Annotated in this window: 56 protein-coding genes (2 of these 56 only partly in view); 25 read left to right on the top strand and 31 right to left on the bottom strand. The window is 65.0% G+C overall.

Translation table 11 applies throughout. From position 1 onward, the window contains the following. Positions 1-2001 carry the 5' portion of a heavy metal translocating P-type ATPase gene (locus tag FNL14_RS01635; protein ID WP_142057090.1) on the bottom strand. The gene continues 174 nt to the left of window position 1, outside the view, so only the first 2001 of its 2175 coding nucleotides appear in the window; it begins with the start codon at positions 1999-2001; its stop codon lies beyond the left edge, outside the window. Between the two features lie 373 nt (positions 2002-2374). Here FNL14_RS01635 and FNL14_RS01630 point away from each other — a divergent pair, with 373 nt between their 5' ends. Then, a complete protein-coding gene (locus FNL14_RS01630; protein WP_142057088.1) occupies positions 2375-3043 on the top strand; it encodes a PAS and ANTAR domain-containing protein in 669 nt (222 codons plus the stop codon). Positions 3044-3053: 10 nt separating this feature from the next. Here the strand turns inward: FNL14_RS01630 and FNL14_RS01625 are convergent, their stop codons facing one another. From FNL14_RS01625 to FNL14_RS01615, 3 genes are all read right to left on the bottom strand, one after another. Next, the gene (locus FNL14_RS01625) at positions 3054-3665 is read right to left on the bottom strand and encodes a hypothetical protein (RefSeq protein ID WP_142057086.1); all 612 of its coding nucleotides are present in this window, start codon (positions 3663-3665) and stop codon (positions 3054-3056) included. Positions 3666-3744: 79 nt separating this feature from the next. Then, positions 3745-4461 carry a sortase domain-bontaining protein gene (locus FNL14_RS01620; protein ID WP_255470666.1) on the bottom strand — a complete coding sequence of 239 codons (717 nt, stop codon included), beginning with the start codon at positions 4459-4461 and terminating at the stop codon, positions 3745-3747. A 33-nt stretch (positions 4462-4494) separates the two neighbouring features. Then, positions 4495-5268, bottom strand: a complete 774-nt coding sequence (locus tag FNL14_RS01615; protein ID WP_142057082.1) for a CHRD domain-containing protein — start codon at positions 5266-5268, stop codon at positions 4495-4497. 229 nt (positions 5269-5497) lie between these two features. On the opposite strand from FNL14_RS01615, the gene nhaA reads away from it, so the two are divergent. Further along, positions 5498-6838, top strand: a complete 1341-nt coding sequence (nhaA, locus tag FNL14_RS01610) for a Na+/H+ antiporter NhaA (RefSeq protein WP_142057080.1) — start codon at positions 5498-5500, stop codon at positions 6836-6838. 82 nt (positions 6839-6920) lie between these two features. Here the strand turns inward: nhaA and FNL14_RS01605 are convergent, their stop codons facing one another. The 4 genes from FNL14_RS01605 to FNL14_RS01590 form a co-directional block, all read right to left on the bottom strand. Beyond that, entirely contained in the window at positions 6921-7181 is a 261-nt protein-coding gene (locus FNL14_RS01605) for a GlsB/YeaQ/YmgE family stress response membrane protein (RefSeq protein WP_142057078.1), read from the bottom strand. A gap of 94 nt (positions 7182-7275) precedes the next feature. Continuing rightward, on the bottom strand, positions 7276-8064 hold the full coding sequence (locus tag FNL14_RS01600; protein WP_142057075.1) for a GAF and ANTAR domain-containing protein: 789 nt from the start codon (positions 8062-8064) through the stop codon (positions 7276-7278). 72 nt (positions 8065-8136) lie between these two features. Further along, a complete protein-coding gene (locus tag FNL14_RS01595) occupies positions 8137-8361 on the bottom strand; it encodes a hypothetical protein (protein ID WP_091416804.1) in 225 nt (74 codons plus the stop codon). Positions 8362-8490: 129 nt separating this feature from the next. Next, positions 8491-9261, bottom strand: a complete 771-nt coding sequence (locus FNL14_RS01590; RefSeq protein ID WP_142057073.1) for an MBL fold metallo-hydrolase — start codon at positions 9259-9261, stop codon at positions 8491-8493. Positions 9262-9583: 322 nt separating this feature from the next. Between FNL14_RS01590 and FNL14_RS23465 the strand changes: the two genes are divergently transcribed. Next, the gene (locus FNL14_RS23465) at positions 9584-9937 is read left to right on the top strand and encodes a hypothetical protein (protein WP_220126144.1); all 354 of its coding nucleotides are present in this window, start codon (positions 9584-9586) and stop codon (positions 9935-9937) included. On the opposite strand, the gene FNL14_RS01580 is transcribed toward FNL14_RS23465, so the two are convergent. The 5 genes from FNL14_RS01580 to FNL14_RS01560 form a co-directional block, all read right to left on the bottom strand. Beyond that, complete coding sequence (locus FNL14_RS01580) at positions 9922-10671, bottom strand: SDR family NAD(P)-dependent oxidoreductase (protein WP_142057071.1); 750 nt, start codon at positions 10669-10671, stop codon at positions 9922-9924. The genes FNL14_RS23465 and FNL14_RS01580 overlap by 16 nt on opposite strands. Positions 10672-10815: 144 nt before the next feature. Continuing rightward, positions 10816-12570: a cytochrome c oxidase subunit I gene (gene ctaD, locus FNL14_RS01575; protein WP_370455787.1), complete on the bottom strand. Its 1755-nt coding sequence runs from the start codon at positions 12568-12570 to the stop codon at positions 10816-10818. After that, positions 12570-13457 carry a cytochrome c oxidase subunit II gene (locus FNL14_RS01570; protein WP_142057069.1) on the bottom strand — a complete coding sequence of 296 codons (888 nt, stop codon included), beginning with the start codon at positions 13455-13457 and terminating at the stop codon, positions 12570-12572. Before FNL14_RS01570 ends, ctaD begins: the two co-directional genes overlap by 1 nt. Before the next feature lie 156 nt (positions 13458-13613). Further along, a complete protein-coding gene (locus FNL14_RS01565; RefSeq protein WP_139204881.1) occupies positions 13614-13838 on the bottom strand; it encodes a hypothetical protein in 225 nt (74 codons plus the stop codon). Positions 13839-13867: 29 nt separating this feature from the next. Next, entirely contained in the window at positions 13868-14125 is a 258-nt protein-coding gene (locus FNL14_RS01560; RefSeq protein WP_142057067.1) for a hypothetical protein, read from the bottom strand. A gap of 527 nt (positions 14126-14652) precedes the next feature. On the opposite strand from FNL14_RS01560, the gene FNL14_RS01555 reads away from it, so the two are divergent. The 5 genes from FNL14_RS01555 to FNL14_RS01535 all read left to right on the top strand — a co-directional run bounded on the left by FNL14_RS01555 (position 14653) and on the right by FNL14_RS01535 (position 18730). Next, a complete protein-coding gene (locus FNL14_RS01555; protein WP_142057065.1) occupies positions 14653-14931 on the top strand; it encodes a hypothetical protein in 279 nt (92 codons plus the stop codon). Positions 14932-15164: 233 nt separating this feature from the next. Next, a complete protein-coding gene (locus FNL14_RS01550) occupies positions 15165-15572 on the top strand; it encodes a four-helix bundle copper-binding protein (RefSeq protein WP_142057063.1) in 408 nt (135 codons plus the stop codon). 34 nt (positions 15573-15606) lie between these two features. Then, positions 15607-15960: a hypothetical protein gene (locus tag FNL14_RS01545; protein WP_142057061.1), complete on the top strand. Its 354-nt coding sequence runs from the start codon at positions 15607-15609 to the stop codon at positions 15958-15960. 3 nt (positions 15961-15963) lie between these two features. After that, a complete protein-coding gene (locus FNL14_RS01540) occupies positions 15964-17541 on the top strand; it encodes a M20/M25/M40 family metallo-hydrolase (protein ID WP_220126143.1) in 1578 nt (525 codons plus the stop codon). Positions 17542-17557: 16 nt separating this feature from the next. Next, positions 17558-18730 (top strand): glutamate--cysteine ligase, encoded by a 1173-nt coding sequence (locus tag FNL14_RS01535; protein WP_142057059.1) that lies wholly within the window; start codon positions 17558-17560, stop codon positions 18728-18730. A 113-nt stretch (positions 18731-18843) separates the two neighbouring features. On the opposite strand, the gene FNL14_RS01530 is transcribed toward FNL14_RS01535, so the two are convergent. The 6 genes from FNL14_RS01530 to FNL14_RS01505 all read right to left on the bottom strand — a co-directional run bounded on the left by FNL14_RS01530 (position 18844) and on the right by FNL14_RS01505 (position 27243). Next, complete coding sequence (locus FNL14_RS01530; protein WP_091416783.1) at positions 18844-19128, bottom strand: DUF1540 domain-containing protein; 285 nt, start codon at positions 19126-19128, stop codon at positions 18844-18846. A 165-nt stretch (positions 19129-19293) separates the two neighbouring features. Then, on the bottom strand, positions 19294-19482 hold the full coding sequence (locus FNL14_RS01525; RefSeq protein ID WP_091416780.1) for a three-helix bundle dimerization domain-containing protein: 189 nt from the start codon (positions 19480-19482) through the stop codon (positions 19294-19296). Between the two features lie 121 nt (positions 19483-19603). Then, positions 19604-20326, bottom strand: a complete 723-nt coding sequence (locus FNL14_RS01520; RefSeq protein ID WP_142057057.1) for a 4'-phosphopantetheinyl transferase superfamily protein — start codon at positions 20324-20326, stop codon at positions 19604-19606. Next, positions 20323-21729, bottom strand: a complete 1407-nt coding sequence (locus FNL14_RS01515; RefSeq protein ID WP_181762511.1) for a M1 family metallopeptidase — start codon at positions 21727-21729, stop codon at positions 20323-20325. Before FNL14_RS01515 ends, FNL14_RS01520 begins: the two co-directional genes overlap by 4 nt. After that, complete coding sequence (locus FNL14_RS01510) at positions 21726-25622, bottom strand: Pls/PosA family non-ribosomal peptide synthetase (protein ID WP_142057118.1); 3897 nt, start codon at positions 25620-25622, stop codon at positions 21726-21728. Before FNL14_RS01510 ends, FNL14_RS01515 begins: the two co-directional genes overlap by 4 nt. A gap of 190 nt (positions 25623-25812) precedes the next feature. Next, on the bottom strand, positions 25813-27243 hold the full coding sequence (locus tag FNL14_RS01505) for an alkaline phosphatase PhoX (RefSeq protein WP_091416773.1): 1431 nt from the start codon (positions 27241-27243) through the stop codon (positions 25813-25815). Between the two features lie 265 nt (positions 27244-27508). Here FNL14_RS01505 and FNL14_RS01500 point away from each other — a divergent pair, with 265 nt between their 5' ends. From FNL14_RS01500 to FNL14_RS01485, 4 genes are all read left to right on the top strand, one after another. After that, positions 27509-27883, top strand: a complete 375-nt coding sequence (locus tag FNL14_RS01500; protein ID WP_142057055.1) for a cupin domain-containing protein — start codon at positions 27509-27511, stop codon at positions 27881-27883. An 89-nt stretch (positions 27884-27972) separates the two neighbouring features. Further along, positions 27973-28932, top strand: a complete 960-nt coding sequence (locus FNL14_RS01495; RefSeq protein WP_255470662.1) for an alpha/beta fold hydrolase — start codon at positions 27973-27975, stop codon at positions 28930-28932. After that, positions 28925-29386, top strand: coding sequence for an SgcJ/EcaC family oxidoreductase (locus FNL14_RS01490; protein ID WP_142057051.1), 462 nt, complete (start codon positions 28925-28927; stop codon positions 29384-29386). The genes FNL14_RS01495 and FNL14_RS01490 overlap by 8 nt, the downstream gene beginning before the upstream one ends. A gap of 132 nt (positions 29387-29518) precedes the next feature. Continuing rightward, positions 29519-29818, top strand: a complete 300-nt coding sequence (locus FNL14_RS01485; protein WP_142057049.1) for a DUF4193 domain-containing protein — start codon at positions 29519-29521, stop codon at positions 29816-29818. A 12-nt stretch (positions 29819-29830) separates the two neighbouring features. Here FNL14_RS01485 and FNL14_RS01480 read toward each other — a convergent pair whose 3' ends face one another. Then, on the bottom strand, positions 29831-30571 hold the full coding sequence (locus FNL14_RS01480) for an ABC transporter permease (protein ID WP_142057047.1): 741 nt from the start codon (positions 30569-30571) through the stop codon (positions 29831-29833). A 516-nt stretch (positions 30572-31087) separates the two neighbouring features. On the opposite strand from FNL14_RS01480, the gene FNL14_RS01475 reads away from it, so the two are divergent. From FNL14_RS01475 to FNL14_RS01460, 4 genes are read left to right on the top strand one after another with little or no spacing between them, the layout of a single operon-like run. Continuing rightward, positions 31088-32215 (top strand): DUF1611 domain-containing protein, encoded by a 1128-nt coding sequence (locus FNL14_RS01475; RefSeq protein WP_142057045.1) that lies wholly within the window; start codon positions 31088-31090, stop codon positions 32213-32215. 47 nt (positions 32216-32262) lie between these two features. Next, positions 32263-34008 carry an ABC transporter ATP-binding protein gene (locus tag FNL14_RS01470; RefSeq protein WP_181762510.1) on the top strand — a complete coding sequence of 582 codons (1746 nt, stop codon included), beginning with the start codon at positions 32263-32265 and terminating at the stop codon, positions 34006-34008. 2 nt (positions 34009-34010) lie between these two features. Continuing rightward, positions 34011-35129 (top strand): CapA family protein, encoded by a 1119-nt coding sequence (locus FNL14_RS01465; RefSeq protein WP_142057041.1) that lies wholly within the window; start codon positions 34011-34013, stop codon positions 35127-35129. A 44-nt stretch (positions 35130-35173) separates the two neighbouring features. Next, the gene (locus FNL14_RS01460; RefSeq protein ID WP_142057039.1) at positions 35174-36127 is read left to right on the top strand and encodes a hypothetical protein; all 954 of its coding nucleotides are present in this window, start codon (positions 35174-35176) and stop codon (positions 36125-36127) included. A gap of 20 nt (positions 36128-36147) precedes the next feature. Here the strand turns inward: FNL14_RS01460 and FNL14_RS01455 are convergent, their stop codons facing one another. After that, positions 36148-37197: a cation diffusion facilitator family transporter gene (locus FNL14_RS01455; RefSeq protein WP_142057037.1), complete on the bottom strand. Its 1050-nt coding sequence runs from the start codon at positions 37195-37197 to the stop codon at positions 36148-36150. Continuing rightward, a complete protein-coding gene (locus tag FNL14_RS01450; RefSeq protein ID WP_142057035.1) occupies positions 37194-37559 on the bottom strand; it encodes a metalloregulator ArsR/SmtB family transcription factor in 366 nt (121 codons plus the stop codon). The genes FNL14_RS01455 and FNL14_RS01450 overlap by 4 nt, the downstream gene beginning before the upstream one ends. A gap of 438 nt (positions 37560-37997) precedes the next feature. On the opposite strand from FNL14_RS01450, the gene FNL14_RS23190 reads away from it, so the two are divergent. Next, positions 37998-38789, top strand: a complete 792-nt coding sequence (locus FNL14_RS23190) for a hypothetical protein (RefSeq protein ID WP_181762509.1) — start codon at positions 37998-38000, stop codon at positions 38787-38789. Positions 38790-39046: 257 nt separating this feature from the next. On the opposite strand, the gene FNL14_RS01440 is transcribed toward FNL14_RS23190, so the two are convergent. The 6 genes from FNL14_RS01440 to FNL14_RS01415 all read right to left on the bottom strand — a co-directional run bounded on the left by FNL14_RS01440 (position 39047) and on the right by FNL14_RS01415 (position 48110). Further along, positions 39047-41656, bottom strand: a complete 2610-nt coding sequence (locus tag FNL14_RS01440; RefSeq protein ID WP_142057033.1) for an AMP-binding protein — start codon at positions 41654-41656, stop codon at positions 39047-39049. Positions 41657-41715: 59 nt separating this feature from the next. Then, entirely contained in the window at positions 41716-43575 is a 1860-nt protein-coding gene (locus tag FNL14_RS01435; protein ID WP_142057031.1) for a hypothetical protein, read from the bottom strand. Beyond that, positions 43572-44711 carry a hypothetical protein gene (locus FNL14_RS01430; RefSeq protein WP_142057029.1) on the bottom strand — a complete coding sequence of 380 codons (1140 nt, stop codon included), beginning with the start codon at positions 44709-44711 and terminating at the stop codon, positions 43572-43574. Before FNL14_RS01430 ends, FNL14_RS01435 begins: the two co-directional genes overlap by 4 nt. A 225-nt stretch (positions 44712-44936) precedes the next feature. Beyond that, on the bottom strand, positions 44937-45956 hold the full coding sequence (locus FNL14_RS01425; RefSeq protein ID WP_142057027.1) for a hypothetical protein: 1020 nt from the start codon (positions 45954-45956) through the stop codon (positions 44937-44939). A 325-nt stretch (positions 45957-46281) separates the two neighbouring features. After that, on the bottom strand, positions 46282-46974 hold the full coding sequence (locus tag FNL14_RS01420; protein WP_181762508.1) for an SGNH/GDSL hydrolase family protein: 693 nt from the start codon (positions 46972-46974) through the stop codon (positions 46282-46284). A 158-nt stretch (positions 46975-47132) separates the two neighbouring features. After that, complete coding sequence (locus FNL14_RS01415; RefSeq protein ID WP_142057023.1) at positions 47133-48110, bottom strand: hypothetical protein; 978 nt, start codon at positions 48108-48110, stop codon at positions 47133-47135. Positions 48111-48465: 355 nt separating this feature from the next. Between FNL14_RS01415 and FNL14_RS01410 the strand changes: the two genes are divergently transcribed. The 3 genes from FNL14_RS01410 (at position 48466) to FNL14_RS01400 (ending at position 50353) form a co-directional block, all read left to right on the top strand. After that, the gene (locus FNL14_RS01410) at positions 48466-49032 is read left to right on the top strand and encodes an iron transporter (RefSeq protein WP_142057021.1); all 567 of its coding nucleotides are present in this window, start codon (positions 48466-48468) and stop codon (positions 49030-49032) included. Between the two features lie 190 nt (positions 49033-49222). Then, complete coding sequence (locus tag FNL14_RS01405) at positions 49223-49855, top strand: hypothetical protein (protein ID WP_255470661.1); 633 nt, start codon at positions 49223-49225, stop codon at positions 49853-49855. Between the two features lie 117 nt (positions 49856-49972). Further along, positions 49973-50353 carry an STAS/SEC14 domain-containing protein gene (locus tag FNL14_RS01400; protein WP_142057019.1) on the top strand — a complete coding sequence of 127 codons (381 nt, stop codon included), beginning with the start codon at positions 49973-49975 and terminating at the stop codon, positions 50351-50353. Here the strand turns inward: FNL14_RS01400 and FNL14_RS01395 are convergent. Next, positions 50350-50850 carry a MarR family winged helix-turn-helix transcriptional regulator gene (locus FNL14_RS01395; protein WP_142057017.1) on the bottom strand — a complete coding sequence of 167 codons (501 nt, stop codon included), beginning with the start codon at positions 50848-50850 and terminating at the stop codon, positions 50350-50352. The genes FNL14_RS01400 and FNL14_RS01395 overlap by 4 nt on opposite strands. A gap of 96 nt (positions 50851-50946) precedes the next feature. Here FNL14_RS01395 and FNL14_RS01390 point away from each other — a divergent pair, with 96 nt between their 5' ends. Next, a complete protein-coding gene (locus FNL14_RS01390) occupies positions 50947-51732 on the top strand; it encodes an SDR family NAD(P)-dependent oxidoreductase (RefSeq protein ID WP_255470665.1) in 786 nt (261 codons plus the stop codon). 282 nt (positions 51733-52014) lie between these two features. Here FNL14_RS01390 and FNL14_RS01385 read toward each other — a convergent pair whose 3' ends face one another. Next, positions 52015-52389 (bottom strand): VOC family protein, encoded by a 375-nt coding sequence (locus FNL14_RS01385; RefSeq protein ID WP_142057014.1) that lies wholly within the window; start codon positions 52387-52389, stop codon positions 52015-52017. A gap of 559 nt (positions 52390-52948) precedes the next feature. On the opposite strand from FNL14_RS01385, the gene FNL14_RS01380 reads away from it, so the two are divergent. Further along, the gene (locus FNL14_RS01380; protein WP_181762507.1) at positions 52949-53644 is read left to right on the top strand and encodes a helicase associated domain-containing protein; all 696 of its coding nucleotides are present in this window, start codon (positions 52949-52951) and stop codon (positions 53642-53644) included. A 27-nt stretch (positions 53645-53671) separates the two neighbouring features. On the opposite strand, the gene FNL14_RS23185 is transcribed toward FNL14_RS01380, so the two are convergent. Continuing rightward, positions 53672-53833 (bottom strand): hypothetical protein, encoded by a 162-nt coding sequence (locus tag FNL14_RS23185; protein ID WP_181762506.1) that lies wholly within the window; start codon positions 53831-53833, stop codon positions 53672-53674. A gap of 544 nt (positions 53834-54377) precedes the next feature. Between FNL14_RS23185 and FNL14_RS01375 the strand changes: the two genes are divergently transcribed. The 3 genes from FNL14_RS01375 to paaB all read left to right on the top strand — a co-directional run. Continuing rightward, complete coding sequence (locus FNL14_RS01375; protein WP_142057010.1) at positions 54378-55181, top strand: GAF domain-containing protein; 804 nt, start codon at positions 54378-54380, stop codon at positions 55179-55181. 227 nt (positions 55182-55408) lie between these two features. Continuing rightward, the gene (paaA, locus tag FNL14_RS01370) at positions 55409-56413 is read left to right on the top strand and encodes a 1,2-phenylacetyl-CoA epoxidase subunit PaaA (RefSeq protein WP_142057007.1); all 1005 of its coding nucleotides are present in this window, start codon (positions 55409-55411) and stop codon (positions 56411-56413) included. Next, positions 56410-56666: the 5' portion of a 1,2-phenylacetyl-CoA epoxidase subunit PaaB gene (paaB, locus tag FNL14_RS01365; RefSeq protein ID WP_142057005.1), read on the top strand. 211 nt of this gene lie beyond the right edge of the window; 257 of the gene's 468 nt are visible here — the first part of the coding sequence; its start codon is at positions 56410-56412; the stop codon falls past the right edge of the window. Before paaA ends, paaB begins: the two co-directional genes overlap by 4 nt.

The following is a 56666-nucleotide window of genomic DNA, read 5'->3' as shown; positions in this document are numbered from 1 at the left end:
CCACACCAGGTTCTGCCACATCTTGCGGTAGCTCGCCCGGGACAGATCCACCATGCACAGCACGGCGCGGGGGTCGTTCCCGGCCAGCACCACGCCGGCCGATTCCATGGCTACGTCAGTCCCCGCTCCGATCGCGATGCCCACCTCGGCGCGGGCCAGTGCGGGTGAATCGTTGACGCCGTCGCCCACCATGGCCACCTTCAGGCCCCGGGACTGGAGCTCGGCCACTTTCTTGTCCTTGTCCGCGGGCAGGACCTCGGCAAACACCTCGTCGATCTTCAACTCTGCGGCGACGGCCTGCGCCACCTGCCGTGCGTCGCCGGTGACCATGGCCACCTTGATGCCGCGCTGCTGCAGGGCGCGCACGGCCTGCCGCGACTCGGCCCGCACCGCGTCCTCCAGGCTGACCGCGCCCAGGACGCGGCCGCCGTCGTCAATCACGTGCAGGACCGCGGCACCGCGGTCCATCCAGCCGCGCGTCGTGGCCGCCAGGGAAGGAGGTACGACGGCGCCCAGCTCGCGCAGGAGCGCGGGCCCGCCGACGTGCACCGTTCGGCCGTCCACGGCGGCCCGGACGCCGCGGCCAGTCAGCGACGCGAATCCGGTCACGGCAGGCAGGGCCAGGTTCCGCTCCCGGGCCGCGCGGACGATGGCCCGGGCCACGGGATGCTCGCTGTCCGACTCGACGGCGGCGGCCAGTGCCAGCAGCTCATCGGCCTCCACGCCCTGGGCGGCGGCCACGTCCTTCAGCTCCGGCTCGCCGGTGGTGAGGGTGCCGGTCTTGTCGAAGAGGACAACGTCGATGGTGCGCATCCGCTCCAGTGCCATCCGGTTCTTGATCAGGACGCCGGCGCGGGCAGCCTGCTCGGTGGAGATAGCGATGACCACCGGAATGGCCAGGCCCAGGGCATGCGGGCAGGCGATGACCAGCACCGTGACGGTCCGGGTGACGGCCTCGGGGATGCTGCCCAGCAGCGTCCATACGATGAACGTGATGACGCCGGCGCCCGCAGCGAAGTAGAACAGGAAGGCCGCAGCGCGGTCGGCCAAGGCCTGGGCCCGCGACGAGGAGGCCTGTGCTTCGGCCACCAGCCGCTGGATGCCGGCCAGGGCGGTGTCCTCGCCCACGGCGTCCACCCGGACGCGGACACTCGAGTCCGTGGCAACGGTCCCGGCCACCACGGCGTCGCCGGGTCCACGGGGCACGGTCTTGGATTCACCGGTGATCATGGATTCGTCGAACTCAGCCTGGCCTTGGACCACGGTGCCGTCGGCCGGCATCCGAGCGCCGGAGCGGACCAGCACCAGGTCAGCGGGGCGAAGTTCGGAGACCGGCACGGTTTCGGTGCCGCTGTCCGTGATGCGCTCGGCCTCATCGGGCAGCAGGGCAGCCAGTGCATCCAGCGCGCCCTGCGCTGAACCGAGGGCCCGCATCTCGATCCAGTGGCCCAGCAGCATGATGGCCACCAGCAAAGCAAGCTCCCACCAGAAGTCCAGGTCGAAGCCGCCGATTCCCAGGCTGGTGATCCAGGACGCGGCGAATGCCACGGTGATGGCCATGCCGATCAGGAGCATCATGCCGGGCCGGCGGTCCTTCAGCTCCTGCAGCCCGCCATTGAGGAACGGCTGGCCGCCGTAGAGGAAAATCACCGTTCCCAGGACCGGCGGGATCCAGGCGGAGCCGGGGAACATCGGGGCCATGTAACCCAGGATGTGGCCCACCATGGGGCTGAAATAGACCACGGGAAGGGAGAGCGCCAGTGTCAGCCAGAACCTGTTCTTGAACATGGCTGTGCTGTGCCCGGCATGCTGCCCGTGGGTGTGGACCATGTGGTCGTCGTCGTGTCCGGCGTGCTGCTGGGCCTCGTGGTCGTGCTCGTGCCCGTGCTCGGGCCCATGCCCGGGGGCAGCAGCCGCGGCAGGGGCTGACGCACGCTCCGCCTCGGTGAGGGTGGCGCTGGCCGGGGTGTCGTCGTCGTGATGGTGCCTGTGGTCCTGCATCTGTTCCTCCTTGGAGGACGTTTCGGCCGCCGCTCCGGGAGACAGCTGATGGAGCGTTGCGGCAGTTCGTGCGGAAGGTGGTGGGGCGTCGCCGGGATCAGCACTAAAGGTGATGGGGCGTCGCTGGATTGGAACGGCTGTGAAAGCGGGTGCGGTGCACCAGCCGGGACATACCACTTCACTGACAACACTCGGAAATATACCCCCTGGGGGTATCGGAGTCAAGGGTTGGAGCTGAACCTGCGCACCGTCCCGTCGAAATCGTAAACGCATCCCGGCCTATCCCCGCGGCGCGTTCACGGCCATACTTGTGTCAACGGCAATGGTGCCTGCCCATGCTGGGCGGCTGGGTGATGAACCGGAGGTTGGCTCCATGGGTGAGTTGAGCGGCCCCTACACGTACTCGAGCGCTCTGGGAGAAAACCCGTGTGTGGCGGGGACGTTCCATGTGGACCTGGACACCTGGAAGCTCCGCTGGTCGGACGGCATGTTCCTGCTGCACGGTTACGAGCGTGGCGAAGTAGTGCCCACCGTGGAATTGCTGTACTCGCACAAGCACCCCGAGGACAGGGCCCGCTGCGAAGAGATCGTGGCCCAGGTTGTTGGCACCGGAGGGTACTTTTGCATGTACCACCGGATTATCGACTCCCGCGGCCGCACACGCCGGGTGCTTACGTCCGGCGAGGCCATAGTGGACGACGCCGGTACTGTCACCGCCCTGGAAGGCGTCATGATCGACCTCACCTCAACGCTCCAGCGCGAAACCGAGGAGACTGCCCGGGAAGCGGTGGCCGGGGCCACATCCACCCGGAGCGTGATCGACCAGGCCCGGGGCATCCTGATGGGCCAGCTGAAAATGGGTTCGGAGGAGGCCTTCAAGGTGCTCGTCAGCACCAGCAGCCACCGTAACGTCAAGCTGGTGGTGGTGGCCGCCGAACTGGTGCGGCTGGCCAATTCCCAGGCGGCGGGCGGGTACCTCGACGCCGCCGTTAGAGCGATCGCCTACGACAGCAAAGCGGGCTCCCGCCGTAAGGCAGGGTAGGACCTGCGTCCTAGTGGTGCTCCACCCAGCACGCAAGGATGGTGGTGGAGAGCTGGTAGGCCAGGGCGTTGCGGGTGATGGCGTCCGGGCCGAGCGTTGCCGGAAGGCCTGACGCGTCCACCTGCAGCACAAAATTGTCCTTTTGGAATACTGCCGTTCCGTCCGCTGTTTCGTACGCCGGAAAGCCCAGGTTGGCGAGCCCTTGGATGGGCCGCGCGTCTTTGGCCAGTGCCTGCATGGCATCAAAGTACTTCATCGCCGCGGCCTGCCCCGCCGCTTCCTTGACGGAGATCTCCAGTGCACCCGCCGCCAGGTGGTAGGTGCAGGTGAAGGTGCTGTCCGCCCAGGTGTTCACAGTGTGCGGGTCCTCTTCCAGGCGCAGGATGGCGGTGAGCCGGTCCATGGGCTGGTCCCCGCACACCATTTTCGCGGCGTCGCTGGGGCCGTTGGCGGAGGCGCGGGGGGAGGTGCCGCCGGCATGATGGCTGGCGTGCCCGGGCTGTGACGTGGCGTCCGACGCCGGTGCGGGAACCACTCCCACGGACGCTGCGGTCCCAGCGCAGCCAGTAAGCAGCAGGGAGCACAGTGCCAGGGCTGCCAGCATTGGTGTGCGGTTGTGCATGACTCGTCCGTCCTGGCCGCTCCTCAGGGGTGCGGCCGATTGTTCGGCTTTTCGCGGATCATCGGTTCGCGGTCCAGTGTCAGGTTTTGAGCTTTGCGTAGATGACATAGTTGTCGTTGAAGCGTCCGGTGGAGGGGTCGTATCCGTCGCACGTGACGAGCCGGAGTTCCGAACCGGGGGTGTTTCCATAGACCTCCAGCGTGGGGAACCCGTCCTTGCTGTACTGCGCCGCGTGATCCACGCTGAACACGGCGGAGCTGCCGTCGGCCCGCAGGACAATGATGTCGCTTCCCGGCCTGAGCTGCCGAAGATCGGCGAAGACACCTTTGTGGCCGCCCAGTGCGTTAACGTGGCCCAGCACCACGGACGGGCCCCGCTCGCCGGGGGTAGGGGAGCCGTTGTACCAGCTGGCGGGCGCGCCGTTTCCTTTGTCCTCGGGGACTTCGAGCGAACCGTTGTCCAGCAGTCCCAGCTTGATAAGGCCGGTTGTCAGGCCGATGGCGGGGATTTCCAGGGTCACCGGCTCCGAGCGGGAAAGGACGGCCGGCTCTGCTGCGGCGGGTACGGCGGGTGCCGCATCAGCCGGGCTTGGGGCCGGAGCCGCCGGTGGCGAGGAACTTGCGGTGGAACCAGGCATGGCAGGGGTGGCCAGCGCAGAAGGTGCGGCGGACACGGAAGGTGCAGGGCCGGCGTCGGGCGTTCCCGTACTGCCCCCAGCGCAGCCGCTTACGGCCAGCAGGAGCAGAAGCCCGGCCGCCGTTGAGGCCCCAAGACCCCAACGGTGGCCGGAATTCATGATCGTCACAGCGGTGATCCAGTCAGCCTGTTGCTACGCGGCTGACCGGGCGCTGCGGCGACGGACCACGTAGGCGCCGCCGGCTGCTGCGGCGAGCACCAGGCCCCCTCCGAGGGCGAGGGCACCGGTGTCCGGCCCGGCCGTCCCTGCGGTGATGCCGGTTTCAGCACCGCCAACGGGCATGGTCATCTGGCCTGCCTTCAAGGTTCCGCACAGGGCGGGGGACGTTGCTGCCAGCGGGAGGCTGGGAACGAGGTCGCTCTTGGCGGCCTGTCCCGCCGCGCTGAGGGTGGCCGGGTCAAGGCCGTGGACAACCACCACGGCGGTGCCGGCTTCGAGTGCGGCCTTGGTTTCGGCGTTCAATTCGAACGTGCGGTCAACGGTGTAGCTTGCACCCTGGCCGGCTACCTTGAGGTCCAGCCCGGCGGCGGGACTGGTGTCGCCGCTGGTGGACAGGGTGGTGACGATGCCGCCGTAGCCCGGGGCGCCTTCGGTGGTGGAAATGACGCCGTCGCCGTCCTTGTCCGCGGAGGGTGCGGGGCAAGCGCCCTGGGCGCCGCCGTGAATGTGCTGGACGTGGGGGTACGGGGCGTCCATAAACGTGGCGGCCAGGCCCGACACCTTCAGGACGGCGTGGGCCTGGTTGCCGGTGACGTCCACCGTGATGGTGCCGGAGGCAGAGCTGCCGTTGATCTGGCCCAGCGTGGACTGGTAGGAGTGATCGGCGGCCAGGGCGGGAGAGCCGGAGAGGGCAAGAGCGCCCAGGGCGAGTGTGGGAACAGCCAAAAAGCGGAGTGTCTTGTTCATCGGAAAGCAATCTCCTCATACAAATGACGTTGTTGTCCCAGATGAGGGACAACAGTGGTTCGGTGCAGCTTCCGCTGCGGATGGGCCGGAATGTGAATCGGACCACAATTCGCCCGCGGCGTCGGAGGCACGGAAGGCCGCGGCACATGCTGCCCCTGTAGGATTGATCGAAGGTGCGCCGGGAAGTCTGGTCGGCATAATTCTGTCGAGCCCAGTTTGAGGACGCTTAATGAGCCAAACGCCCCCTTCCGGCCCCACCCGCTCCACCATCTTTGGACGCGGCAGCTATGCCGAAGCCCTGCGGATCGGGGAGATCCTTCGCAAGGAAACCGTGGGCGGAGCACTGCTTGTTGCCGCCGCGGTGATCGCCCTGGTGTGGGCCAACTCGCCGGCGTCGGACAGCTACTTCGCCCTGCGGGATTTCAAAGTCGGGTACGAGCCCTGGCATCTTGAGCTCAGCCTGGGTGCGTGGGCGGCGGACGGGCTGCTCGCCATCTTCTTTTTCCTGGTAGGCCTCGAGCTCAAGCGGGAGTTTGTGGCGGGGGACCTGCGCCAGCTCAACAAGTCGATTGTTCCCGTGGCTGCCGCTTTTGGCGGCGTGGTGGCCCCCGCAGCCATCTACGCCCTCATCAACCTGGCCAGCCCGGAGACGTTGCGCGGCTGGGCCATCCCCACGGCCACGGACATCGCCTTCGCGGTGGCGGTCCTGGCCATCATCGGCTCGCATCTGCCCAGCGCCCTGCGGATCTTCCTGCTCACCCTGGCCGTGGTGGATGATCTGATCGCCATCACTATCATTGCGTTCTTCTACTCCAGCGACCTGCAGGTCATGCCGCTGCTCCTGGCCCTCATTCCGCTGGCCATCTATGCGTTCCTGGCGCAGAAGTTCCGCTATTTCTTCGGCCGGCACACGGCGGCGGCATGGCTGATCCTGCTGCCGCTCGGGGTGGTGACATGGGCGCTGGTCCACGCATCGGGCATCCATGCCACGGTGGCCGGCGTCCTGCTGGGCTTCGCCATCCCCGTGATCCGGTCCCAGGCTGCGGGCGGGCCGGAAGCCGGGCCGGGACTGGCGGAGATCTTCGAGCACCGGTTCCGGCCTATTTCCGCCGGGATCGCTGTGCCCGTCTTCGCCTTCTTCTCAGCCGGCGTGGCAGTGGGCGGCTGGGAAGGGCTTGGCTCCGCCCTCGCCGATCCGGTGGCCCTGGGGATCATCGTGGCCCTGGTGCTGGGCAAACCGGTGGGCATCATGGGCACCACGTGGCTCCTCACAAAAATGAGCAGGGCCCGGCTGGATGAATCCTTCAAGTGGATTGACGTCTTCGGGGTGGCGGTCCTGGCCGGCATCGGGTTCACAGTGTCCCTGCTGGTGGCAGAGCTCAGCTTCGGGCACGGGAGCCTGCACGACGACCACGCCAAGGTGGGAATCCTCGCCGCGTCCCTGGTGGCGGCGCTGCTGGCCACCGCCGTGCTCCGGACCCGGAACCGCCAGTACCGCGCCGCCGAAGAAGCGGAAAAGCTGGACGCGGACCAGGACGGCATCCCGGACGTGTACCAGGAGCGCCCCTAAATGCAACGCGGGGTCACTTACGGCCCATCGCCGAGGCTCGGAAGGGCGTTAAGTGACCCCGCGTTGCCTGTGCCGTGAAACGTCAGCGGCGCATTGAGCGGCGGCCGGCGATAGCCTCGGCCGTGCCCACCAGGAGCACCGAGGCGATGACGGCCACGATGAAGCCCAGGAAGTTCAGCTCAAAAATGTCGCCGGTGCCCAGCAGGGAAGCCACCACTCCGCCGATGACCGAGCCCACCAGCCCCAGCAGCAAGGTGGCGAGCAGGCCCAGGTTCTGCTTGCCCGGCTTGATGAGGCGGGCCAGCGCGCCGATGACCAGGCCGGCAACAATAAATCCAATCACGGTGTTCTCCTTCGGGTTTGCGGGCATGTGAGGCCCGTACTGCCGCGGTGGTTCCGCATGGGCTTCATTCTAAACAGCGCCAACAGGGCGTTCCCTACTCCTCCAGCAAAGACCGGATGCTGTCCCGGGCCGCGTCCGAACCCCTGCCGCTGACCGCACCCACCACCACTGCTGCCGTCTCCCGGAGCCTGGTCTTCTTTGCTCCGGAGGTGCGTGTCAGCTCATAGATCGCCTCGTCATGGCTGCAGCTGTTCTGGGCCATGATCACGCCCACCGCCATATCAATGGTCGCCCGGGACTTCATGGCAGCGGCCAGATCATCGCTGGTATCCCGCAACCTGCCAAGCTTCAGCGCCAGCCGCAGCGACTTGGCCGCGTTGCCCACAAAATTCCGGGCGGTGTCGATGTCCAGGCTTGAGAGGCTGGCCGGCTTTTCGGCGTAAAGGTTCACCACGGCCTCGGCCTCGCCGGCAAGTTCCAGCGGGATGGCCAGGATTAAGCCGATGCCCTGCTCCCTTGCCGTGCCAAAGTAGTCGGGCCACCGGCCCTCCCGGCTGACGTCCGGGACCAGGACAATCTCGTGGCGCCGTAGGGCGGTAAGGCACGGCCCGTCGTCGAACGCGTTCTGTAACTCATCCAACGCCCGGGCACGCTCATCGCTGCTCGCCACCACGCCTGGTTTCCGGTGCCTTACCACCGTCACGCCGCAGTGGAGCCGAACCGCCGGCGTGGACAGGGTGGACGCAGTGAGGACTGCGAGTTCTTCCAAAAACGCGCTGACGTCCACACTGTTGAGGACCAGTTCCTGCAGCTGGCGGTCCTCCCCGTTGTTCCACGGCTCTCCGCTGTCCCCCCAATTGCCCTGCGACTCTCCCTCGCTCAACCCCGGCCTCCTTCACCAAAATTTCTTCTGGTTCCAGAGGTTACTGTCCCGGGGCCGCCGCAGGAAAGTAGCTCAGGCAGTGGCCAGCGGCTCCGCCGGTGCCTCCACATGCCGGATCTCCAGCGCCTCGGGATCCAGCAACTTGCGTGCGCCGGTCCTGGCATCGAGGATCCAGAACAGTTCCAGGGCCGGGACGACGTCGGTGACGCGCCCCCGGTGGAAAAGCTTGCCGTTGTGCCACGCCTCGATCTGGTCGCCGATGCGAAGCTGGGCCGTGCGTACTCCTTGTGCCTCCATAATACGGTGCCTCCTGCTGTTGTATCCCCGTAGTCACAGCTTGCCCGGCCGAGATTGCTGAAATGTTTCAACGTGGTGTTTTTTCTGTGACCAGTAAGAGGAGTACGACGGCGGGCTGCCGCGGCGGGGTCAGGACGCCGCCTCACGCCGGGCTGCAGCCACCGCCTCCCCGATCCCGCCGGTCCACGGCTCACCGTGGCCGGGCAGGACCAGGGAAGCGCCCGTTTCCGCCAACTGGCTGAGGGTGGCCAGGTTCTGGCGGCTGTCCATGGTGGCGGCGCCGGCCACAATGCGCGGACCGGTCCGGCCGGAATAGGGGTCCAGCGTCACGAGGGCATCCCCGCTGAACAGCACGTCCCGGTCCCGCAGGTAGAGCCCGCAGTGCCCCGCGGTGTGGCCGGGGGAGAACACCACCTCAGGCTGGCCGGGCACGGGCAGGCTGCCGGACTGGGCGGGGAAGAGGGTCAAATCGTCCACGCCCTTCACCCGCAACGCACCCGCCTTGGTCATACTGGCGAGAACCGGAAAGCCTCCCGGATGGGCCAGCGCAAACACAAAACGGGACTTCTCATGCTGGTACCGGTACGGGTGGCGGGCGATGAACGAGTCGCCGCCGTGGACCCAGACCGGCACCTTGAACTCGGTATGCAGCCGGTGCGCCAGGCCCAGATGATCAAAGTGCGCATGGGTGAGGACCACGGCCCTGATGTCGCCGATCGCGTGCCCAAGCCCCCGAACGGATTCCTCCAAGGACTTCCACATGGCCGGCAGTCCGGAATCCACCAGCGTCAAGCCGTCCGGGCTTTCCACCAGGTAGAAGTTCACAAACGCCTCGGAGACGCGGTGCACGCCCTCCGCCACGGTGGTGAACGACGCCCGGCCGGCGGCAGCCTGCGTCATCGCCGCCCTCCCGCAGCCCGCCGCAGCCCTCTGACAGCGGGGTGTTCGATCCTGGGAATGTCTTTTTCTTCGATGCGGACTTTGTATGGGCCGCGGTAAACCATTGCTCGCATGAGCGCCACCTTGGATGTCGTGGCTGGCAGTGCGGTTCCCTCGCCTGCAGGAACCACCCCGCTGCTGGAGGCGCACCGCGTGCCCTACGTTTCCACCTGCTGCCGGACTTGGTCAAGGGTTCTGCGAACTCCCTGCGTCAGGGTGGTTAGGGCGGCCGACGGCGGGTAGGGGACAGCGTGAAAGGCTCGCCGGAAGAGGGGGTGGCGGAGTGTCAGCCAGGCCGTCCGCGAAAGCGCCTGCGTTCCTTTTCGGGATGGGGATGGGCGGCTTTGTGGACGGCATCGTCCTGCACGAGCGCCTGGAACTGAATACTTTGGCTGACGGCCTGTTCCACGGCGCCCTGTGGGTCCTAGTGGCGGCCGCCGCCGTCCTCACAGGCCGCGGGAACCATCCAGGACAAGCTCAACAAGGAGTAATGTCCGACGCCGGACCGGCGGCTGTTCAGCAGCGGGCAGCCGTCCCCCGAGCGCTCTCCGAGACGCTGAAACGCCGGCGCACCCGAAATTCCGGGAGCGCCGGCGTTTCGCGGCAGCGGCAGGCGGCCCCTCAGAGGCTGGTGTAGCCGCCGTCCACGAGGTAGTAGCCGCCGGTGGAGAACGATGCCTCGTCCGAGAGCAGGAAGGCCACCATGTGGGCCACCTCCTCAGCGGTGCCCAGGCGGCCCAGCGGGTGCTTGGCGGCCAGGCCGTTCCGGGCCTCTTCGTCCAGGTTGTTCTCCAGCAGCGGCGTGGAAATGTATCCCGGGCCCACGCAGTTGATGCGCAGGCCCTGGGCACCGTACTCGGCCGCCGCGTTTTTGGTCAGTCCTACCACCCCGTGCTTGGCGGCTGTGTAGGCGCCACTCATTGGTGCGGCCACCATGCCATGGATGGATGCCATGTTGACGATCGCGCTTTGCCGGGCACCGGCGTCGAGCATGGCCGGAATCTGGTACCGCATGCCGTAGAGGATTCCGCTGAGGTTGATGCTGATGACTTTGTCCCACTCGTCCAGGTCGAAGTCTCCGGCGGGGGCAGGCTTGCCGCCGATCCCGGCGTTGTTCACGGCGTAGTTGAGCTTGCCATAGGTGTCCACCGCGAACCGGACGGCCTTTTCGTTGTCTTCCTTGCTGGCGGTGTTGGCCTGGAACGCGGCCGCGGAGCCGCCGATCTCACCTGCCACGCGCTGCGCAGCCTCCAGGTTCAGGTCCACCACCACCACTTTGGCGCCTTTGGCTGCCAATTCCTTGGCCGTGGCCTCACCGATCCCCGAGCCGCCGCCAGTGACCAGAGCTACCTTATCCGTGAACTGTGCCATGCTCATCCTTCAATTCAGAGCCACGCGGTACCGTCTGGCTCGCTGGTAGTTGCTATGTTTTTGGGTCAGGGCGCCGGGGTATGGGGACACATACGCCCCGCCGGTTGCCTCGCGGGAGAGACACCGGCAGGGCGTGGGTGCGTGTTACTGGTTGGGGTCCGGGCTGCGGACGTCGCGCTCGCCGATGTCCGCTGCGCCGAGCACGTCCGCTGCCGGGCTGTGGACGGGCGCGTGCTCCCGGACGCTCAACTCGGGGTGGTGCAGATCCAGTGCCGGACGTTCGGAGCGGATCCGGGGCAGAGACGTGAAGTTGTGCCGCGGCGGCGGGCAGGACGTGGCCCACTCGAGCGAGGCGCCGAAGCCCCAGGGATCGTCCACGGTGACCTTCTTGCCCCTGCGCCAGGTGATGTAGACGTTCCAGAAGAACGGGATCAGCGACGCCCCGAGCAGGTAGGAGCCGATGGTGGAGAACTGGTTCATGAAGGTGAACTGGTCCTCGGGCATGTAGTCCGCGTAGCGCCGGGGCATGCCTTCAACGCCCAGCCAGTGCTGGATGAGGAAGGTGCCGTGGAAGCCGAGGAACAGCATCCAGAAGTGGATCTTGCCCAGGCGTTCGTTGAGCATGGTCCCGGTGAACTTGGGCCACCAGAAGTAGAAGCCGGCGAACATGGCGAACACCACGGTGCCGAACACCACGTAGTGGAAGTGCGCCACCACGAAGTAGGTGTCCGACACGTGGAAGTCCAGCGGCGGAGAGGCCAGGATGATGCCCGTGAGGCCGCCGAAAAGGAACGTAATCAGGAAGCCGAGGCTCCACAGCATGGGCGTTTCGAACGTCAGCGAACCGCCCCACAAAGTGCCGATCCAGTTGAAGAACTTCACGCCCGTGGGAACCGCGATGAGCATGGTCATAAACGCGAAGAACGGCAGCAACACTGCGCCGGTGACGTACATGTGGTGGGCCCACACGGTCACGGACAGGGCGGCGATGGCGATCGTTGCGTAGACCAGGCCCTTGTACCCGAAGATCGGCTTGCGGCTGAAGACCGGGAAGATCTCCGAGACGATGCCGAAGAACGGCAGCGCGATGATGTACACCTCGGGGTGGCCGAAGAACCAGAACAGGTGCTGCCAGAGGATGGCGCCGCCATTGGCCGGGTCATAGATGTGGGCGCCGAACTTCCGGTCAGCCCCCAAAGCGAACAGGGCGGCTGCCAGCGGCGGGAACGCCATAAGCACCAGGATGGATGTGACCAGGGCGTTCCACGTGAAGATCGGCATCCGCCACATGGTCAGCCCCGGTGCGCGCATGCAGACGATGGTGGTGATGAAGTTTACCGCACCGAGGATGGTGCCGAAACCGGACAGTGCCAGGCCGAACACCCACAGGTCCCCGCCGAGCCCGGGAGTGAAGGTGGTGTTGGAAAGCGGCGCGTAGGCAAACCAGCCGAAGGAGGCGGCGCCCTGCGGGGTGATGAAGCCGGACGTTGCAATGATGGAGCCGAAGAGGAAGAACCAGAATGCCAGCGCGTTCAGCCGCGGGAAGGCGACGTCCGGGGCGCCGATCTGCAGGGGCATGATCACATTCGTGAAGCCGGCGAACAGCGGGGTGGCGAACATCAGCAGCATCGCGGTGCCGTGCATGGTGAACAGCTGGTTGTACTGTTCCTTGGTCTGCAGGATCTGCAGGCCGGGCTCGAACAGCTCGGCACGGATCAACAGCGCCATCACGCCCGCCAGGCAGAAGAACACAAACGAGACAATCAGGTACAGATAGCCGATCGTTTTATGGTCGGTGGTGGTGAGCCAGCTGACTACAATGCTGCCCTTGCCGCGTTTGACCGCTGCCGGTGCGGCAGTGGCCGACGTTGCGCCCATGTTCTGGCCGGTGGTGGTCATTACGGTTCCGTCCTTTGTTGTGCCTGTTCCAGGGCTGGCCTTGCCGGGTTCCGGTCGTATTCATCGCCCCGGATGCCGGTGTTGCCCTTGGCCCGCAGTTCGGAAATGCGGTTGTTGTATTCCTGCTCGGTCACCACCCGTACTTTGAAAAGCATTTCGGAGTGGTATTCGCCGCAGAGTTCGGCGCATTTGCCGGTGTACTCGCCGGTGCGGGTGGGAACGATGTCGATGTACCTGTTGTACTGGTTTTCGCCGGGGTACAAGTCCCGTTTCTGCATGAACTCGACCACCCAGAACGAATGCTGGACATCGCGGGAGTTCAGCTGCAGTTCCACCTTTTTGTTGACCGGCAGGTAGAGGGTGGGGAGCCGGTCGGGCGCGCCCCAGTTGCCGTCGAGGTGGGCCTGCACGCCCGGGTCCTCATGGACGTCTTCCTTGACGTAGTTGAAGTCCCACGCCCACTGTTTGCCGCGGACGTCGATCACTACGTCCGGGTTCTCGAAGCGGTCGTCCATGGCCCGCTGGTCCCGGTCGGTAAAGACGAACAGGACCATGATGATCATCAGCGGCACGGAGAGGTAGAAGACTTCCAACGGGAGGTTGTAGCTCATCTGCCGGGGGAAGCCCACCGTATTTTTGCGCCGGCGGTAGGCGATGATGCACCAGAGGATGAGTCCCCAGGTAATAGCGCCGATAATGATGGCGGCTATCCACGAATTAACCCAGAGGTCCGTGACCAGGGGGGTGTGATCCGTAGTGTCCCGTTCGCCCGGAAGCCAGCCCCTCTGGACTTCGGCGGAGCAGGAAGTCAACGCCAGCAGTGCTGGGACAGAGGACAAGGCGGCCCCGCGCCGCCATCTGGAAGTGTTGCGCCTAGGGGTGTTCACCGCGTGGTTCTCCTCCGGATCTGCTCCAGAGGCCCAACTGCATGAGCCCAAAGACCCATGGCTTACGGCCTGTGGGTTGTGAGCCCAGATTAGCGCGGAAAGGAGCCGCAAGAAAGGGTTCCGGATCAGTACACGGGGTAACCTTCACGCCCGGCCTCAGGCCGACTCGCTTCGAAGTTCCTCCGCGGCCATGGCCAGCAGGCTGCGCTGGAGGGAGGGGAGGGAAATCAGCCCCTCCACATAGGCCTGCACCTCATACTCTCCGGCCATGCCGCTCATGCTGAAGTACCGCAACCAGAGTTCAGCAACGGTGATGTCGGCTGCCAGCAGCATGTGGTTGAGCTGGCGGCGTTCCTCTTGCTCGTGCGGATCGTATCCCATGGCTGTCCCCTTGCCGTGGGCGGCCACCATCAGGCCACGGCGGGATAACTGTAAAGGATGTAGTCGGCGGCCGCGGCCCCGGTCATGTGCAGGCGGCAGTCGTTCGGATTAACGCCGCACCGGAGCATGCCGGCCCGGAAAGCCTGGTCCGATTTCGCCCGGAAGCCGTGCAGCGAGGCCCAACTGACGTACAGGCCATAGAGGCAATCGGGTCCCAGCGGGTGATCCGCCGAAGGGTCGGCAGTGGTGGCTTCATTAAGGAACTGCTGGAAGTGGGTGGACGGCATTTCACGCTCTATCCGGTTCTGCACCATGTGCCACCGGCCTGCTCCAGCAGCTACTCCCGCAGCCTCCGCAGGAGGGCGGCAGGAGGACGGGAATGATCCCTGTCACACTTCCGAATTTACTCGCGGCGGGAGGGTATTTTCAAGCGCGCGGTCCGGTTGAGCCGGCTGCCGGCAGCCCGGGACGGAAAAGGATCCGCGGTTCGGAAACAAGGTCTTCCCACAGGTTGATAAGGGTGCTTATTATGTTCTTCATTCGGCGGCAAGCAGGGCCCGTCAGTGCGCAGTCCCTCTGGGCTGCGCCCTATGGGAACCGGCTGAAAGGTCTTTATGCCCCTGAAATCCATATGCACCCATGCCCAGCACTGTCCGCCCGATCGCCTTTCGGGCTGGCGCTACCCCGCAGTGTTGCGGGGCAGCCCGCAATCCAGCCCGACGGCGGGCGCGGCCTTTGGTGCCCGACGCCCCAGTTCCCGCTTGAGGCGCCAGGCGGCGCCGAGGCTGCAGTCGATTGAAAGTGAGCCCCTGCCATGCACGATCCCCTGATTGAGGCCATTCACGAGCACGAGCCCCTGAGTGATCCGTTGGAAGAGATCAACCTTCGGCTGGCCATAGCCGCTACGGACGTCGCGGAGTTGCGGGCCGAGATTGCCCGGCTGGACCGGGACCTGGAGGAGTCGCGCCGGCTGAACCGCAGGGCAGTGGAACTTCTGGGGTTCCTTTACAACCATCTGGAGCGCAATGGTGACGGCGGCGCAAAGTTGAGTGTGTCAGCCGACCTGGGCCGGATCGCCAATCTGGAAGGCTGAACGGCGTGCGCGAGTCGCTCCCAAAGGGGTCCTCTGCGCGCATGGAATGAAACATGGTCAGCGGCTCTGACGGCATCCGGGCCGCTCTAGCCTCATTTGCCGTGCCCCATCCCGCCGACGGGAAGGGGGCTCCGCACTCTGTACCAGCGGCGCCCATCCCGGTACCGTAAAACAAGTAAGTGTGCTTATCAATAGGGTTGGCGACTTGCGGAAGCCAAGGGAAGGAGAACAGCATGACCCACATCCGGTCCATGATTGACGCATATCCCAAGGACCTCGGTGATATCGATGTCGCCACCCTGTCCGAGTGCATCAGCGCCTGCTACGAATGCGCCCAGTCGTGCACTGGCTGCGCGGACGCCTGCCTGGGCGAGGACATGGTGGCGGAGCTGGCTAAATGCATCCGGACCGACTTGGACTGCGCGGACATCTGCGCCACCACGGGAAAGGTGCTGTCTCGCCTTACCGGGTCTGACCGCACCGTCACCCGGGCACTCGTGGAAGCCTGCCGGACCGCCTGCAAAGCCTGTGCGGAGGAATGCGAAAAGCACGCGGACATGCATGACCACTGCCAGATCTGCGCCGAAGCGTGCCGGCGCTGCGAACAGGCATGCGGCGCGCTGCTGGCCTCACTCACATGACGCTGTTGATTCTGACATAAGGAGTTGAACACCCATGAAACATGTACCCGAGAACAATGTCCCGCAGCACAGCGAACTTCCCCTGCCGGACTACGACCACTTGCCGGCGGGAACGCTGCCGTCGCGCATTTCCGGCCTGGAGGAGGCAGACGTAGCGCAGCTGATCACGTACGAGAAGGCCCACGGAAACCGGCTGCCCATCATGCAGATCCTGGAGAAGAGGCTCCACGACCTGCAGGGCGGCGCAGAGCCCCGCGGCCCACGGACGCCCAGCACCCCTGAGGTGAACACCGGCCAGCCTGACGCGCCGCAGACGGCCAACGTGCCGGGACCTCCCGTCAACCCGCCGTCCCAGGGGGTTCCAACCAACCCGGCCCAGCCACGGTAAACCGTGGAGCAGCACCACGGTTTGCGTGACCACGACGGCGGCCGGGAGCATCCCGACGAGGATCACGACGGCGGTTCGGACCTTCACGCCTTCGTCCGGTCGCGGCAGGGCGAGTTGGAAGGGCAGCTGGCGGAGTGGGTGCGCGTGCCCGGCGTGTTGGGAGTGCCGGAGCACGCGCAGGACCTGCTCCGCTCGGCCAATTGGCTGGCGGCGGCGTTCCGGGGCGTCGGTTTCCCCACGGTGGAAGTGCTGCCCACCGGGGAGTCGCATGCTGTTTACGCGGAATGGTGCGAGGCGCCCGGAGCCCCCACGGTCCTAGTCTACAGCCACCACGACGTCCGCGCCGTTAAGGCGGAGAACTGGGAGCAAACGGCGCCGTTCGAACCCGTAGTGCGCGACGGCAGGCTGTATGGCCGCGGGAGCTCCGACGCCAAGGGCCAGGTCCTGGCCCACCTGTGGTCGGTGCGCGCCCACCTGCACCAACGCGCTCTCACTTATGGCCCCCAAAACCCGGACGCTCTCTCACTTAATGCGGCCAAAACCCAAACCCTCTCTCACTCCAACGGCGTTTCGACAGGCTCAACCACCGGGGCAGGCTCAACCACCTGGGCGGGCTCAACCGCCGCGCCCGCCGTCAACCTGAAGTACCTGGTCGAGGGCGAGGAGGAAGGCGGGTCGCCGCATCTGGCCAAGTTGCTGGAGGAGCAGGGGAACCGGTTGCAGGCCGACGTGGTCCTCTTCTCCGACACCCTGCTGTGGCAAGAGGACCATCCCGCCGTCTGCGTAAGCCTGCGCGGCATGCTCTCCGCCAGCCTGGAACTGTTCGGGCCGGAGCGCGACGTCCACAGCGGCGCCGTGTCCGGCAACGCACCCAATCCTGCCTTCGAGCTGGGCCGGCTGCTCGCGCTCCTGCACGACGGGGAGGGCCGGATTGCTGTTCCGGGTTTTTACGACGACGTCGAGCCGCCCCCGGAGGACCTGCGGAAGGCGCTCGCGGAGCTTCCCTTCAGCGAGGAGGACTGGCTGAAGCGGTCCGAATCCGGCGCGGTTACCGGCGAGCAGGGGTATACCGTGCTGGAACGGCTGTGGCTGCGTCCCGCCGTCGAGGTCACGTCCCTCATCGCCGGGGATCCTATCGGGGTTTCCCGTGCCGCCGTGCCGGCCGTGGCCTCGGCGGACCTGAGCTTCCGGACCGTGCCCGGTCAGCGGGTGGAAAAGGTGGCTGAGCTGCTGCGGCAGTGGGTGGAGGCCACTGTGGGGGACAGCTTCGGCCACACCTTCAGCGTGGATCTGGAGACAGCCCAGGAAGCGTACCGGACCCCGGACCATCCGGCGGTTTCCGCGCTGGTACGGGCCATGGGCCGGGGCTTCCAGTCCGCCAGCGTGGGCAGGATGGGCAACGCCGGCGGTGGCCCTGCTGAGCTGCTCGCCAGGACCCTGGATGCTCCTGTCCTGTTTTTCGGCACCGGCCTGGTGGAGGACCACTGGCACGACAGCGACGAGAGCGCCAACCTTGCGGTCCTGGTGAACGGCGCAGTCACGCTTGCAGGTTTCTGGGACGAACTGGCCCGGATGGAATGACAGAAGGACGACGGCGATGGACGGCTCAGGAGCGGAAAGCACCCCGGCGGCAACTGACGGCAGCCGCGGAGGCGAGCGCCGTCGTCGTACGTTTGGCATGGAGGAGGAACTGCTGCTGGTAAGTCCGGAGACGGGGGAGCCCGTGCCTCTGGCCAGCGGGCTGCTTGAGGGCTACCAACGCCCGGCCGGTCCCGGCGGCGGACCCGTCCTCACTGCCGAATTCCAGCAGGAAATGATTGAGGTGGTCACCCCTCCGCACGCCACCATGGCAACGCTCGAGGCGGACATCATCCTGGGGCGGGCCATGGCGGATGCAGAAGCGCGCAGGGTTGGGGTGCGGGCTGCGGCCTTGGGAACATCACCCCTGCCGACTGATCCCCATCCGGTGCAGCTGCGGCGTTTTATTGCCATGACCGAGGAGTACGGGCTGACCGCCAGGGAACAGCTCACCTGCGGCTGCCACATCCATGTTGCTGTGGACTCGGACGATGAGGGCGTGGCAGTGCTGGACCGCATCCGCACCTGGCTTCCGGTGCTTAGCGCGCTCAGCGCGAATTCGCCGTTCTGGCACGGGCAGGACAGCGGTTATGCCAGCTACCGGGCGCAGGTGTGGAGCCGGTGGCCGTCCGCCGGGCCGCTGGATATCCTCGGGTCGCCGGATGCGTACCACCAGCTGGTGCATGACATGGTGAGCACCGGCGTCCTGCTGGATGAAGGCATGGTGTATTTCGACGCGCGGCTGTCCCGGCATTACCCGACCGTTGAGATCCGAATTGCCGATGTGTGCCTGCGCCCGCAGAACGCAGTGCTGCTGGCGGGGATTGCGCGCGGGCTTGTGGAAACGGCCGCCCGGGAATGGCGGGCGGGCGTCCCGCCCGTAGCCGTGCCCACAGAGCTCGTGCGGCTGGCCACCTGGAAAGCGAGCCGGTGGGGGCTGCGCGGGAAACTGCTGGACCCGCTGACGTTGCAACCCGCGGCCGCGCTCGCTGTGGTGAATGTGCTGCTGGATCACATCCGCGAGGCTTTGGAGGACATGGGCGACCTGGGCCGGGTGGAGGAACTGGTCGACGACGTGCTTGCCGTGGGCACCGGGGCGTCCCGGCAGCTGGAAGTGCTGCACCGCGCCGGGGAGCTTGAGGCCGTGGTTGCCGATGCTGCGGACTGCACGGTGTGGGTGGCGGCAGAGTAGGCCGGGCAAAGAAAAGCCCGGTGGTTGAGCCCGAACCCCGGTTGGTGAGTCTGTCGCCCGATGGTTGAGCCTGTAGAAACCTACGGCGGGCTCAACCACCGGGGTCCTGAAGGTCAGCTGTGTGAGTAGGTGAGGCAGTCGGCGTTGTCCGCGCCGGGGCCCACACGGACTTCAGGTGCGTTGCACATCAGGTGGTCGTTGTGGACGCATTCGCTGCGCTGGCAGGCTCCGACGTCGGCGAGCACCTTGGGCAGGCCGCCGTGCATGCCGGTGTCGATGAATGTTGCGCACTGGGCGTGGTTTTCGGCGCCGCTGACGGTAATGGCTGCGGCGTTGCAGTTGGTGTGGTCATTGAAGGAACAGTTGGTTACGCTGCAGTCTGCGACGTGCGTTGTCATCTTTAAGACCCTCCGTACTTCGGCAGCCCGGGTTGGCCGTCCTGTGTTTTCCCACGGTAGGCCTGCAGGCCTAGATCAAAAAGACCCAATTCTTTGACGTAATTGCGTTGTGGTGCGGGCCGGGGCCCGTCGGCGCAGAACGGGCATGCAGGGAGGTGCCGCCGGCTACGAGCGGGAGAGCCGGAGCTTCGCCGCCCGCTCCACAAGTACGGGGACGTAGTCCCGGATGTGCCCGCCGTCGAGCAGGCCGTGTTCCTCAGCCACAATGTCCTCAATAACCGAGCGCTGTTCGTCAGGAAAGCGCGCAGCGAGCCGGTTGACCACGGCGATGAGGGCTTCGGGTTCATTCGTCATTGCCAAAGTTTGGGGGCGGCGCGGAGGAGAGTCAAGAGCCCTTTCTTCCCCGCCCGCCAACTTGCCCAAGTAAGTAGCAGTAAGTGTCGTTATGACGCGCCAAAACGACACTTAGCGCTACCTACTTGGGTCCGCGGCTCGTGGCTTTCCGGATGGCACAGGCGGCCGTGAACTCGTCCGGCAGGCCAAGACTGAAGGGGTCTATATCTTCAAACTGCCAGCGTCCCTCCAGGGCCGGTTCATCAAACAGGCGGGGGATTGGCCCGGCAACATCAACACTGGCGGGATCCTGGGCAAGCCCCGTCCCCAGTGCCTTGAGGACTGCTTCCTTGCGGACCCAGAGCCGGGTCATCAACGCAGGCAGTCCCGCAGGCGCCACATCCCGGAGCTTCTCACGCTCGTTGCCGGTCATGGCCACGGACTGGAATCCCTCAAAACCAGCAGAAGGTTCAGCCTCAATGTCCACGCCGACTCCGGCCACCCCGTCATCGAGGCACGCGGCCAGCAGGCACCAATCCTCTGACCTGCTGAGGCTGACTCGCAGGGGACTGGTCCGCGAGGGGACGCGATAGGCCGGAAGCCCGTGCCCCGGGATGTCCCGGTTCAGGCAGGACGGACAGCTGTAAAGCGCCTGCAACGAGCCCGGACGGTCGCCGGTCAGCGCGCTGATGTGCAGCCTGAGCGCTATCCGGCCAGCCACGAACCTGTCCCGGAGGGCCTGGGAGCGGAACATGCCCGCCCTGGCAACCTCGTCGTCGTCGAGCACATGTTCCAGGCCAAGGTCGACGCCGGACAGCCGCACCGCCGCCAGCGAAAGTCCCTGAGGGGCTGCGGCAGGGGTCATGGCAGCGGAGGGAGTGCTGCCTCGTAGAGCCACGGCGTGAGGATGGCGCGGGCACTGAATCCCCGGACTTCCGCGCAGGTACGGTCCGCAGTGTCCATAAAGTCCGCTGTGGTGACCCCGCCATGGCGGAAGCTTTCCGTCCACCCTTGAAGGAGTTCGAAGAACAGCACGTCCCCGGCTGTCCGCCGCACCGCATGGAGGGCAAGGGCGCCGCGCTTGTAGACCCGGTCATCAAACATCAACTCCGGTGAGGGGTCACCCACCAGCAGGTCCTGGGCCTGGGCGGCGAGTCCCTGCCAGGCCGCCGCGGCCCGCTGGGAAGCCGGAAGGTTCCCGGAGGCCTCGGACCAGATCCATTCGGCATAGCAGGCGAATCCTTCATGCAGCCAGATATCGGCCCACGTGGTGGCAGTGAGGGAGTTCCCGAACCACTGATGGGCCAGTTCGTGGGCGATGAGCCGCTGGTCGTTCCAATCCTGGTTCAGATGGTTGGGACCAAAAACGGACAGGGACTGGGCTTCTAGCGGGATCTCGAGCGGATCGTCGGCCACCACCACGGTGTAGCCGGGGAACGGGTAGGGGCCGAAGCAGGCCTCGAAAGTCTCCATCATCTGCCCCTGGCGGGCAAGGGCCGCTGTGGCAGAGGACATCAGGGCCGGAGGTGCCGCGACGAGCTGGGGCACGGAGCCACCCAAGCCGGGTGGGACATCAGCCCGGTGGGAAGGGGAATGGACAGCGGGGTCCAGCTGCCGGAGGTCGTAGCGCCCGATCTGCACGGTGGCCAGATAGGTAGCCATCGGTTCGGCTTGTTCAAACACCCAGGTTTCCCGGCTGGCCTTCGCATGGCGGGAGACCAGCACACCGTTGCAGACCACCCGGTAGTTGGCGTCGGTGGTGATGGTGAAGCCGAAGCTGGCCTTTTGGCTGGGGTGGTCGTTGCAGGGAAACCACGACGGCGCGCCGGTGGGCTGCCCGGCTACCAGCACCCCGTCCGTGAGCTCTTCCCAGCCCACCTCGCCCCAGTTCCCGCGCAAGGGTCCGGGTGTGCCGTCGTAGCGGATGTCCAGGCTGAAGTCGGTGCCGCCGGGCAGCGGCCTGGCCGGGACGATGATCAACTGGTTGCCGCGCTGGCTGAACCGCTGGACCCGCTGCCCGTCCAGCTGGACTTTCAGCACCCGCAGCCCGGCAAGGTTCAGGACCACCCTGTCCAAAAAGACTGAGGAACGCGCCGAGATGGCCGCATGGCCGGACAAGCGGTTCGTGGAAACGCGGTAGTCCAGGTACAGCTCGTAGCGCGAAACCTGATACTCCGCGGACCCATGCCCCGGGGTGTAGGGATCGGGCAGGGGACCGGAGGCAGGAGAGTCCCGAACTGCGTGTGCCGGCTCGTGGTGTGCGGTCACTGTGGTTGGGCCTCCCGGGCAGGAACGGTGGTGGCAGGGGAAGCCCACGGGCTGACGGGATTACCGATCCAGAAGCTTGCGGCCGGAACGGTCTCACCCCGCATCACCAGGGATGCCGGCCCAACAGTTCCGCCGGCGCCGATCCGGGCAGCTGGCAGGATAACCCCGTGCGGGCCCATGGTTGCCCCAGGTTCCAGCGTAACGGTATCGATGCTCATCACTCGGTCGTGGAAGAGGTGGGTCTGGATGACGCAGCCGCGGTTGACGGTGGAGTTGGCCCCGAGCGTGACCAGGTCCGCTTCCGGCAGCCAGTAGCTCTCGCACCACGCACCGGAACCAATCCTGGCGCCGAGGCCGCGCAGCCACCAGACCAGGGCAGGGGTGCCGGCAGCGGCGCGGGCAAACCAGGGTGCGGTGACCATCTCGATGAAGGTGTCCACCACCTCGTTGCGCCAGATGAATGAGCTCCACAAGGGGTGCTCGCCCGCCTTGATCCTGCCCACCAGCAGCCACTTCGCAGCTACCGAACTCGCCGCGGCCACGCCTCCGGCAGCGAGAAGCACGGGTGCCCCGAGCAGGGCAGCGGCGGCGTATCCGGCGGAGCCGGCCACCCAGTCGAGGACCACCAGGATGCCGATGGCTATGGCCGCGGTGAGGACCACCGGGACAGCCCGGCACAGTTCCCAGAGCGCGCGGTAGATCTTCAGCCGCAGCGGCGGGTGGAAGGTCAGGCTCTGATCCACGTCCATCCGCGCCCGGCGCAGCCGCACCGGCGGGCTGCCCAGCCAGGACGTCCCGGACTTCGCTTTCGCCGGCGTTGCGGACAGCACCGCAACCAAGGAGTTCTTCGGCACGCTCCGTCCGGCCCCCGTCATCCCCGAATTGCCCAGGAAGGCGCGCTTGCCGATCTTTGCCGGGGCGATCCTCATCCATCCGCCGCCGAGTTCGTAGGAGGCGATCATGGTGTCATCAGCCAGGAAGGCCCCGTCCCCCACCGTAGTCATGGAGGGCAGCAGCAGCACCGTGGAGGCCTCCACGTTCCGGCCCACTTTGGCCCCCAGCAGCCGCAGCCATACAGGAGTGAACAGGCTCGCGTAGAGGGGAAAGAGCAGGTCCCGCGCCATGTCCAGGACCCGTTCGGTGGCCCAGACCCGCCAGCCGGTGAAGCTGCGCACCCGGTAGTGGCCTTCGCGGAGTCCAAGGCCCAGCAGGCGGACGACGGCGGCCGTCAGGACCATGTTCGACAGGAACCAGAGTGCGGCCGCCGGCGGGACCGCCCACAGCAGAGCGGCACCCGCCGAGTACAGGGATTCCCGTCCCTGTACGGCCGCGATGACGGGCAGGGCGCCGATGGGGGCGGAGACGAACGGAATCAGTGCCAGCAGCCCTGCCGCCAGAGCGTAGGCGGCAAACGCGGCCACTGTTTTCAGGCCCGACGGCGGCCGCTCGGGCCAGTCCTGCTGGGCTTTGCCGAGGCGCTGGGCAGGAGAGCCCGCGAAACGCTGGTTTGCCTTGACCTTGCCCAGGACGGCCGAGCCCGGCGCCACTTCTGCGCCCGCGCCGATCCGCGCACCCGGCATCAGAGTGCTCCGCGAACCCACCGTGGCACCCGGGCCCACCCGGACGTGGCCGATGTGCACCAGGTCGCCGTCGATCCACCAGCCCGAAAGGTCCACCTCCGGTTCAATGGAGCACCCGGAGCCCAGGCTCAGCATGCCGGTCACGGGCGGGACGGAATGAAGGTCAACGTCCTTGCCCACCTTGGCGCCGAGCGCCCGGGCGTAGTACGGGACCCAGGGGGCTCCGGCCAGGCTGACCGCCCCGGACAGATCCGCGATCTGTTCGGCGAGCCACAGCCTCAGGTGCACTTTTCCGGCCCGGGGATAGCTGCCGGGAACCACCCTACGGAGCAGGAGGCGCGCGGCCGCGACCGAGACGGCCATTCGGCCCAGCGGGTTCACAAAAACCAGCCAGGACGCCAGGACCCACCACCAGGACACGGTGGGCGCGCCGGTCAGCACACCCCAGATGGACAGGAGATTGTTGACGGCCATCAGGTAGGTGAGCCAACGCATGGACACCAGCACGTGCAGCGGGAACCCGGCCAGGAACTGGAAGATCTGGGATCTGCGGGCGGTGGGGCGCACATGACGTTTCAGCTGCGGCGAAGCCTCCAGGCCGCCGTCGGGCGCTGAAAGCCTGGCATATTCGATCAGGGCGCCGATCCGCGGGCGGGCATAAACGTCCGCCACGGTAATGGTGGGATACCGCACCCGGAGTGCCGAGACCAGCCGGGCCGCGGCCAAGCTGCTCCCGCCATAGGCAAAGAAGTCCGCGTCCAAACTGTCCGGCGCAGTCCCCAGGACCCCTGCCCACTGCTCCACAATCCACGCCGAAGGCCCGTCCAGGTCCGGCAGCACGTGGTCATCGGTGGCAGGTGCCGCCAGCGGCCATGGCAGCGCGTGGCGGTCCACCTTGCCGCTGGTTTTCACGGGGATTCCATCGATCACCGTGAGCAGGGGGATGAGGGCAGCGGGCAACTGGGCGGCCAGCAGCTCACGTGCCCCGTCCAGGTCCGGGGCAGTCCCCGGCGCCGGCACGAGGTAGCCCACGAGGATCTGGATTCCGGCCGCGGTGTCCTGCACCGCGGCCGCCGCACCCTGGATGCCGGGCAGGGACTGCAGGGCGGCGTCGATTTCCCCTAGTTCGATCCGGCGCCCACCCAGTTTCACCTGTTCATCGGCGCGGCCCACAAACACGAGGCCCTCGCTTTCGTAGCGGACCAGGTCCCCGCTGCGGTAGGCACGGTTCCAGCCGAGGGTCTCCATGGGCGCGTACTTCTCGGCGTCCTTGGCCGGGTCCAGGTACCGGGCAAGGCCGACTCCGCCGATGATCAGCTCTCCGGTCTCGCCTTCGCTGACCGGGATCCCGGCAGGATCGACGACGGCGAGGTCCCACCCGTCCAGCGGCAGTCCGATCCGCACGGGGCCGGTTCCGTCCATCCGGGCAGCGCAGGCAACCACCGTCGCCTCGGTGGGTCCGTAGGTGTTCCAGACTTCGCGTTCGTCAACGGCGAGCCGGGCGGCCAGTTCCGGCGGGCAGGCTTCCCCGCCGAAGATCAGCAGCCGGACCGCTTCCAGCGATTCGGCCGGCCACAGCCCGGCAAGCGTGGGGACCGTTGACACCACGGTGATTCCGTTGGTGATCAGCCATGGGCCCAGGTCCATGCCGGTCCGCACCAGTGACCGGGGAGCGGGTACCAGGCAGGCGCCGTTGCGCCAGGCGAGCCAGATTTCCTCGCAGGAGGCATCGAACGCCACGGACAGGCCGGCCAGGACCCGGTCCGTGGAGTTCACCGGATTCGCCGGGAGGAACAGCCTGGCCTCGGCATCCACAAACGCGGCGGCCGACCGGTGGGTCACGGCCACGCCCTTGGGTTTGCCGGTGGAACCGGAGGTGAAAATGACCCAGGCGTCATCGTCGACGCCGGGCTGCCGGGGTGAGGGGAACGGGTGGTCCCTGCCCGGAATCGTGGAAATTTCACCTGCCCGCAGGACGGCCGCTACGCCGGCTTCCGCAAAAACGAGGCTCGCCCGCTCCTCCGGGTCGTCGGCGTCGACGGGCACGTAGGCTGCGCCCACCAACAAGGTGGCGAGGATGGCGATGTAGAGTTCGTTGGTTCCGGACGGGATCCGGATGCCCACCTTGTGGCCCGCTCCGATGCCGCTCTTGTGCAGCCGCAGCGCGTACTTCTTGGCGGCGGCATGCAGCTCGGCATAGCTCAGGGAGGCCTTGCCGTCGTCGAGGGCGGACGCGTCAGGGAACCGCTGCGCCGTTTCCTCGAAAACCTGCACCAGGGTACGGGGCGGTGCTGCCTTTTCCGCGCCGGCCATTTGGGGGCGGTACGTAGCCACCTTCCCATTGTGTCCGGGCGGGTGCAGATCGTCGCCGTCATCAAGGACGTTAAAGCCATGGCGGGACGAATCGAAAGCATTCACCGGCGAAAGATACGTGGCCGCGATGAACGGATGGTGAACGGGCAGCGGGCTTGCAGCCCCCCGGCGGCTGCAAGCCCGCTGGTAATTAGTTCGCTGCCGCGGTGGCGGCGTTGGACGCGCGGGTCCACGGCCCCGTGATGGCCAGGGTGAAGCCGGGGGACTGGATGTTGGCGAAGAGCCACTTGCCGTCCTTGCTGAACGCCGGGCCACAGAATTCCGAGTCGTTGAACTCGTTGCGGGCCAGCGGGTAGGACATGCCCTGGTCGGTGACGCCGACAAGGTGGGAGACGCCGTTGCCGTCCTCTGCCAGAATCAGCCCGCCCTGCGGTGCCACCGTGATGTTGTCCGGGCCGTCGAAGGCGCCGTCCTGGTCCGGATCCTGGTTGACGCCGAAGATGGTGCTCAGCGTGATGGATTCGGTGGCGGGATCGTAATGCCACACCTGGCCGTCGTGTTCGTTGACGGAACCGTCGGTGAGGCGGGCGAAGCTGGACACGAAGTAGGCCCCGCCGTCGCCCCACCACTGGCCTTCAAGCTTCCGGGAGCGGGTGATCTCGTCGTTGGTGAACTGCTTGCGCACTGACGTGGTGCGGGCGTCGCGGTCCGGCACGTCCACCCATTCCACCTTGTACCGGGTGCCCACGGTGGTGGCTTCCGAAAGGTCCTTGATGTGGGTGGAGCCGCGGAAGGCCTTCATGGCCTGCAGCCGGCCTGCCACGTCGCCGCCCGCGGACTGTGCCAGGGCGTGGAGGCTGCCCTTGCCCGGAGTGAAGCCTGCCGGCGGGGTCCAGCGCAGGTACAGGCCGTTGGGGTTGCCGGCGTCCTCGGTGAGGTAGATCTGGGTGGTTTTGGGATCGACGGCGACTGCCTCATGGGAGTAGCGGCCCAGGAACTTCAGCGGGATGTTGGCGAACCCGACGTTGGCCTCACGGCTGGCGGGGTCCACCTCGAAGACGTATCCGTGGTCCTTGGTGTTCGTGCCGGACCCGGCGCGGGCTTCGGTTTCCTCGCAGGTAAGCCAGGTGCCCCAGGGTGAGATGCCGCCGGCGCAGTTGTTGTTGGTACCGGCCACTGAGGTGTACTGGCCCACGCGGTTTCCGTCGGCGTCCACGGTGAGGGTGGAGGTGCCGCCCTTTGCGCCGGGGTCGTAGGTGATGCCGTCCACCACGGGAACCGGGAAGGGCTCATTTCCGCTGTTTTCGTGGTTGCAGATCAGTACCGAACCGCCGTTGGGGCCGTCGAAGACGCCGATGCCGTCAGGATCGGAGGGGTGCACGCCCTCGGTGGTGGCGGTCTGCCCCGAACGGGCGAGCAGCTTGTAGGAGAAGCCCTCGGGAAGCGCGAGGATGCCGTTGGGGTCCGAAACCAGCGTCCCGTAGCCGAAGGCGTTGCGGGTGGCAGCGTTGGCGGGCCGGGCGAAGGGGGCCAGGCTGCCGGCGCCGGCGAAGGCGAAGCCCAGGGCAGCGGCGCTTGCTCCGGCGCCGAGGAAGTTGCGGCGGGAAACAGTGTTGGACATGGAAAATCTCCTGAAAATGGGCATCAGTATGTTCGGAACAACCCGAGCCTGCCCTGTACTGGTGAACGCAAGGCAACATTGGCGTGACAGGAAGCCGTTGGCCAGACCTGCGTATTGACACCATCCGCTGCCGGGCGCACTCTGATACCGCTGGGTGCCAGCGTTGGCACGGCACTGGTCCCCACCTGGGCCGGCCAACGAAGCCCGGGAGCGGTCTGGGCGCTCCGGATGAATAGTTCCAATAACTCCCTATCAGGAGAAGGAAATGGCCGGAGAAGCAGTAAAAACCCTGGAAGCGAAGTCATTCGACGATCCCGATGAGCGGCGCCGTCCGCCCAAGACCGCCGTCGATGTGGTTAACGTCGGGGACACCACCCTGGGCAGGTTTACCTTTGAACCCGGCTGGCGTTGGTCCGAGACCATCAAGACCGTGGTGCATACGGACAGCTGCCAGGTCAATCACGTAGGAATCTGTGCCTCGGGAACATTGACAGTGCGAATGGATGACGGAACACAAAGCACGGTTAGCGCCGGCCACGCGTACACCATTCCTGCCGGCCACGACGCCTGGGTGGAAGGCGACCAGCCGTTCGTGGCCTACGAAATCATGAGTGCTGCTGTGTTTGCCAAGCCTGCCTAGGCGCACCATACAGGTCGGATGGATCGGAAAGGCTCATGCGTCCACTTCCTCGAGAAGTTTCCAATCAGCCTGAAGCAGCCCGCGCCGGGGTGGCCAAAAAGCCCCGGCGCGGGCTGCGCCGTGCCGGGATCGCGGCCCTCGTCATCCTGGGACTGATCCTGCTTTCGACGGCGGTCAACCTGGTCCTGGAGCGGACCGAAAAGGCGAACACGCCGGCGTACGGCGAGCGCGTCGCCGTCGGAAGCGGTTCCCTGAACGTGTACCGGAACGGGCAGGAAGGCCAGCCGATCGTCCTCCTCAGCGGGCTGGGGACGCCGGCTCCTGCCCTCGATTTCCAGCCGCTGATCCGTGAGCTCAACGGTTTTGACGTGACCGTAGTGGAAGGGTTCGGGTACGGCTACAGCGACCCGGACGCCGGCCCGCGGACCAATGAGAACATCAGCAACGAACTCCACGACGTGTTGGCCAAGCTCCCGGTGAAGCAGCCGTACGTGCTGGCCGGGCATTCGATCGCCGGCTTTTACATGCTTGATTACGCCAACCGGTACCGGTCGGAAGTGTCGGCCGTGGTGGGCATTGATGCCACTATCCCCAAGCCCGGAAATGAGCCGGTGCCGGAGCCCCAGCCCGAGTTTAACTGGCAACGGGCCCTGGCCGTCACGGGGGTGCTCCGCGCCGTGACCGCAGTGGCGCCCGGCATTACCGACCCGGACAGCAAGGCGTACACCGATGATGAGCTGCGGCGCATGCGGATGATGATGAACTGGAACTTCGGCAACCCGGCCGTGGTGGATGAGACGGCCCGGATCGGGAACAACTCCCAGGCCCTCCGGGGAGTGACGTACCCGGATGACCTGCCGGTGCTGGCCTTCGTTGCTGATGAGAAGACCGAGCATTCAGCCGAAAAGGAAGCCGCGGCGGAAAACCTCCTGAAGAATGTCCAGCGCCACCAGATCGTCAGCCTGGAAGGCAATCATTACCTGCACTGGACCCAGGCACAGAGAATGGCAGAGACTATCCGAACGTTCTTAGGGGGCGGCGATGGATGATGCGGACCTGGACAAAGTCCGCAGCCTGTACGAGGGTTTGATCGCTGCCTGGAACCGGCGGGATGCCCGGGGAATGGCGGACCTCTTTACGCAGCGCGGGTTCCAGATCGGGTTTGATGGCAGTGCCGCCACCGGACCGGACCAGATCTTCGGGCACCTCGATCCAATCTTTAAGGACCATGCGACGGCCACGTACGTCACCAAGGTGCGCGGACTGCGGCCGCTGGGACCCGGCGTCGTTCTGCTCACTGCCATCAGCGGGCTGGTTCCGCCGGGCCGGACGGACATCGCCCCGGCCACCAACGCGCATCAAACACTCGTGGCCGTGCTGGAGGAGGGCGTCTGGGGCATAGAGCTTTTCCAGAACACGCCTGCCCAGTTCCACGGCAGGCCCGAGCTGGTCAACGCGATGACCGCGGAGCTGGAGCAGGCGCTTTCAGGTGGGCGGGCGTAGAGCGGCCTTGGCGCGTGGCCACGGCGCCGCGCGGCCAGTACAATGCCTCCAACGTAATCGGGAATAACCCGCGGCTCCGCCGGGTTGTGTCGTGGTTCCAACAAGAACATCCAGAGCAATAAAGGAGAATCAGTGGCAGTTGATTACGATGCCCCGCGGCAGTCTGCCGAGGATGAGCTCAGCGAACCGATTGATGAGCTCAAGTCGGACAAGGCTGCGCCCAAGGCGGGTGTGATCGACCTCGACGAAACCGAGCTGGCGGACAGTTTTGAACTGCCCGGAGCGGACCTTTCGGGCGAAGAGCTGCAGGTACAGGTGGTCCCGGTCCAGTCCGATGAATTCACCTGTATGTCGTGCTTCCTGGTCCATCACCGCAGCCAGCTGGCGCGCGAAAAGGACGGGAAGAAATACTGCACGGAGTGCGAAGGCTAGGCACGGGAGCCGCTAGGCGGGCCGCACCTTAACCGCGCCAAGAGTCCGGATCAGTGCGACGGCGGTAATCGAACCGGCCGCCATGATGGAAGCCAGCACCACCACCTGGAAGCGGCCGGCCTCGAGCGGAGACGCGCCGCCGAAGATCGCGCCCACAAACGCACCGGGCAGGGTCACCAGGCCGGTGGTCTTCGTCTGGTCCGTGGACGGGATCAGGGCCGCGTGCACCGAGTAACGCGCCTGGGTCAGCGTGGCCCGCCGTGCCGTGGCACCCAGGGCCAGCCAGCCTTCCACCTGGTCCCACTGCTGGCGGACTGTCTCGTAGAACCGATGTCCGGCCAGGACGGCGATGGTCATGCAGTTGCCGATCACGATGCCGCCCACAGCCAGGACGTACCGCGGCTCCAGTGCCACCGCCCCGGTGCCGAACACGACGCCGAGCGTCACCACAATCCCGAGGGCCATGGTCCCTGCCACCACCACGAATCGCGGCCCGGACCAGGTCAGCCTGCGGGTGGCCGTCACGGCAGCCACGCTGAACATCACCACCAGCGCGGCCGCCACCCACAGCGGATCGGTGATGATGCCGCCCAGCACCAGGCTGATGAGCGCGAGTTGGGCGGCCCCGCGGAGAATGGCCAGGGCCGGAGCCAGGTACTGAGGCGTGTGCGCGCCCCGGAGCACGGCCATGGTGAGAAGCATGAGGATGGCCACGGCCGCGAAGGTGGGTGCCAGGGCAGCGAGGAGGGCCATCAGCCCAGCCTAGTCCCGATGATTTGGGGAGGCGCGCTGCCGCTGCCGGAGGTCGCTTGTCGGGCCTTCTCGAAGAACCGAGGGCTTCGACAAGCTCAACCACCACCCGGAATGGGACCAGGGGTCCAACCTTGGGCAGGGCATGCTTCAGATGAATAGCTCCATTCACTCCGTATCAGGAGAAAGTGGTGGAATGGCGTCGTTCACGCTTTCACCCGCGGCAACCACTACCTGTACTGCACGCAGTCCAAGCGGACGGCTATTCCAGGTCCCTTAAAGGAGCCGCAATGAGCCTTCCCCGGCGTCGAATTCGGATTTGCTCTAGCGCCACCCAAGTGATACCTAATCGTAATTTCGAGTACACCCTGCCCCTTCCGCGTCCAATTTTCACCGCGTACCGTGCGTCACATGACCGCAGATCGAAAAGTGTGGGTTAAGCCAGTGGACCCCGATAGGGTGGCGAGGGCCAAAGCCGCTTTTACCACCCGCCGAGTAGTGCCAGCGAAGATAACTTCCTTGATTTCCGGAGCAGTCCGTCCCCGTTCCGGTGATCTGGTACTGGCTCGCATTGTGCAGTTAGGCCATCATCGACATATTGAACAGCCGAACGGGCGACGTGCAGTGCTGCACGATGATGACGAAATCATCGTCACCTACGGGGACAGATACGCTACTGACCAGTATGAATCACGGGTGCCCGCAACCCTGGGGGACACACAATTCGTCGCCTCGGGAGGCATTGCGTCCCAGGTATTAAGCCGCAATATGGCCATTCGGCGGGCAACGGAAATTGAGCCCATCGGCCTCTTAGGTGACGCCAAGGGCAGGCCGCTGAATATTCTGGACTTTTCCCTGCAGCCGGTGGCTCCAGAGGTTCCCCGTCCCCGGACGGTTGCCGTCTTAGGAACGGCGATGAGTTCAGGAAAAACGACTACTATCCACTCTCTCGTCCATGGGCTGAGCAAGGCGGGTGTCTCCGTGGGCGCTACGAAAGCAACCGGAACCGGCTCTGGCAACGACTACTGGTGCATGCTGGATGCTGGTGCTCATATGATGCTGGATTTCACGGATGTAGGGCTCGCCTCAACGTACCGTCAACCAATGGATGTGGTGGAAGCCAAATTTGCTGAGTTGATCAACCACCTCACAAATTCCGGTGCTGCTTTCAACCTTGTGGAAGTTGCCGACGGCATATATCAGGACGAAACCTCCCGCTTGCTGGAATCGTCCGTTTTCCGGTCCATGGTTGACGCTGTAATCTTCGCGGCTCCCGATTCTATGGGGGCCGTGGCTGGTGTGTCCCACCTGAAGAATTTGGGACATAGCGTTCTTGCTGTGACGGGATTGCTTACTCGTTCCCCCTTGGCAATCCGGGAAGCCGCAGCAGCCACAGGGCTGCCTGTGCTTACCCGCGAAGAACTTACAGACGCTGTGCGGGCCGCCTCGCTGCTTGGCATCCGGGATATCTTGGCGGCCGCCGCTGAGGACGAGGCGCAGCCCGCCGTCGAGGTGCAGGAGGCCCCTGTTACCAGCGAAGTGCTGATCGGCCCATTCACCGCATCACCTGAGCAGCCCCAACCGAGACGGGGCCTTTTCGGGTTTCCCCGGCCAGCTACCCCCTCGGGTAGCCCGGACGCGTGGTAGATCCCGTGCCGGGTGGCAAGCAAAGGCTATACCGCATCCCTGCAAGCGTGTTCGCGAAGGTCTTAGTGATCGGACTGGCGCAGGTCCTCACTCTGGTGTCCTACGTCTTGTTGGTTCGCAGCATCGTGGACAATTTTGCCCCGGTGACTGTCGGGACTGCCGCGGATTTGCAGTGGCGATGGACTTTGGTCCAGGCCGCTCTCCTTGGCGCTGTCGCCTTGCTCCACGGTTGGCTCCGGGCCATGGCTTTCAACGTGGCCGAAACGGCCGGTTACAACGTGGTCCGAGACCTGCGGATGAAGATGTACGCGCACTTGCAGGGCATGACACCTCGGCAATTCCAGGGCAGGGCAAGGGGAGGCCTGCTACTTCGCTTTCTTGGTGACCTTTCCATGACCAGGATGTGGGTCAGCCGCGGAGTGCTTAGCGGGATGATCGCGGCGTTGGTACTGCTCGGGACCCTGACAGTACTTTTCTTCTTCAGCATCTGGATGACACTTGCCATCGTCGCGGCAATATCTGCCGGGGCTGCGGCGTCCCTCGTGGCCGGACAACGCATGCGCCAGGCAACACGCATCATGCGCCGCCGCCGCTCACTCGTCATGAGCAACCTCGATGAGCAACTCAACGCCCAATCTGTGGTGCAGGTTTTCGGGCGCACAGCAGGAGAATACGCCCGCCTTTCACACCAGAACGATGAACTCACGCGTGCGCTCATCCGGGTTGCCCGTCTGCGCGGCTACCTCCGCGGGGTAGCAACAGCTTTTGCCCTTCTGGCACTGGGAGCCGTCCTTACCGCAGGCTTGTTCGAAGTGCGACAGGGAACTGCGAGCATCGGGACCGTGATCGCATTCGTCGTTGTCACCAGACAGCTGTCCAGCCCCGTGCGTACCCTCGGGCTCGCTCACGATTACTGGCACCGCGCCCAGGTCTCCCTGGGCAAGATCAGGGAATACCTTCGTAGTTCGAGCAGGGATATGGACGGAAACGGCCACGGTCCACTTAAGGTCCGTGCCGGCGCCATTGAGTTTTCCTCAGTATCGGTAACGGGGTCACTCCACGATATCAATCTGCGTGTTGGAGCGGGTGAAGTGGTTGGTGTAACCGGAGCCGGGGGGAGCGGCAAATCGTCCCTGCTCGGGCTAGTCTCCAGAACCATCGATCCTGACCAAGGCTGCATAATCATCGACCGCCAGGTGCTGGCCAACACAACCCTCCGCTCTGCACCCCAATGGATCCGAGCGATGAGCCCTGAATTGCCTCTGATGCGGGGATCATTATGGCGGAACCTCACCTACGCGGCCCCCCACGCGTCAGAAGAGGAAGTAGGACGCGTGCTGGCCGCCACGGGGCTCGACGAAATGCTCTCAGACCTGCCCTACGGTCAGCAATCCTGGATAGCCGAAGGCGGGCTCAACCTGTCCCAGAGCCAGCGGCAACGGATAGCACTTGCCCGTGCGCTGATGGGCAACCCTCCCATCCTGCTCTTGGATGAGCCCACCCTCGGCTTGGACATGGCCGCGAAGGAGACCTTTGCGGCCATGCTGAGGAGATTCGACGGAACGGTCCTGCTGGCCACCCAGGATCCCTACGAGCTCGCCTTGGCGGACAAAATAGTGGTCCTGTCGAAAGGCGCCATCGCGGAAGTGATAACGGGTGAAGAGTTCCGGGACCGAGTCTGGCTTGAGAGCAACCTGCCGGTAACGGAAGGCCCGCCATCTACGGTGGAGTCCGCGCAAGTCGGAACGGGCACAGATCGGTACACCAGCGGACATAGCCACGAAATGGACTAGCCATGCATCCAAAGACACGCGACAGGTTCCTCGCAGTGCTGGCCCTGGCAGTCTCCCTCGCCGGTACGGGGGCCATAGCAGCCAACTACGGGTCGAAGCAGGCCCCGGAGGTTCAGTCCATCGACCTGTGGGCTGGCGACCTTCCAGAGAATCGGTGGTCTGTCCAGTTTGTTGGCGACACGATGTTGGGCAACGGCGAAACCCCAATGCTCGACCCACTCGGTTTCGACGCTGCGATGGCGGGGGTGGCGCCACTGATTGATGGAAATTTTGTCATTGCCAATGCAGAAGCGCCGATTACGACCCACAACGACCCCCTAATCCCGGGCAAGGCTTTCGTTTACAAGGCAGAGCCGCAGGCGGCTTGGGCGATGTCCAAGGCAGGCATTGACGCGATCAACCTGGGTAACAACCATTCTTTAGACATGGGCGTCACCGGACTTGAAGACACGATCCAGGCAGCCAACAACGCAGTGATGGCCACTTTTGGCGCCGGGCACAACCTGTCCGAGGCCGAGCGGCCTCTGTTGCTGCACACCGACAGGGGCACGATTGGTGTGGTGTCCATCGGCGAAAACTTCGGCAAGGTATCAAAGGCCAGTGATATCAACCCCGGCACCGTGGTCTTCAGCCCCGAAACCGTGCAGCGTGGATATGACCTGGCCCGCGAAGCCGGAGCTGACTGGGTGGTGGGGTTCGTACACTGGGGTGACAATTACACCGAGACACTGCCCCAACAGCGCTACTGGGCACAGGTGCTGGTCGACGCCGGATACGACGCTATTGTCGGGTCAGGATCCCACGTCGCTGAGAAGATCGAGTTTATTGGCCATGTGCCCGTGGTCTTCGGCCTCGGCAACTTTGTTTTCGGCACGCCTGGCCGCTATGCGTCGTTTGGGAAGCAGGGTGTCGGTCTGATGGTCAGCTTCGAACTGAATGAAAACGCGCCCACCCAACTCGTGGTGAAGTGCATCGTGACCGATAACCAGCTTACCGGGTTCCTCACTCAGCCGTGTAGTGCCCCGCAGGCATTGGGTGTCCTGTCGGGAGTCAACCCAGCTCTGCAAATCCAGGGAAATGTGGCCAGGATGCCTTGCCGTTGCTTGGAGCCGCCAAAGTGACCGTACCTCCTGATCAACCTCACCGACGTACGAGGCTCCCCTTGGTGCTGGTGTCCGGACTCCTCGCAGTATTGGCGCTTCTGGCAACTTACTCATCGATGGCAGGGGAATCGCGGCAAGAACCGAAAAAGACCGATCAGGGAGACAACATGCCAAGCACTGGCGGCACCAGCACACAAACAAGATTGATCCGCCCAGGCATGAATGGAGACTTTTCGTTCTCTTGGGAAGGACCTCTCGCCAACCAGCCCATTCGGGTCTGGTACAACGCCCCGGATGATCCGTCCTCCGCCCAGATCCTGATCGTCATGACAGGAGCTCACCGGGATGGAGAAGCCTATCGGGAGGACTGGCTGCCGATTGTCAAAGGGCGAAACACTCTGTTGTTGGTGCTGGAATTCCCAAAAGACGACTACCCGGGTTCGTCTTCGTACAACCAGGGCAACGTCCTGGACACCAACGGAGACATCAATCCGCCAGAAGCCTGGACCTTTAATGTCGTCGAAGCCCTCTTCGACGCCGTTGTCCACGACACAAACAGCAACGCCAAAGATTATGCCCTTTTTGGGCACTCAGCTGGCGGCCAGTTCGTGCACCGTTTTATGGAGTTCACTCACGAAAACCATGTCCGAATTGCCGTTGCAGCAAATGCCGGCTGGTACACGATGCCGGACCAGGATGTGGAATTTCCCTACGGACTAAAAAATTCTTCGCTTTCGTCCAGGGAATTGCGGGATGCCTTTTCGCGGCACCTCGTTATCCTGCTGGGAGCCAACGATATAGATCCGAAGGACCCACTCCTTCAACGTGACAGAAGGACGGATGCCCAGGGAGACAACAGGCTCAGCAGGGGATTGAACTTTTATCAGACATCACGGGACGTTGCCCGGGAAGGTGACGCTTTCAATTGGGCTCTGACAGTAGTTCCGGGCGCCGCCCACGACCACAAACGGATGGCTGAAGCGGCTGCGCCATTGCTCTTGTCTCCTACTAGCTAAAGTCAGCGGGTTCGACAAGCTCAACCACCGGAGGGGGTCAGGACCATGTCGTCCGCCTTGGGCAGGGCATGCTTCAGGCGGTGCGCGGCCTCCCGGGTGACCTGTTCCGCCTCAGCCAGGCTGACGCCGTCGTCCATCAGCAACGTGGCCGCGCCCTGCAGACGGTGACCGGACCAGCGCAGCTGCAGGCGGGGCACTGCCAGGACGCCCGGCGTTCCTTCGAGCGCCTTCTGTGCGGTGTCCACCAGGTCGGGCTCAATACCGTCCATGAGGCGCCGGCCGATGCTGCGCACGGTTCCCCACAACAGCACCAGGATGGCAGCGGAGATCAGGAGGCCAACGATTGGGTCGGCCAGGGGGAAGCCGAGCATCACGCCGGCCGCGCCGAGCACCACCGCCAGGGACGTGAAACCGTCCGTGCGGGCGTGCACGCCGTCGGCCACGAGGGCGGCGGAACCGATCCGGCGGCCCACCCTGATGCGGTAGATGGCAACTGCCTCGTTGCCCGCGAAGCCGATGAGGCCGGCAGCGAAGACCCACCAGAGGTTGGCCAGCGGCTGGGGGTTCAGCAAACGGTCCACGGACTGCCATGCCGCGACGACGGCGGACAGGGCCACGACGGCAACGATGAACAGGCCCGCCAGGTCCTCCGCCCGGCCGAAGCCGTAGGTGTAGCGGCGGGTGGCGGCGCGGCGGCCCAGGATGAACGCGACCCAGAGTGGCACCGCTGTGAGGGCGTCCGAGAAGTTGTGGATGGTGTCGGCCAGAAGGGCCACGGAGCCGCTGACAAGCACCACCAGGAACTGCAGGATGGTGGTGCCCAGGAGCAGGAAGAGACTGATCTTCAGCGCGCGGATACCTTCGACGCTGGCTTCCATGGCGTCGTCGATGGAGTCTGCGGCATCGTGCGTGTGGGGAACGAACAGCTCGAAGAGCCAGCCTTTGAAACCGCTGTGGTGATGGTGCCCGTCGTGGTCGTGGTCGTGGTCGTGCCCGTGATCGTGGCTGTGCCCGTCGTCGTGGGAATGCCCGGCCTCTGCGGGCTGGTGAACGTGGTCCTGCCTGCTCACAATGCGGCCTTCCGTTCGCGGCGGTGGTGCGCCGGTTCTCCGCCGAGTGCGTGCTCGGCCTGGAAGATGGCATCCGCGACGAGCTGGCGCGCATGCTCGTTTTCGAGCCGGTACAAAACTTTGGTGCCGTCCTGGCGGGTGGAGACCATACGGGCCAGGCGCATCTTGGCCAGGTGCTGGGAGACCGCGGCCGGTGATTTCCCCACTACGTCGGCCAGTGCACCCACTGCCATCTCGCCGTCGCGCAGGGCCAGGATGATGCGCACGCGCGTGGCGTCGGCCAGCATCGCGAACACTTCGACGGCAAGCTCCACGTACTGGCTGTCGGCGCTCAACGAGCAAGCACTGTTATCTGCATTCATACGCATATTCTGACATAGCTGCCCATCGGGATGACAATCCCGTGCAATTCGGCGGACGGATCCGGAATTCTGCAGGGCCAGCCCGTGCCGCCGCTGCCAAACTAGCCCGGTTTTTGGGGCAGTTGACCACGAAGCGGTGGGTGAAAATGCAGGCAGGCGTCAATAACCGGGCCAGCGTGGAACGGCTGGAAGCGGCTGGTTCCGCTTGGGAAGTCCGCCATCGACCGCGAGATGACATTTGACGGCAATCCCAGGGGCGGGGACTGCCGTGAACTGCCATCTCGGCGGAGGCGGTTGGGCGGAAGGAGGGCTACCCGATTGCGGATTCCGTCTTGCGCGTCGGTCCGCCAGTGTGCCTACTATCTAATTAGTAACCCTACTTACTAATTGATCCGGCTGGGCTCAAACATCCAGCAGGACCAGTGGAAGCGAGTGACGATGTCCGAGAACCAGTGGCCTGAGCCCTCTGCCGGAAGCCCCCTCGACCAGTACGGGAACACCCCGGCCGATGCTTCGGCGGAGCCGGAAACCTATGTCACCAAGAAGGATGCAGCAAAGGAGGAGACGTCGAAGGTTGCCGGGCAGGCGGCCGGTGCGGCCCGCAATGTGGCCCAGACCGCCAAGATGGAAGCCGGAAACGTCGCCACCGAAGCCAAGTCCAGCGCACAGGGTCTGTTGCAACAGGCGAAGGCGGGCGTGAGCAGCCAGGCCGGAGAGCAGCAACGGAAGGCTGCCGATGGAATCCGCAGCATCTCCAGCCAGCTGCGCTCTATGGCGGATGCTCCGGCGGAACAGGGAGTGGCCAGCGACCTGGTCCGGCAGGCCGCCGGGAGGGCCACTTCGGTTGCCTCCTGGGTTGAAAATAAGGAACCGGCGGCGCTGGTGGCTGACGTGCAGTCCTTCGCCCGCCGCAGGCCTGGAACGTTCCTGCTCCTGGCTGCCGGCGCCGGGATCCTGGCTGGCCGCGTCGCCCGCGGTTTGACGGCAGAGGCCCCAACAGCACAGACCGGAGTCCAGTCCGTGCCTGCGCAGGCGGCCGGAACAAAAGCTGCGCCCTGGGGCGCTGAACCGGTTTACCGGGACCAGGCTGCCACGCCCGCCACTTACGGCGAAACCATCTACGGCGAGCCCGCCCGCCCCTCCTATTCGGGGACCGAAGCGGGCGGCGTGCCGCTGAAGGATCCGGACGACCCGTTCAGCGAGGTCCGGGCTTCAGAGCGACAGCCCTGAACAGCCAGGACAAAAACCAGGCCCCAGCCAAAGGACCAGACTTGTGAAGAAACTCCTGTTCGCCTTGCTCCCCACCATCATCAGCCGGATCATGCAGGCGCGGAAAGCGAAGCAGGCGCGCGCAACCGCCCAGTCCCGCCCGCCGCGTAACCGCTACTGACGCAGGGAACACAGGATCCCGTGCGTTCCTTCCCGGTTACTCCCGACAGCCAGGCCGCCAGAGCCGGGGACACGCCGTCGTGCACGGCGCGGCGTCCCTAGGCCCGGAAAGTAACCGGGCGGGAGCGCACAGCGTCGGCAACAGCGGACGAGCGCCGGCGCTTCATCCGCTTCTCCACGAACCCCATGGCCCGCGTGGCCAGGATCCAGTAGAGAACCCCGCAGGCCAGGGAAGCCAGCACGGCCAGGCTCTTGCTGTAGGGGTCAACCAGCGGATACACCAGCCAGTGCGTCACGTAGATGTGCAGGGAAGCGCTGGCCAGCAGGGCAGTGATCCGGTGCAGTCCGCGCGGCACGTGCAGGGTGGGCAGCCAGAGCAGGATGAGGCAGCCGGCCAGGATGGTGGCGCTGCGGTAGGGGTTGTCGAAGGACTCGGGAACCACCAGGAACGCCACCGCCGTCACGGCCACCCTGTGCCATAGCGTTCTGGACGTGGCAGCGGCCCAGCCTAGCCCGAACAGCCACAGCACTGGACCCTGGCCCGGGTAATGGCTGTCCACGAGCCCAAAAAACAACGGCATATCAACCGCCACCAGGGCCATCCCGAACGCCCACGGCCACCGGCGCACCGCCCGGTCGACGGCTGGGATGGCCAGCACCGCTGCCAGGCCCAGGAGGATGTGGACCAGGATCTCCACAAACCAGAAACGCGAGTAGTCGCTCCACCCCGGCGGGCCCAGCAGCGGGTTCAGCAGGAGCACGTTGTACCAGGCGTATTTGTCCGTGATGGCGAACGCAAGGGCGATGACCGCCACACTGGGCACCACAATCCGCGCGATGCTGCGCAGGTGCCGCCGCAGCCGTGCCGTGCGCCCGCCGGACAACTGGAATCGGGCAAAGTTGTAGCCGGCCAGGGCCATGAGGACGTGCGCGGTACCGGTCCAGTGGAAGAAACCGATGTGGGTGGAGACGATAAAGATGATGGCCACGGCGCGGAGCACGATCCCCGTCTCCATCGGCGCGAGCACCTTCCGCCGCCAGGCACTGAGCCCGCGCGGCTTCTCCGGACGATGATTGCCCGACGGCGGCACCTGGCGGAGTGATGGGTGCGGCGCCGGGGCGAGCTCGCACACCGGCATCAGGTGCCAGCCCTGCGGAAGGTAGCCGAGCGCCTGCTCCAGCCGGAGGGACGCCGCCACGTAGGAGAGCGAGTCGCCGCCGAGGGACACGAACGTGTCGGTATCGGCGACGTCGTCCTGCTCCAGCACCTCGGCGAAGATGCGGCGCACATCGGTGGAGCCCGCGTCCGGGGCCGCGGGGGCGTCGTCGTCCGCTCTTTCAGAGGCGAGGGCGGCGACGGCGGGGTAGTCCGGCTTCCCGTTGCTAAGGCGCGGGATGGCCTCCACGGGATAAAGTTCGACGGCGGCGCGTGGCAGGCCCAGGTCCTGCCCCAGGGTTTTGGCGATGAGGGCGAGGTCGTGGTCGCCTTCAACGGCAGCCACCACGGCGTCGTCGGTGCCGGCGGCGGCAGCGGTCACGCCGAGATCAGCCAGGATCTTTTCCACCTGCCCCAGGTCCACCCGGAGGCCCACGATCTTCACGAACCGGCTGCGACGGCCAACAATCTCATAGAGGCCGCTGGCGCCGCGGCGGGCGAGGTCGCCGGTGCGAAGCTCGGTGACCACCCGGCCCAGGGCAAGGTCCTCGGGCCGCTCGGCGTACCCCAGCATCACGTTCGGCCCGGAGTACACCAGCTCTGAGGCGTCCAGTCCGGGGACGGGCTCCAACCGGAAGGACCCGCCGGGCACGGGGACGCCGATGGCCTGCGGATGCTCAGCAGCCTGGTCCGGCGGCAGGTAGGCCATGCGGGCCGTCGCCTCGGTCTGGCCGTACATCACAAACAGGTCCCACCCCTGCTGGCGGCCCAGCTCAGCGTAGGAGCGCACGCGGTCGGGAGCGAGCCGGCCGCCCGCCTGGGTGATGTAGCGCAGGCTGGGCACGGCCATGTCCGCAAAGCCCACCCGGTCCAGGAGGTCGAACGTGTAGGGCACCGCGGCGAAGGACGTCACCTTCTCAGTGCGGACGAGGTCCCAGAAGCAGGGGTCCACTACCGAAAGATCCGTCAGCGCCAGGGTGGCACCCACCAGAAGGTGGCTGTTGACCACGCTCATCCCGTAGCAGTAGGAGAGGGGGAGCGTGGTGGCGGCGGTGTCGCTCGGTCGCAGCTGCAGGTACTCGGCGATCGCGGCGGCATTGGCCTGGATACTGCCAGCGGACAGGCGCACGAGTTTGGGCGAACCGGTGGACCCGGACGTGCTGAGCAGCAGCGCCAGGTCCGGATGCAAATCGTGCGCGGTGTCCTCGCGGCGCACGTCCAGGACCGCTTCGCCGGAGGACGCCCGCACCACGATGTCCGGGTTGTAAGCCGCGATCAGGGCATCGGCAGCCGCACCGCCGGAGGGCAGGACCAGCAACGGGTTCCCGGCCGCGAGGGCGGCCAGGTAGGCCACGAGCGACGGCAGGCTGTTCCCGGCCTCCAGTGCAACCAGGCGCCGGCCTTCGCCGAATGAGTGGACCATGTCCTCCACCCGGCGGGCGAGCTCTCGGTAGCTCAGTGATTCGGTCTGGGTACTGACGGCGGTGCGGTCTCCAAAGCGGGCCAGGATGGCGGCAAAGGAGACGCCGGCGAGCTCTGTCTGTAACGTCACCGGTGCACCTTATAAGGGAATCCTAACCTAACTCAAATGGACTACGGATAAAGGCAGCCTCACGGACCCGCTGGCCGCACAACGATCGCCGAACCGCATTGGTTGATGACGGTGCCGGAGCTTGATGCTGCGCTGGCTGTTTTTGCGCCGGTGGCGGAGGTATCGGTCAGCGGGAGGGAGCTTACTTCGATTGCCGCGTTCGATTTGGACGCGATGCCCGACGTCACGTCGCCAACCTCAGTAGTCCCCGCTGCTGGGGTGAAGGTGGTGGTGGCCGAGTTGGTGCCGTTCCTGACGCCGTGTGCGGTCAGCAGCAGCGCCCCCGGTGTTACCGGCGTGATTGATGGGGCGCGGACACCCGGGTAGGCCACCCCGCTGTTGGTGTCAGTGGTGGGCGTGACGTCCAGCGGTGTTGTCTGGTTCGCGCCCTGTACGGCAACAGTGGACCAGGCAAAGCGGGAAGCGGGTTCAGGTACGCCCGGCGCGGTGTCGCCGGCCTGCATTACCCGGTACCAGACCGCCTGGTGCGCCGACGCGGATCCGGCGCTGGTGAAGTCGCCCACTGCCCGCGTCCATCCTGCCGGGGCCGTGGCGTTCGCCGCCGAGGACACGGTGACCTGCGAGAACAGGAACACTGTGTCGCCCGGCTGCCAACCTGCAGGCAGAGCGGCGGTGTAGGACCCCGCAGCGGTCAGCTCGCCGGCTCCGGTGGCCGATGACCGGACTGAGACTGCTGTCGCTGATGGCGGAGGCGAGGTCGTGGTGGGAGGCGGGGAGGTCGTTGTCGGCGGAGGCGACGTCGTGGTGGGAGGCGGCGTCGGTGTCGGCGTGGGCGTGGGCGTCGGTGTCGGTGTAGGCGTCGGAGGCGGAGGTGCAGACCGGGTCACAGTGAAATTGTCGGTGAAGGTTCCGCCAGAGGCCCTAACAAACGAACCGGTAAGCGTGGTGCTGGTCACCGATACTTTCAAGAAGCCGTACGTCGGGTTGTTGTTGCTGCCCATGAACCGCTGGAAGTACGGCGCCGTCGTCGTGTTGCTCTCGCTGTTGAGCGATCTGCCGCCCGAACCCACGGTGGCAAGGATGGTCCCGGTGCCGGCGGCGAACTGCCCGCTGGGGTTTGTGTCGGCGACGCAGTCGGGGTTGAAACTGCTGACGGGGATGGCCGTGCAGCTGCCCTTGAGTGCGAGCGGGTAGCTGCGCGCGTAGGCATGGTCGTGAGCCTGCAGGTACAGATCCACCTTCTTTGCCACCAGCAGGTTCATCAGGTCAGGACTGGCCGCGCAGGGGTAGTTGACCATGGACAGGCAGTACATGTGCATGCCCACCACCACGAACGGAATTCCCGCTGCGTGTGCGGAGTCGATCGCCGACGACACGAACTTGTAGCCCTGGGTGCCCGACTTGTAGGACCAGTCCAGGCTGCTGCCGCTGTAAGTCAGTTTCGGGGATGCCATGATGACGCGAACCAGGGGGCTGCCTGCCGGGTAATCCGTGTAGAACTGCTGCGCGTAGTTTCCGACCGAGCCCAGCTGGTCCGGCAGGCACGAGGCAAAGCTGGACCATACACCGTCAGGTCCATTGTCCTCGTGGTTCCCGGACACGAACTCGTAGGGCATCGTGCCGGCATGCTGCTTGACGAACGAGCACCAGGACGATTCCGGGGTGATCTGGGAGTAGGACATGTCCCCGAGGTTGAACATCGCCCCGGCCCCCGCGGTGCGTGCTGCATCAATGACCTTGCCGGTCACCGTGTTGCCGCCGGTGTCACCGGCGAACCCCAGGCTTACGGAGGTTGCGGCGGTGGCCTGGGAATCCCGCGATGTGGCAAGGAAATAGACATTGGCGAGAACGAGTGCGGTGCCGAGCAGGACGGCGAGCGCCCGGCGCAGCGGGTGGCGCGTGTGCTGGTGGGCGGTCACTTGCAGCTCCATTCGGTGGCTCGGCGCAACCCGTTGGCTGCGGCGGAGAACCCGATCACAACGGTGGTTCCGCCTTGTCGTGCCACAGAGCTGGCCGACCCGGAGACTCCGGTGAACTGGGCGTCAGAGCCCGGTGGGAGGATCCGGGCGCTCTTGCCGGTCCACATCAGCGCCTGGGGCCGGGAACCGCGGAAGGACGGCGAACTGCCTTCACCCACTGTCGTTCCTGCAGTGCCTGACGCCGCGCTGGACGAGGGGCCTGCGGCGGTTGAGCCGACGTCGGAAATCACGCCCAAGGCTCCCCAGGCCACCGCGTGGGTTCCTTCGGCCACGGCACTCTGGCCCAACGCCTGCCCAGCAGAGTCGATGCCAAGCACCACACCGCCCTTCCCGGTGAGAGTCGGCAGGGCCCTCGGGGTGCCGGTGGGAGACCACACGACCGGGGTGGCGTCGTCGCCAAGGGCCACCCCACCCGCCGTGCCGTCCGGGCCTACGGCGAAGGCATGACCGCCCCGCGCTCCGGCAGGCAACGCAAGTTCGCGGGGCGCCGCGGTCACGGCAGACCAAACAGCGGGACGCTCGTCGTCGTCGGCACCAGGTCCGTCGGAGTGCTCCTCGTCGTCGATTAACGCCCCCACAACAACGCCGCTGTCCGACACCATCGATGGGAGTGCAATCTCACCGGGATTGACCGGGAGGGGGTGGTACTGACCGTTTTGCCACCACCAGCCAACCATCACCTCATTGGCGGTGTCATAGCCCGTTCCGACCACCACGCCGGCCGCATTCACCGACTCAGGAACCGCTGCATCAAGCGGGATCGCCAGCACGGTGGGCTGACCGTCCCGCCAGAGCACCGGAGCGGACCCGCCTGTGGCGGTATCGGCCAGGCCAACCACCAGCCCGTTGCTGGTCGCGGCGACGGCGTTGCTGCCCTGGCCGCCTATGCCCGGGAGCAGCCGAGCAGAGCAATTGGTGGAAACGGGCAAGTCCGGCCCGGCGGCGGTGGCAGCAACAGGCAGCATCACCAAGCCACCCTCAGCCGCAAGCACCAGTGCTGTCAGCAGTGCCCCGGGCTTGACGTCCCCGGGTCTGCCGGGCCAGAACCACCTGCTGCCGGTGCCGGTGCCGGACAAACTTTTGTTGAAAAATCCTTGCTCAGACAATGTTGCTCCCCGGAGTTGAACCCCATGCCCCAGCAGCATCTGCAGCGCAACCGACCATGGCCTGGCCACACTGTTGTGCAAGCCTAGTTTTCAGGGCAGGCGGAAGTCACGAGTAGCTGGTACCTGCTTCGAAGCGTGGAATATGGTTCCTGATACTTGGGTGGTACGCACCCGGGTACTTGGAAACGCTGGTAGTTAGTTGGCCACAATGAAGGGAATCACCGTGACACCGGAGTTAGTCGATTCCAGCTTGTTGTCACGGCACGACGACCGGAGGTGCAGCTTATGGACGCCATTGGCCAGGGTCCTGGTGTCGATCGAGATGGGGGCGGCCCCAAAGGGCTCGGGTCCGTAGGGGCCTGCGGCATCCCGGAGTACGGTTCCGGGGTTGGGCGGAACGGCGTGGAAGTCCGGGTCGATGGAGATGAATGAGTGGGTTGCCGGGACTGCACTATCGGGGTGGGTGGCCAGGCCCACCACCGGCGTCCAGATGCCTGACACTGGGCCATCGGGAATGGGAACGCTGCGGACCGATGCCTCGCAGTACCGGGCGTGGGTGTACCACCCCTTGCCACGCAGAAACGTGTACCTGGAGACGTTCGACACTGACTTTCCGTTTTGGATGTCGGTTTGCCAGTTAACGCTGGCCCGCATTTCGTTGCCGTCCGGTTCCGGGACAAATGCGCGAAGATGGATCTCCTGAAGGCCCGCATGCTTGAATGCCGAGATGGGGCGCGAGAACGTCAGCCAGCGCTCGCAGGTTCCGGTGCATACAAAGTCGCCCTTGCCTGAGTTGCCCGGGCCGGGGCAGGTGAAGTTTGATGCAGAAGCCCGCAGGTAGCACTTCTGGACGACGGTTTCGCTGTTGGAGGATATGAAGACCATTGAGACGTAGTTGGCCGTGCCCGGGTTGTCGTGGAGGATCACCCGAACATTCACGGTGACATTGCCCGAACTGATCGTTTCGCGTTCGGGGATGCACGCCCCCAGGTGGACATGGCCAGTATTTGTGGTGGAGTTGCTGGGCTGGTCAACGTCCGGCATCCACCACGATTGGGCATCCACGAACTGGCGGGTTTCTGCATACACGGTGGTGTCGGCCGCAGGTGCACCGATGCAGGGGCCGGTCGCAGCCTGGGCAGTAGCAAAGCCCAGTGCAGGCGCCAGAGTGCAGGTCAGCGCAATCGCAATGGCCAGTGCCAGGAATCGTCTCATGGCCATCCATCCTCCAGGTTGCCATCCCATGCCGAGCATGACTGGCTGGTGTTTCATTGAGGCGTCGGTGCCTTCCGGGTTCCGCGGCCGGAGGGCGCGGTGTAATCGGAAGGGCCGGGTGTATGTCGATACGAAAAACCTGCGCGTGGGTTCGCACTGTCGCCGCTGGTCCGGCGCCGAACCGGTGCTCCGATGTTATTTAGGCCGCTGGGGCTTGGCAAGCATATTCCCGAGATGAGGGGGAAACCAGGGTGGCCCCGGGGCAGCCGGAGCTACTGGCAGGGAATGGACGACGGCGGCACGCACCTGTGTGCGCGGGTGCCGTTCAGCCCTCTACCGCAGCTGCAATGATGTCCTTCATTTTGTCCCGCAAGAGCTTCTGCCCGGAGGCGCTGGGATGCTCACCGTCAGGTCCCAACAGGACGTCTGCGCGGCCGCCGAGCCATTGCTCTGCGATCGGATCAATGAAGGGTACCCCGCTGTTCTCTGCTGCGGAGGCGGCGGAGTCACGCACGCCGGCCAGCACCGGATCAGGCTCTTCGCTGCCGGACAGCGGACCCACCGCCACGAGAACTGCCTGCGGGGCCCGGGATGAAGCCGCGGCGAACGTCGAGGCCGCGGCTTCCCTCAGCTCCTCCGGGTCTGCTCCCGCATCGTTGTCAGATCCAAAGAAGACCACCACATCCGCGTCCGGCCCTACGGCGTACTCGACTTCCGTGCCGAAGGTGTTCCCGCCCTCCCCGGCCACCAGGTAGCCGCTGCCGTTCTCTGACGCATTGGTGACCTGCACCGGGCGCTTCTTGGTCAGGTGCGCGTGCTGCAGAAGCTTCGGCCAGGCTTGGTCCGGCGAAGTCCCGTAGCCCGTGCTCAGCGAGTCGCCGATCACAACAACCCGGACCGGAGGGGTCCCGGACGCATGGTTCTTGACGCCGGCCGGAGTGCACCCTGTGGCCACAACAGTCAGGAGGGCAGCAAGGGAGGCAGTCTTGGCAACTGCGCGAAGCGACCTTCCGTCCACGATTTCCTCCAACTTCCCGGAAGCCAGGAACTGCCGTAGAACAACACATGCTATCTGGACTTCTCTAAGACAGGTGACGCTCGAGGGAACATTTGTGGAAAACCTGAGCGAGCGTCTGGACAGCAGGGCCGGTAACCGAGAGAAAGAAGCCGCGGCTTTTAACGGGGTGCGGGCCGCGTCCCCGAATCCGTGCTCGAACCGGACGTGGGGACGAAGTTCCAGTCGAAGGACCCGTCCGCCCGCAGTGTCAGCCGGAGGAACCCGTGGGTATCGCTGAACCGCTTCTCGATGTACGGCGGACTGCTGGTGAAGGAGCGCAGGCCGATTCCTCCTGTGGAGACCTGGAACGCCGTCATCCCGTCACTGACGCATTGGTCGGAGTTGTTCACGGGACAGGACCGTTCGTAGTTGTGTTGTGACCCGGACAGCGTCAGCCGGACGCGGTACTTCCACATCACGTCGATCCACGGCTTGTGCTCCACGGCGCGGCCATGTTCAGCCGTGTCCGATGTGAAATACGGTTCGTGGTACACCACCGCCAGGTGCTTGCCGGCCGCCTTGGCAGCAGCGAGGTCGTTGTCCAGCCAGGTTGTCAACAACCGACCCTGCGCCGGGTCATAGCGCCAGTAAGCAGAGGGCAGGAACGTGAAGTGCCAGTTCCCGAAGTCCTTCGAATACGGTTGCCCGTTGCCAATGAACCCGCGCTGCTGGTTGATCGCTGCCTTCTCCGGAGCCCCCGGGCATTGGCCATTAATGAAGTCTTCGAGGTCTTCGTTTCGGCCGGGTTGCCAGTCGTGGTTGGGGCCGGTCACCCAGTACAACTTGGGCATGGTGCCACCCCACAGCGGGGTCCAGTACTTCACGTAGTCCTCGCAGTGCGGGACCGAATACTGGAAATCTCCCAGCCCCAGGAAGGCGTCAATCTCGTTGTCCTGCACCAGCCGGGTGATTGCCGCAGCATTCCGGCCCGAAGGACTGTCCGGATCCCGATTCTTGACGCCGTTCATGTCGCCCACGGCAGCGACCCGAACACTCTCGGGGGGACTGGTGCAACCCGCCGCGGCGGCCACCAGAAAGACGGCGGCAGCCATAGCCATCTGCCGGAGGAACCGGAAACGAGGTGGCGCTGGCTGCATCCGATAACCCTTCGAGGGCCGGACCACGGCCTCCAGTAGAAATCCCGGCCCCAGCGGCTTATACGATGGTCCGCACGGCGGCCAACCCTGTCAAGACACTCCGGCAGCATCATGCCGAACCGTAACGTTTGAGAATTAGCACACAGGAACTTTGCTTAATTTTCGGTTCTGGGTAACCTTCTTTTTAGGTCAGCCTAAGTCGCCCTCCGCGAGCCGAGATCCAATGCCGCACGGTTCGGAGAGTGGGCGGTTGTGTCTTGGTGCCGGAGCATGCGGCACCATCTTTTGGGCTGCCTGCAACACTCCCTGAACCACCCGGTCCTGTTCCCCCATCACCCTCATTTAAGGATTTTTGATGCTTCGTGCTGCCACGGCCCTTCTGGCCGCCCCTCTTCTCCTCGCTGCGCTCACCGGATGCGGCGCCCAGGCCGCCGCAAAGGAGGAAGGCTTCACCGTTCCGGCCGGCGTCCAGAAGCAGTACGAGGTGCTCGCCGAGGAGCTTGCCGAAAAGGGCAAGACGGTGGAGTCCGGGGAATGGACAGTCAACCTGATCACCGAAGCTGCCGAACCGTGGTTCGATGAGCACGCCACGCACTTCCGTGCACCAGAGGCCGGCGAAACCCACCACATCGAAATCATCCCCACCGAGACCTCCACAGGCAGGATCGTTCCCGAGGTGCCGATCACTGTTGAAGTGGTGGATGCCCAGGGCAAGGTGGTCCAGGAAATGGAGCTGAACTTCTACTACTCCACCTTCTACCACTACGCCAACAACTTCACCGTGCCTGAAGCAGGCACGTACACACTGCGCGCCACTCTTGGGGTTCCCACTTTCAACCGCCATGGCGAGGAATCAGAGACGCCGGCCCTGGCCAAGGGAGCAACAGTGGAGTTCAAGGACGTGGAGCTGACGAAAGAGTAGCCACCACCGGGCGGGACTGATTTCGCGCCGCCCCTGATTCGGCCGCGGCGCACGGCGCCGCGGCCGAAAATTTCCCCTGCTGTAATTTGCCGGAAATCGCCAACTTCCTTCCCCCGAGGATCTCCATGACTTCTTTCATGCCCTTTTTGTGCTTCCCGGCAGGGCAGCATCCAGCTGCCGGGTCCGCCCAGTGATAGCCGAGGCCCAGGTCCGCCCCGGCCCCTCGCAGCCCGATACATCAGCGCTGGAGCCGGCGGTCCCCCCGGAACCGCTGACGCGCCGCCAAATCCAGCGGCTGCTCCTGCTGGGTCTGCTGTGCACGGCCGGATGGCTGGCTTCGGTGCTCGTCGGGCACCACGTGGACTGCGGACCCGTACTGCACCGGTTTGGGCTCGCAGGCCATATCCTGGCGCTCGTCCTGTCTTTTGGCACCATCCTCGTGGTCGATTGGCTGGGATTGCTGTGGCTGCTCGGCAAGGTGGAAATGCACGCGTCAGGGAAGCTCGAGGCCGCTGCCAAACCGCTGATCTGGGGCGGCCTGGCCCTGTTGCTCGCGTCCGGCGCCCTGATCGACCCGGACCTGACCAACCCGGTCACCGTGGTCAAACTCGTTTGCGTGCTGGTACTGATGCTCAATGGCCTCAGCATCGCACCGGCCATGCACCAGTTGCTGGCGCTCCCGCCCCACACGCGCTTCAGCGAGCTGACCCGCCGCCTGCGTCTTCGGCTCATGGTCGCACTCACCGTTTCGCAGGCCTGCTGGTGGACCGCAGTCCTGATCGGCCTTGTCAACAGCACGCTGCGCCGCTGGACTGGTGCCTGAACGGTAAGGCGTGCCCGGGAGCCGACTCATCGTATTCCTGCTGGGGCGGGGCCAGCGCCGCGGGGACATGATGCACTACGGTCGTGTTTGGGGGCGGAACCAGCGTGACGAGGACCAATGCACAACATTGAGATCACTGACAAAGGCACCCTTGAGCTCGCTGACGGGATCCTCAGGCTTCGGTGGAGGTCCGGCCACGCCATTGGGCCGGAGGAGGCGCATGGAGCCAATGCCGCGATCGAGGCGCTAAGTCAGGGACGCAGTCTTCCCCTGCTCGTCGATGTTGAAGGGGTTACGTTCACCCGACCTGCCCGAAAAGTGCCCCCTTCACCAAGCGTTTCAAAGATCGCGCTTTTAGGTTCGTCTCCGGTCGATTACGTCATCGCACTGTTTGTTCTGCGAATTAGCCCGTTGCCATGTCCGGTGGCGTATTTCACCTCCATCAGGAAAGCCATGAGCTGGCTTCGCCGCAGCAGCAATCGCGCCAAGGATAACTAGCCGCGACCCGGGCGCGCCGGCTGCCAGCCCTCCTGCTCCCGGATGGCCCGCTGGATCCGCACGCTGATTTCGTGCAGCTGACCGCGTTGGGCTTTTGTGAGAGGTTCAAGGACCAATTTGGTGACCGTGTGACTCTGCACGGGAGTGGCCTCTACCAACATGTCCAGCCCGGCCTCGGTCAAGGTGGCCAGGGTGGACCGCCCGTCCTTGGGGTCGCGAGTGCGTATCACCAACCCGCGAGCCTCAATCCGCGAAACGGCCCGAGACAGCCGCGAGAGCGAGGAATTGGAATAGGTGGCCAAAACGGTCATCCTCAGCGTGCGGTCGGGCGCGTCTGCCAGTGCGAACAGGATGCCGTACTCAAAGTGAGTGAGGTCGAAATCGCGGACCAGCGGCGCGTCGAGGGCAGGCGGCAACCACTCCAGTACCGTCGCAAGGGCCGCCCACGTGGCGAGGTCATCACCTGCAAGATGGGCGGGGGCAGTGGAATCACTCATTCGTACAGAATACAAGGTTGCTTGACTGGGCAAGTAACTTGGCACTAGTTTTACTTTCCTGAGCAAGCAAAACGAGAGGTTCGTACCGCCATGGATATGCAATTGACAAACAAACGCGCCTTCATCAGCGGCTCAACGCAAGGGATCGGATATTCGATCGCCAAGGCGCTGCTCCGGGAGGGCGTCGCCGTGGTTGTCAACGGCCGCGACGAAAGCCGGGTCAAGCAAGCAGTGAAGAACCTCCAAGCCGAAGTGCCCGGCGGAGACGTGGCGGGTATAGCGGCGGACTTCGCGGACGCCGCCCAGGTGCAGCGGCTGCTCGCGTCGCTCGGCGGCGTCGACATCCTCATTAACAACGTCGGTCTCTTCGAGCTGAAGCCCTTCGCGGAAATACCCGATGAGGACTGGTTGCGCTATTTTCACGTCAACCTGATGAGTGGAGTCCGGCTGTCGCGGGAGCTGCTGCCCGGAATGCTCCGCGCCGGCTGGGGCCGGATCGTCTTCGTAGGAAGCGAATCAGGAGTGAATGTACCCGCTGACATGGCGCACTATGGCGTGACCAAAGCGGGCATGCTCGCATTGAGCAACGGGCTCGCCAAACTAACCCGCGGGACCGGCGTAACGGTCAACACCATCCTTGGCGGCCCAACCTACTCCGACGGCGTGGCCGGCACCGTGGGCAGCATCGCCCAGGCGCAGCAACTATCTATCGAAGATCTGAAGGCGGCGATCATCGCCGAGAACCGGACGTCTCTGCTCGAGCGCTTCATCGAGCCGGACGAAATCGCGAACCTCGCCGTCTACCTTTCGAGCCCGCTGTCCTCTGCGACGAACGGAGCCGCCTTACGTGCTGATGGGGGAGTGCTGACCACCATCCTCTGATTCGGTGATGGGGCTTCCGGGAAAGGGGCCCAGGTAATGTGGCGTTCCCGAAAAGGCAGCCAGACGTGAGCGCGCGTCTGGGAGGGGGGGCGGAGCTCGGGAAAAGTAGGCAGCGCCAAGTGTCGTTTTGACGGCTCATAATGACTGTGACTCTTTTCGTGGCTGGTCTAGGACAACCTGGCAGTGTTGCTGCCAGTTGTTCTGCCCGTCGCGTGACTCGAAAAACAAAAAGGCCGAGTTCAGTGGTCCCCTGTCTCAGCGGCGGGCCGGGCGGAACATTGATCAGGGACGGCGGGCGATGTGGCTCGCAACATTGATGGTGCGGCCACTCGGGTCGCGGAGGAAGAATCGCCGAATCCCCCAAGGTTCATCCCGCAGTTCGCGCACGATATCCAACCCGTCGGTCACGGCCCGCTTGTGCGCGTCGTCGACGTCAGCAACCTCGATTGACACGTCGACCCCAAGCAGTTCAGGGTCGACCGCAGATGAGCTTTCCCAGGCGAGGATGATCTGCGTCGTTGGCGTGCTCGTGGATGCGAGCATGAGCATGCCGTCTTCGTCCATGACGACACGGAAACCAAGGAAGCCCTCGTAAAACGCCCGCGACTGGGCCGGGTCGCCTGTCTTGATCACAGGCATCGCCCGACGAATTTCCATGCTGCCTATGTACCATATTCGTCCGCGCAACGCCCTGCGGGGCTCATGACACATACGAGACCCGCCGCGTCTTCCTGTCCCGGGGCGGAGGTCCCGTACAGTGCCTTGCAGCGTGGGCAAGGATGGAGGACGCTCTCCTGCAGACACCGAGGAGCAGTGCTAGCCAGAACTCCGCAATCCGCTGGGGAAGTCATGTAGGTGGGGAACGGCTGGCCTTACCCTATTGTCGGCCCTACCCAGGCACTGTAGTCGCCCCGTGTCCCTTCGCCGCGTTGATCGTCATCCTTGCCGCATCGGCGACAGCGTCTATAAACGCCGCCGTCTTCGGCATGTTCGAGATGCCATTCGTGCCGAATGTTCAGCTTGCACAGCAGGGCCTGGATCATGGCAGCCTCCGATTCAAATCGCAGCGCTCTGTACCTCTAATGATGGCCTCCGCCCCCACGCCGGGGAAGTGGCAGAACGACCTGCTGCCTAGACGACATCGAGCGAACTCGAAAAGATGGACTCGTCTGGGCAACGAGTCCTGACGCATCCACGAAAAGGCAGGAACCAGGAAGTGGAGAAATTGGAATCCGTGGGGGCCTCAGGCCGAGACCCCGATATGGTTCCTCGCCGTGATTGGGACGAACAGCTCGATAAGTACGTTAGCTTCGTCAAGGAGCGCAACCGGGTTCCCTCCCAGTCCGGCGAAGACCCGGGCGAGCGAATGCTAGCTTTCTGGCTCCGGCATCAGAAGGCCAGCTTGCGGAACGGGCTACTCCTGCCGGAAAAGTTTGAGAAGTTGGAAAGGGCGCTGCCCGGGTGGAGCTCGCCCTACAGGCTGCGTCCCGGCTGGGATCAGATGCTTGCCCGTGTCGTTCGATTCAAGACCGGTCACGGCAGGTGGCCATCGAGCGAGTCTCCTGACTTTGCCGAGCGAAGCCTGGCTAACTGGCTGTACCGGCAAGCTGCAAGCCGGGACCGCCAGCATGAGGAACGCCTAGCCAAGTTGAACAACGCGCTGCCTGGCTGGCGCCAGCGCCCCTCCGGTGACACCGAACGTTGGAACAGCCGGTTGGAAGAAATCGTGGACCACCTGCAGAGTTACGGCAGGCTTCCAACCATGGGCGCATCCGCATCATCTGAGGCATACACGCTGGGCAAGTGGCTGGCAGTTCAGCGGTACGCACTGAAGAAGGGCACGCTGTACCCGGAACGTCTGGGAAGGTTGGATGAGCTGCTACCAGGGTGGAGGCCAGCGGCTGCCCCCTAGACTGAGACTCCCCGGCAGGGAGTCCGATCAGCCGCTGGTTTCCAGCATTAACTCATCCAGTGCAAAGCCGAGAGCTTCCGTATCAAACCAGGCACCCGGCAACGCACCATGAATGATGGCATCGAATTCAACGGGATGGCAGCGCCCGCCGTTGTTCCAGTACAGGATCCAGACATCGATCAAAGCCACAGATCTCTCCTGGAGCAGAATTCTGGCTGCCAGTCGCACGTCCCTCATAACCAATCCTTGCTTCTGCTCCCTAAATCCGGCAAGACCATCAAGTGAGCCCAGGCCGAATCAGGATCAGCTTTTACAGTCGCCCGTGCACCCTGTCTCAGGGACTCCTCGCAAAATTGGTGGGGCCTTTGCTCTTGTCGAAAGCGCTCAGGTAAAGAAGTATCTGCAGTAGCGGTGTTCTACCTCGCTGGGGAGAGGTTCTTTTAGCCTTCACCGGGGGCTCCGCAAGGGGCTGGCTCCTGGTCTCAGGAACGCTTCAGGAGCCAGCCCTGCCTCCGCTGCCGTGCGGGTGCCAGCAAGTGGGCAGTGCGCCGCGGCCAACGCAGACGTGGCACCAGATCGTTGATGACGTGCGGTGGAGATTGAAATTGAGCCCTTTACGCTGCCGGTCGGTCTGGGTGTTCGCACGACATATTAGTAAGTACACTTATCAATATGGCTTGTAACGGCGAACGGCAGTTCCGCTCAAGGGATGCCGGGGTAGGAGGTGGTCAGTGTGGATGAAGAGGCCGAGCGCCGACGACGGGAACTTGCTCTCATGGTTCTTGCTGGTCTGGACCCCACAATTGCCTGGCCGGTTTATTTCGGGCGGCGTCAGTTTTCGGAGTTTGAATTGTCCGCCTACCTCCATGGGGCCCTATCCCTGCCGGAGCCTGAACGTCACGTCGATATCGGCGCGGGGGCCGATGGATTCGACAAGGGCAGTAGCCCGACAGTTGCAACCGGGACGAGCCGGGGCAATGCCGGACATTCCTCCGATACTCAAGAGGTCGATGACGAAGATATTTTGGCGGCGCTGGGAGCCGCCGGACGGACTCTGCTCAGCCCTGAGCGGGCAGAGGCGGAACGGCTGCAGTCGCTGCACGATACGGGTCTGATGGACTCGGGGGCGGAGGAGATCTATGACAGGGTGGTCGTCGCCGCCAAGGAATTCTTTGGCGTGAGCACGGCGTCCCTGTCCCTCATCGCAAAAGACACCCAGTTCCTGAAGTCAGCGGTGGGCCCTTTACGGGAGGAAACGCCCCGGGAGATCGCGCTCTGCACTAGGACGGTCGAGGGGAATGCGATGCTTGTCATCAACGACACACACGCCGATGACCGGTTCGCTTCTAACCCGCTTGTGGTCGGTGAGCCCTTTATCCGTTTCTACGCTGGCTTTCCCTTACACGGTCCGCGCGGCTGGAACATCGGAAGCCTGTGCATCATCGACCAGGAGCCCCGGGAATTTCCTGTCTCCGAACAACAGGTACTCAGGGCTCTTGCCGCCGTCGTCCAGAGCCGCATTAACGTACGACGCTAGAGCATTTCGGAACCCAGGTCCGTGGGTCGCGCGCCAGCGCGCATGTAACTGCCCGGCCGCGCCCGTTTCCAGCCGTCTGACAGACATAGGAGCGTCCCTTCGCGCTGCCTGCTTTGGCTGGTGGAACTGGTGTGACGCTTGACGGGCTTCTGCGCTTCCGCATATCCTGAACGAACGGTCGGTAAATAATTCGGCACGTCCCAGAAGGTCTTTGCATAGGAGCAACCATGGCAGCGCAGAACTTGCAGTCAGTGCCAGCTGAGCTATCCCCGGAAGATGAGGCGGCAGGCCAGGCCAACTTTGACCGCGTCATGGCCGAGGATTCACGCATCGAGCCCAAGGACTGGATGCCGGCGGCCTACCGCAAGACGCTGCTGCGGCAGATCTCCCAGCACGCGCACTCCGAGATCATCGGCATGCAGCCGGAGGCCAACTGGATCTCCCGCGCCCCCAGCCTGAAGCGCAAGGCCATCCTCATGGCCAAGGTCCAGGACGAGGCCGGCCACGGGCTCTACCTCTACAGCGCCGCCGAGACCCTGGGCCAGACCCGGGACAAGATGATGGAAGACCTCATCGCCGGCAAGGCCCGCTACTCGTCCATCTTCAACTACCCGGCTTTGACCTGGGCGGACATGGGTGCCATCGGCTGGCTGGTGGACGGCGCCGCCATCTGCAACCAGGTCCCGCTGTGCCGCGCCTCCTACGGACCCTACGGCCGCGCCATGGTACGCATCTGCAAGGAAGAATCCTTCCACCAGCGCCAGGGCTTCGAGATCCTCCTCGAACTCTCCAACGGCACCCCCGAGCAGAAGCAGATGGCCCAGGACGCCGTGAACCGCTGGTACGCCCCGGCCCTGATGATGTTCGGCCCGCCGGATGACGATTCGCCCAACTCCAAGCAGTCCATGGCCTGGAACATCAAGCGCTTCAGCAACGATGAACTTCGCAGCCGCTTCGTGGGCATGATGGTGGAACAGGTCCGGGTCCTGGGCCTCACCCTCCCCGATGACCAGGTCCGCTACAACGAGGACACCAGGAAGTGGGAGCACGGCCCGCTGGACTGGCACGAGTTCCAGGAAGTGCTCGCCGGCCGCGGCCCCTGCAACGCGCAGCGCCTTGAGCGCCGCAGGGAAGCGCACGACGACGGCGCCTGGGTCCGCGAGGCAGCTGCGGCTTATGCAGCAAAACAGCAGGCAAAGCAGTCAATGACGACGAAGGAATACGCAGCATGAGCCCCCACGGCAACCCGGAAGTCCCCGCAAGTTCGGCCAGTGAAGTGATCCGCGGCGCGGAGCAGGTTCCGGCCGGCGCCCCCACCCCGGAGGCAGCCGCCACCGAGACCAAGGCCGCCGCAACAACCCCGGCCTCGGAGAACCAGGTTCCCTCGATCCAGCCCGCCGTCAACCACGCAGACCGCGGCGCGTGGGGCCTGTGGGAGGTCTTTGTCCGGTCGAGCCGCGGTTTGAGCCACGTGCATGCAGGCAG

The organism is Pseudarthrobacter sp. B4EP4b (assembly GCF_006680095.1).
Classification (GTDB): Bacteria; Actinomycetota; Actinomycetes; order Actinomycetales; family Micrococcaceae; genus Arthrobacter.
The sequence above is the reverse complement of the archived record's forward strand: the minus strand, read 5'-3'. Positions and strand labels throughout refer to the sequence as shown.

Bases quoted from the DNA above. Each gene is read 5' to 3' on its own strand.
- FNL14_RS01630 (WP_142057088.1), top strand. From the start codon at position 2,375: ATGGGTGAGTTGAGCGGCCCCTACACGTACTCGAGCGCTCTGGGAGAA.
- FNL14_RS01625 (WP_142057086.1), bottom strand. From the start codon at position 3,665: ATGCACAACCGCACACCAATGCTGGCAGCCCTGGCACTGTGCTCCCTG.
- FNL14_RS01620 (WP_255470666.1), bottom strand. From the start codon at position 4,461: ATGAATTCCGGCCACCGTTGGGGTCTTGGGGCCTCAACGGCGGCCGGG.
- FNL14_RS01615 (WP_142057082.1), bottom strand. From the start codon at position 5,268: ATGAACAAGACACTCCGCTTTTTGGCTGTTCCCACACTCGCCCTGGGC.
- nhaA (WP_142057080.1), top strand. From the start codon at position 5,498: ATGAGCCAAACGCCCCCTTCCGGCCCCACCCGCTCCACCATCTTTGGA.
- FNL14_RS01595 (WP_091416804.1), bottom strand. From the start codon at position 8,361: ATGGAGGCACAAGGAGTACGCACGGCCCAGCTTCGCATCGGCGACCAG.
- FNL14_RS01590 (WP_142057073.1), bottom strand. From the start codon at position 9,261: ATGACGCAGGCTGCCGCCGGCCGGGCGTCGTTCACCACCGTGGCGGAG.
- FNL14_RS01580 (WP_142057071.1), bottom strand. From the start codon at position 10,671: ATGGCACAGTTCACGGATAAGGTAGCTCTGGTCACTGGCGGCGGCTCG.
- ctaD (WP_370455787.1), bottom strand. From the start codon at position 12,570: ATGACCACCACCGGCCAGAACATGGGCGCAACGTCGGCCACTGCCGCA.
- FNL14_RS01565 (WP_139204881.1), bottom strand. From the start codon at position 13,838: ATGGGATACGATCCGCACGAGCAAGAGGAACGCCGCCAGCTCAACCAC.
- FNL14_RS01560 (WP_142057067.1), bottom strand. From the start codon at position 14,125: ATGCCGTCCACCCACTTCCAGCAGTTCCTTAATGAAGCCACCACTGCC.
- FNL14_RS01555 (WP_142057065.1), top strand. From the start codon at position 14,653: ATGCACGATCCCCTGATTGAGGCCATTCACGAGCACGAGCCCCTGAGT.
- FNL14_RS01550 (WP_142057063.1), top strand. From the start codon at position 15,165: ATGACCCACATCCGGTCCATGATTGACGCATATCCCAAGGACCTCGGT.
- FNL14_RS01545 (WP_142057061.1), top strand. From the start codon at position 15,607: ATGAAACATGTACCCGAGAACAATGTCCCGCAGCACAGCGAACTTCCC.
- FNL14_RS01535 (WP_142057059.1), top strand. From the start codon at position 17,558: ATGGACGGCTCAGGAGCGGAAAGCACCCCGGCGGCAACTGACGGCAGC.
- FNL14_RS01530 (WP_091416783.1), bottom strand. From the start codon at position 19,128: ATGACAACGCACGTCGCAGACTGCAGCGTAACCAACTGTTCCTTCAAT.
- FNL14_RS01525 (WP_091416780.1), bottom strand. From the start codon at position 19,482: ATGACGAATGAACCCGAAGCCCTCATCGCCGTGGTCAACCGGCTCGCT.
- FNL14_RS01520 (WP_142057057.1), bottom strand. From the start codon at position 20,326: ATGACCCCTGCCGCAGCCCCTCAGGGACTTTCGCTGGCGGCGGTGCGG.
- FNL14_RS01510 (WP_142057118.1), bottom strand. From the start codon at position 25,622: ATGGCCGGCGCGGAAAAGGCAGCACCGCCCCGTACCCTGGTGCAGGTT.
- FNL14_RS01505 (WP_091416773.1), bottom strand. From the start codon at position 27,243: ATGTCCAACACTGTTTCCCGCCGCAACTTCCTCGGCGCCGGAGCAAGC.
- FNL14_RS01500 (WP_142057055.1), top strand. From the start codon at position 27,509: ATGGCCGGAGAAGCAGTAAAAACCCTGGAAGCGAAGTCATTCGACGAT.
- FNL14_RS01490 (WP_142057051.1), top strand. From the start codon at position 28,925: ATGGATGATGCGGACCTGGACAAAGTCCGCAGCCTGTACGAGGGTTTG.
- FNL14_RS01480 (WP_142057047.1), bottom strand. From the start codon at position 30,571: ATGGCCCTCCTCGCTGCCCTGGCACCCACCTTCGCGGCCGTGGCCATC.
- FNL14_RS01465 (WP_142057041.1), top strand. From the start codon at position 34,011: ATGCATCCAAAGACACGCGACAGGTTCCTCGCAGTGCTGGCCCTGGCA.
- FNL14_RS01450 (WP_142057035.1), bottom strand. From the start codon at position 37,559: ATGAATGCAGATAACAGTGCTTGCTCGTTGAGCGCCGACAGCCAGTAC.
- FNL14_RS23190 (WP_181762509.1), top strand. From the start codon at position 37,998: ATGTCCGAGAACCAGTGGCCTGAGCCCTCTGCCGGAAGCCCCCTCGAC.
- FNL14_RS01425 (WP_142057027.1), bottom strand. From the start codon at position 45,956: ATGAGACGATTCCTGGCACTGGCCATTGCGATTGCGCTGACCTGCACT.
- FNL14_RS01415 (WP_142057023.1), bottom strand. From the start codon at position 48,110: ATGCAGCCAGCGCCACCTCGTTTCCGGTTCCTCCGGCAGATGGCTATG.
- FNL14_RS01410 (WP_142057021.1), top strand. From the start codon at position 48,466: ATGCTTCGTGCTGCCACGGCCCTTCTGGCCGCCCCTCTTCTCCTCGCT.
- FNL14_RS01400 (WP_142057019.1), top strand. From the start codon at position 49,973: ATGCACAACATTGAGATCACTGACAAAGGCACCCTTGAGCTCGCTGAC.
- FNL14_RS01395 (WP_142057017.1), bottom strand. From the start codon at position 50,850: ATGAGTGATTCCACTGCCCCCGCCCATCTTGCAGGTGATGACCTCGCC.
- FNL14_RS01390 (WP_255470665.1), top strand. From the start codon at position 50,947: ATGCAATTGACAAACAAACGCGCCTTCATCAGCGGCTCAACGCAAGGG.
- FNL14_RS01385 (WP_142057014.1), bottom strand. From the start codon at position 52,389: ATGGAAATTCGTCGGGCGATGCCTGTGATCAAGACAGGCGACCCGGCC.
- paaA (WP_142057007.1), top strand. From the start codon at position 55,409: ATGGCAGCGCAGAACTTGCAGTCAGTGCCAGCTGAGCTATCCCCGGAA.